Origin of the sequence: Halorussus salinus (assembly GCF_004765815.2) — an archaeon.
In the GTDB taxonomy this organism is placed as follows: domain Archaea; phylum Halobacteriota; class Halobacteria; order Halobacteriales; family Haladaptataceae; genus Halorussus; species Halorussus salinus.
Map to the genome: position 1 here is coordinate 1 of NZ_SBIS02000011.1, position 55635 is coordinate 55635.

General features: G+C 66.4%; 56 protein-coding genes (1 of these 56 only partly in view). 23 read left to right on the forward strand and 33 right to left on the reverse strand.

Annotated elements, in window-relative coordinates; all coding sequences use genetic code 11:
• Positions 1-176: 176 nt before the first annotated feature.
• A complete protein-coding gene (locus EPL00_RS19390; RefSeq protein WP_162224277.1) occupies positions 177-314 on the forward strand; it encodes a hypothetical protein in 138 nt (45 codons plus the stop codon).
• Positions 315-325: 11 nt separating this feature from the next.
• On the opposite strand, the gene EPL00_RS19395 is transcribed toward EPL00_RS19390, so the two are convergent.
• Both EPL00_RS19395 and tnpA read right to left on the reverse strand, forming a co-directional pair.
• Positions 326-1570, reverse strand: a complete 1245-nt coding sequence (locus tag EPL00_RS19395) for an RNA-guided endonuclease InsQ/TnpB family protein (RefSeq protein ID WP_135854978.1) — start codon at positions 1568-1570, stop codon at positions 326-328.
• Positions 1571-1574: 4 nt separating this feature from the next.
• A complete protein-coding gene (gene tnpA, locus EPL00_RS19400; protein WP_135854999.1) occupies positions 1575-1979 on the reverse strand; it encodes an IS200/IS605 family transposase in 405 nt (134 codons plus the stop codon).
• 240 nt (positions 1980-2219) lie between these two features.
• Here tnpA and EPL00_RS19405 point away from each other — a divergent pair, with 240 nt between their 5' ends.
• Complete coding sequence (locus EPL00_RS19405; protein WP_135854977.1) at positions 2220-2669, forward strand: hypothetical protein; 450 nt, start codon at positions 2220-2222, stop codon at positions 2667-2669.
• A gap of 24 nt (positions 2670-2693) precedes the next feature.
• Here the strand turns inward: EPL00_RS19405 and EPL00_RS19410 are convergent, their stop codons facing one another.
• Positions 2694-3020, reverse strand: coding sequence for a hypothetical protein (locus tag EPL00_RS19410; RefSeq protein WP_135854976.1), 327 nt, complete (start codon positions 3018-3020; stop codon positions 2694-2696).
• Positions 3021-3087: 67 nt separating this feature from the next.
• Between EPL00_RS19410 and EPL00_RS19415 the strand changes: the two genes are divergently transcribed.
• Both EPL00_RS19415 and EPL00_RS19420 read left to right on the forward strand, forming a co-directional pair.
• On the forward strand, positions 3088-4215 hold the full coding sequence (locus EPL00_RS19415; RefSeq protein WP_135854975.1) for an SPFH domain-containing protein: 1128 nt from the start codon (positions 3088-3090) through the stop codon (positions 4213-4215).
• Between the two features lie 99 nt (positions 4216-4314).
• Positions 4315-4518, forward strand: coding sequence for a hypothetical protein (locus tag EPL00_RS19420; protein ID WP_135854974.1), 204 nt, complete (start codon positions 4315-4317; stop codon positions 4516-4518).
• Between the two features lie 42 nt (positions 4519-4560).
• Here the strand turns inward: EPL00_RS19420 and EPL00_RS19425 are convergent, their stop codons facing one another.
• The 6 genes from EPL00_RS19425 to EPL00_RS19450 all read right to left on the reverse strand — a co-directional run bounded on the left by EPL00_RS19425 (position 4561) and on the right by EPL00_RS19450 (position 12403).
• Positions 4561-4995 (reverse strand): universal stress protein, encoded by a 435-nt coding sequence (locus tag EPL00_RS19425; protein WP_135854973.1) that lies wholly within the window; start codon positions 4993-4995, stop codon positions 4561-4563.
• Positions 4995-6116, reverse strand: a complete 1122-nt coding sequence (locus EPL00_RS19430) for a sulfite exporter TauE/SafE family protein (protein ID WP_135854972.1) — start codon at positions 6114-6116, stop codon at positions 4995-4997. Before EPL00_RS19430 ends, EPL00_RS19425 begins: the two co-directional genes overlap by 1 nt.
• Positions 6117-6553: 437 nt before the next feature.
• On the reverse strand, positions 6554-7780 hold the full coding sequence (locus EPL00_RS19435; protein ID WP_135854971.1) for a putative manganese transporter: 1227 nt from the start codon (positions 7778-7780) through the stop codon (positions 6554-6556).
• Positions 7781-8243: 463 nt separating this feature from the next.
• The gene (uvrB, locus tag EPL00_RS19440) at positions 8244-10307 is read right to left on the reverse strand and encodes an excinuclease ABC subunit UvrB (protein WP_135854970.1); all 2064 of its coding nucleotides are present in this window, start codon (positions 10305-10307) and stop codon (positions 8244-8246) included.
• Between the two features lie 264 nt (positions 10308-10571).
• Entirely contained in the window at positions 10572-11213 is a 642-nt protein-coding gene (locus tag EPL00_RS19445) for a rubrerythrin family protein (RefSeq protein WP_135854969.1), read from the reverse strand.
• Positions 11214-11290: 77 nt separating this feature from the next.
• Positions 11291-12403 carry a sensor histidine kinase gene (locus tag EPL00_RS19450; RefSeq protein WP_135854968.1) on the reverse strand — a complete coding sequence of 371 codons (1113 nt, stop codon included), beginning with the start codon at positions 12401-12403 and terminating at the stop codon, positions 11291-11293.
• A 99-nt stretch (positions 12404-12502) separates the two neighbouring features.
• On the opposite strand from EPL00_RS19450, the gene EPL00_RS19455 reads away from it, so the two are divergent.
• Positions 12503-13381 carry an SDR family oxidoreductase gene (locus EPL00_RS19455; RefSeq protein WP_135854967.1) on the forward strand — a complete coding sequence of 293 codons (879 nt, stop codon included), beginning with the start codon at positions 12503-12505 and terminating at the stop codon, positions 13379-13381.
• A gap of 755 nt (positions 13382-14136) precedes the next feature.
• On the opposite strand, the gene EPL00_RS19460 is transcribed toward EPL00_RS19455, so the two are convergent.
• The gene (locus EPL00_RS19460; RefSeq protein ID WP_135854966.1) at positions 14137-15003 is read right to left on the reverse strand and encodes a sulfurtransferase; all 867 of its coding nucleotides are present in this window, start codon (positions 15001-15003) and stop codon (positions 14137-14139) included.
• 233 nt (positions 15004-15236) lie between these two features.
• On the opposite strand from EPL00_RS19460, the gene EPL00_RS19465 reads away from it, so the two are divergent.
• Positions 15237-16076 carry a sulfurtransferase gene (locus EPL00_RS19465; protein ID WP_135854965.1) on the forward strand — a complete coding sequence of 280 codons (840 nt, stop codon included), beginning with the start codon at positions 15237-15239 and terminating at the stop codon, positions 16074-16076.
• A gap of 159 nt (positions 16077-16235) precedes the next feature.
• Positions 16236-19532 carry a right-handed parallel beta-helix repeat-containing protein gene (locus EPL00_RS19470; RefSeq protein WP_135854964.1) on the forward strand — a complete coding sequence of 1099 codons (3297 nt, stop codon included), beginning with the start codon at positions 16236-16238 and terminating at the stop codon, positions 19530-19532.
• 52 nt (positions 19533-19584) lie between these two features.
• Here EPL00_RS19470 and EPL00_RS19475 read toward each other — a convergent pair whose 3' ends face one another.
• From EPL00_RS19475 to EPL00_RS19485, 3 genes are all read right to left on the reverse strand, one after another.
• Positions 19585-20235 (reverse strand): hypothetical protein, encoded by a 651-nt coding sequence (locus EPL00_RS19475; protein ID WP_135854963.1) that lies wholly within the window; start codon positions 20233-20235, stop codon positions 19585-19587.
• Between the two features lie 83 nt (positions 20236-20318).
• Positions 20319-22223, reverse strand: a complete 1905-nt coding sequence (locus tag EPL00_RS19480) for an outer membrane protein assembly factor BamB family protein (RefSeq protein WP_135854962.1) — start codon at positions 22221-22223, stop codon at positions 20319-20321.
• Between the two features lie 85 nt (positions 22224-22308).
• Entirely contained in the window at positions 22309-23301 is a 993-nt protein-coding gene (locus EPL00_RS19485) for an AI-2E family transporter (RefSeq protein ID WP_162224278.1), read from the reverse strand.
• Between the two features lie 242 nt (positions 23302-23543).
• On the opposite strand from EPL00_RS19485, the gene EPL00_RS19490 reads away from it, so the two are divergent.
• From EPL00_RS19490 to EPL00_RS19505, 4 genes are all read left to right on the forward strand, one after another.
• On the forward strand, positions 23544-24719 hold the full coding sequence (locus EPL00_RS19490; RefSeq protein WP_135854960.1) for a thiamine ABC transporter substrate-binding protein: 1176 nt from the start codon (positions 23544-23546) through the stop codon (positions 24717-24719).
• Between the two features lies 1 nt (position 24720).
• Positions 24721-26550: an ABC transporter permease gene (locus tag EPL00_RS19495; RefSeq protein ID WP_394352085.1), complete on the forward strand. Its 1830-nt coding sequence runs from the start codon at positions 24721-24723 to the stop codon at positions 26548-26550.
• Positions 26547-27611: an ABC transporter ATP-binding protein gene (locus EPL00_RS19500; RefSeq protein ID WP_135854959.1), complete on the forward strand. Its 1065-nt coding sequence runs from the start codon at positions 26547-26549 to the stop codon at positions 27609-27611. Before EPL00_RS19495 ends, EPL00_RS19500 begins: the two co-directional genes overlap by 4 nt.
• 142 nt (positions 27612-27753) lie before the next feature.
• Complete coding sequence (locus EPL00_RS19505; protein WP_135854958.1) at positions 27754-28737, forward strand: methyl-accepting chemotaxis protein; 984 nt, start codon at positions 27754-27756, stop codon at positions 28735-28737.
• A gap of 28 nt (positions 28738-28765) precedes the next feature.
• On the opposite strand, the gene EPL00_RS19510 is transcribed toward EPL00_RS19505, so the two are convergent.
• The 4 genes from EPL00_RS19510 to EPL00_RS19525 form a co-directional block, all read right to left on the reverse strand.
• The gene (locus EPL00_RS19510; RefSeq protein WP_135854957.1) at positions 28766-28990 is read right to left on the reverse strand and encodes a hypothetical protein; all 225 of its coding nucleotides are present in this window, start codon (positions 28988-28990) and stop codon (positions 28766-28768) included.
• Positions 28987-29157 carry a hypothetical protein gene (locus EPL00_RS19515; RefSeq protein ID WP_162224279.1) on the reverse strand — a complete coding sequence of 57 codons (171 nt, stop codon included), beginning with the start codon at positions 29155-29157 and terminating at the stop codon, positions 28987-28989. The genes EPL00_RS19510 and EPL00_RS19515 overlap by 4 nt, the downstream gene beginning before the upstream one ends.
• Positions 29158-29287: 130 nt before the next feature.
• Complete coding sequence (locus EPL00_RS19520) at positions 29288-29431, reverse strand: hypothetical protein (RefSeq protein ID WP_202932717.1); 144 nt, start codon at positions 29429-29431, stop codon at positions 29288-29290.
• A complete protein-coding gene (locus EPL00_RS19525; protein WP_135854956.1) occupies positions 29424-31814 on the reverse strand; it encodes an ATP-dependent DNA helicase in 2391 nt (796 codons plus the stop codon). The genes EPL00_RS19520 and EPL00_RS19525 overlap by 8 nt, the downstream gene beginning before the upstream one ends.
• A gap of 560 nt (positions 31815-32374) precedes the next feature.
• Here EPL00_RS19525 and EPL00_RS19530 point away from each other — a divergent pair.
• Entirely contained in the window at positions 32375-32830 is a 456-nt protein-coding gene (locus EPL00_RS19530) for a universal stress protein (RefSeq protein ID WP_135854955.1), read from the forward strand.
• Between the two features lie 174 nt (positions 32831-33004).
• Here EPL00_RS19530 and EPL00_RS19535 read toward each other — a convergent pair whose 3' ends face one another.
• The 3 genes from EPL00_RS19535 to EPL00_RS19545 all read right to left on the reverse strand — a co-directional run bounded on the left by EPL00_RS19535 (position 33005) and on the right by EPL00_RS19545 (position 34433).
• Entirely contained in the window at positions 33005-33418 is a 414-nt protein-coding gene (locus EPL00_RS19535) for a hypothetical protein (RefSeq protein WP_135854954.1), read from the reverse strand.
• Between the two features lie 128 nt (positions 33419-33546).
• Positions 33547-34068 (reverse strand): GNAT family N-acetyltransferase, encoded by a 522-nt coding sequence (locus EPL00_RS19540; RefSeq protein ID WP_135854953.1) that lies wholly within the window; start codon positions 34066-34068, stop codon positions 33547-33549.
• Positions 34065-34433 carry a universal stress protein gene (locus EPL00_RS19545; protein WP_135854952.1) on the reverse strand — a complete coding sequence of 123 codons (369 nt, stop codon included), beginning with the start codon at positions 34431-34433 and terminating at the stop codon, positions 34065-34067. The genes EPL00_RS19540 and EPL00_RS19545 overlap by 4 nt, the downstream gene beginning before the upstream one ends.
• Before the next feature lie 142 nt (positions 34434-34575).
• On the opposite strand from EPL00_RS19545, the gene EPL00_RS19550 reads away from it, so the two are divergent.
• The gene (locus EPL00_RS19550; RefSeq protein ID WP_162224280.1) at positions 34576-35364 is read left to right on the forward strand and encodes a DUF5806 family protein; all 789 of its coding nucleotides are present in this window, start codon (positions 34576-34578) and stop codon (positions 35362-35364) included.
• Between the two features lie 25 nt (positions 35365-35389).
• On the opposite strand, the gene EPL00_RS23690 is transcribed toward EPL00_RS19550, so the two are convergent.
• The 6 genes from EPL00_RS23690 to EPL00_RS19580 form a co-directional block, all read right to left on the reverse strand.
• Positions 35390-35740, reverse strand: a complete 351-nt coding sequence (locus EPL00_RS23690; protein WP_449405136.1) for an HVO_A0114 family putative DNA-binding protein — start codon at positions 35738-35740, stop codon at positions 35390-35392.
• Between the two features lie 103 nt (positions 35741-35843).
• Complete coding sequence (locus EPL00_RS19560; RefSeq protein ID WP_135854950.1) at positions 35844-36890, reverse strand: hypothetical protein; 1047 nt, start codon at positions 36888-36890, stop codon at positions 35844-35846.
• Between the two features lie 54 nt (positions 36891-36944).
• Positions 36945-37622 (reverse strand): DUF7529 family protein, encoded by a 678-nt coding sequence (locus tag EPL00_RS19565; protein ID WP_135854949.1) that lies wholly within the window; start codon positions 37620-37622, stop codon positions 36945-36947.
• 60 nt (positions 37623-37682) lie between these two features.
• Positions 37683-38123: a DUF7112 family protein gene (locus EPL00_RS19570; RefSeq protein WP_135854948.1), complete on the reverse strand. Its 441-nt coding sequence runs from the start codon at positions 38121-38123 to the stop codon at positions 37683-37685.
• 51 nt (positions 38124-38174) lie between these two features.
• Entirely contained in the window at positions 38175-38573 is a 399-nt protein-coding gene (locus tag EPL00_RS19575; RefSeq protein ID WP_135854947.1) for a 30S ribosomal protein S6e, read from the reverse strand.
• 96 nt (positions 38574-38669) lie between these two features.
• Positions 38670-39212: a hypothetical protein gene (locus EPL00_RS19580; protein ID WP_135854946.1), complete on the reverse strand. Its 543-nt coding sequence runs from the start codon at positions 39210-39212 to the stop codon at positions 38670-38672.
• Between the two features lie 199 nt (positions 39213-39411).
• On the opposite strand from EPL00_RS19580, the gene EPL00_RS19585 reads away from it, so the two are divergent.
• Complete coding sequence (locus EPL00_RS19585) at positions 39412-40161, forward strand: SOUL family heme-binding protein (RefSeq protein ID WP_135854945.1); 750 nt, start codon at positions 39412-39414, stop codon at positions 40159-40161.
• 72 nt (positions 40162-40233) lie between these two features.
• On the opposite strand, the gene EPL00_RS19590 is transcribed toward EPL00_RS19585, so the two are convergent.
• On the reverse strand, positions 40234-41016 hold the full coding sequence (locus tag EPL00_RS19590) for a hypothetical protein (RefSeq protein WP_135854944.1): 783 nt from the start codon (positions 41014-41016) through the stop codon (positions 40234-40236).
• Between the two features lie 166 nt (positions 41017-41182).
• On the opposite strand from EPL00_RS19590, the gene EPL00_RS19595 reads away from it, so the two are divergent.
• Positions 41183-41377, forward strand: coding sequence for a hypothetical protein (locus EPL00_RS19595; protein WP_135854943.1), 195 nt, complete (start codon positions 41183-41185; stop codon positions 41375-41377).
• 39 nt (positions 41378-41416) lie between these two features.
• Here the strand turns inward: EPL00_RS19595 and EPL00_RS19600 are convergent, their stop codons facing one another.
• Positions 41417-42892: an aldehyde dehydrogenase family protein gene (locus EPL00_RS19600; protein ID WP_135854942.1), complete on the reverse strand. Its 1476-nt coding sequence runs from the start codon at positions 42890-42892 to the stop codon at positions 41417-41419.
• A 241-nt stretch (positions 42893-43133) separates the two neighbouring features.
• Here EPL00_RS19600 and EPL00_RS19605 point away from each other — a divergent pair, with 241 nt between their 5' ends.
• The 7 genes from EPL00_RS19605 (at position 43134) to EPL00_RS19635 (ending at position 50097) form a co-directional block, all read left to right on the forward strand.
• On the forward strand, positions 43134-45068 hold the full coding sequence (locus EPL00_RS19605; RefSeq protein WP_135854941.1) for a CHAT domain-containing protein: 1935 nt from the start codon (positions 43134-43136) through the stop codon (positions 45066-45068).
• A 365-nt stretch (positions 45069-45433) separates the two neighbouring features.
• A complete protein-coding gene (locus EPL00_RS19610; RefSeq protein ID WP_135854940.1) occupies positions 45434-46171 on the forward strand; it encodes a sporulation protein in 738 nt (245 codons plus the stop codon).
• Positions 46172-46289: 118 nt separating this feature from the next.
• Complete coding sequence (locus EPL00_RS19615) at positions 46290-47057, forward strand: AzlC family ABC transporter permease (RefSeq protein WP_135854939.1); 768 nt, start codon at positions 46290-46292, stop codon at positions 47055-47057.
• Entirely contained in the window at positions 47054-47395 is a 342-nt protein-coding gene (locus tag EPL00_RS19620; protein ID WP_135854938.1) for an AzlD domain-containing protein, read from the forward strand. Before EPL00_RS19615 ends, EPL00_RS19620 begins: the two co-directional genes overlap by 4 nt.
• 353 nt (positions 47396-47748) lie before the next feature.
• Complete coding sequence (locus tag EPL00_RS19625; protein WP_135854937.1) at positions 47749-48600, forward strand: RNA ligase family protein; 852 nt, start codon at positions 47749-47751, stop codon at positions 48598-48600.
• A gap of 132 nt (positions 48601-48732) precedes the next feature.
• Positions 48733-49191, forward strand: coding sequence for an RDD family protein (locus EPL00_RS19630; RefSeq protein ID WP_135854936.1), 459 nt, complete (start codon positions 48733-48735; stop codon positions 49189-49191).
• An 84-nt stretch (positions 49192-49275) separates the two neighbouring features.
• Positions 49276-50097 (forward strand): DUF6338 family protein, encoded by an 822-nt coding sequence (locus EPL00_RS19635; protein WP_135854935.1) that lies wholly within the window; start codon positions 49276-49278, stop codon positions 50095-50097.
• A gap of 11 nt (positions 50098-50108) precedes the next feature.
• On the opposite strand, the gene EPL00_RS19640 is transcribed toward EPL00_RS19635, so the two are convergent.
• The 3 genes from EPL00_RS19640 to EPL00_RS19650 are packed head-to-tail and all read right to left on the reverse strand — an operon-like array spanning position 50109 to position 52634.
• The gene (locus EPL00_RS19640) at positions 50109-50573 is read right to left on the reverse strand and encodes a helix-turn-helix domain-containing protein (protein WP_135854934.1); all 465 of its coding nucleotides are present in this window, start codon (positions 50571-50573) and stop codon (positions 50109-50111) included.
• 59 nt (positions 50574-50632) lie between these two features.
• The gene (locus EPL00_RS19645) at positions 50633-51028 is read right to left on the reverse strand and encodes a hypothetical protein (RefSeq protein ID WP_135854933.1); all 396 of its coding nucleotides are present in this window, start codon (positions 51026-51028) and stop codon (positions 50633-50635) included.
• A 52-nt stretch (positions 51029-51080) separates the two neighbouring features.
• Complete coding sequence (locus EPL00_RS19650; protein WP_135854932.1) at positions 51081-52634, reverse strand: ATPase domain-containing protein; 1554 nt, start codon at positions 52632-52634, stop codon at positions 51081-51083.
• Between the two features lie 172 nt (positions 52635-52806).
• Here EPL00_RS19650 and EPL00_RS19655 point away from each other — a divergent pair, with 172 nt between their 5' ends.
• Positions 52807-53829 carry a restriction endonuclease gene (locus EPL00_RS19655; RefSeq protein WP_135854931.1) on the forward strand — a complete coding sequence of 341 codons (1023 nt, stop codon included), beginning with the start codon at positions 52807-52809 and terminating at the stop codon, positions 53827-53829.
• A 47-nt stretch (positions 53830-53876) separates the two neighbouring features.
• Here EPL00_RS19655 and EPL00_RS23695 read toward each other — a convergent pair whose 3' ends face one another.
• Complete coding sequence (locus EPL00_RS23695; RefSeq protein ID WP_202932719.1) at positions 53877-55154, reverse strand: GNAT family N-acetyltransferase; 1278 nt, start codon at positions 55152-55154, stop codon at positions 53877-53879.
• A gap of 272 nt (positions 55155-55426) precedes the next feature.
• A protein-coding gene (locus EPL00_RS19665) for an ABC transporter permease subunit (RefSeq protein ID WP_135854930.1) crosses the window boundary here: on the reverse strand, positions 55427-55635 show its end. It continues 772 nt past the right edge of the window; the window shows 209 of its 981 coding nt (coding positions 773-981); the start codon falls outside the window, past its right edge — the gene reads right to left on this strand; its stop codon occupies positions 55427-55429.

Genomic DNA, 55635 nt, shown 5'->3' on the forward strand with positions numbered 1-55635 from the left:
CAGGCCGGGGTGTCCGCTCTCGCTCCACAAACTCCAAGTCAATCCACGAACTAGAACCACTGAGGCGGTTGAATTTGGTCATAGAGCAACCGAAGAACGACCGCCTCGCTCTTAACTGAACACGGCCCCCACATACTCCCACAGATTTATCTACCGCGGCTACCGTACTAGACTTCATGACAATGTTCGAGTACGGTCAAGACGGGGACGAAAAACAGGCGTACGTCCCTGAAGGAGTCCTGAAGGGAATCGAGGACATTGCTGAAGGCCGTACTCTCAGCGACGAACAGTTCGACGAAGTTCTCGACTTGTGAACTACCCTACCCTATTCGCTCACGGCTGACGCCGTTTGCTCCTTGAGGGTAGGGCTTCCTGCTTCCAAGACGCGCTTTGCAGGAACTGTCGTGGTTCCCGTAGGGAGCGCAGTCTCCACAGGCGTTGATTCGGAGCGTCCCTCTCCTACGTGTTTCGCACCACGAGAAAGAATGTTTCGCGCCGCGTTCGCGTCCCTGTCGGCGGTGAATCCGCACGACGGACAGGAATGTTCGCGGACCCACAGCGGCTTGTCCGTCTCAACGCCACACGCCGCGCACTCCTTGGTCGTCCCTGCTGGTTCAACCGCCACGAAGTGCGTCCCTTCGCGTTCACACTTGTATTCGAGCATCCGGAGGAACGTTCGCCACGCAGCAGACGCCGTATTGCGACTGTTCGACGCCGACTCCATCATCCCCTTCACGTTCAAGTCCTCTACGGCTACAAGGTCGTATTCCCGAGCGTAGAAGTTCGAGAGTTTGTGCAAGAAGTCACGGCGCTTGCGGCGGAGGTCTGCGTGACACTCCGCGACTTTCCGCCGTTGTTGCTCGTAGTTGTTCGACCCGTGTTCCTTCCGCGAAAGTTTCCGTTGTTCGCGTTCCAACCGTTCGCGTTCGTCCGAGAGGTCAACCGATTCGACGGCGTGACCGTCGGTGTCGTGGGCGTACTTGAGAATCCCCACGTCGATACCGACGCACCGCTCGGGTTTCTCAGGCGGCTCGGGCAGTTCTCGGTCCATTTGAACCCCGAAGGTGGCGAACCACTCGCCCGTCGGTTCCTTCTTGAGCGTGACCTGTTTCACCGTAGCGTCGTCGGGGATGGGTCGGTAGAGTCGAATCGGGATATCCGCAAGTTTCGAGAGTGACAGCACAGTCCGACCGCCCTTCTTGTCGAGCTTGAAGCCAGACTGACTATACGTGAAACTACGGAACTCCCGTGGTGGCTTCCACTTGAGTTGGCCGACGCCGTAGCCGTTGTTCTTGAGTGCAGAGAGGCTCTTGAGGTTATCGAACAGGCGTTCGACGACTGTTTGAAGAACCTTCGAATACACGTCCGAGAGATCGTCCCACCATTTTTTGAGGTCGGGGAGTTCCGACCGCAGGGTGGTCATGGACGGCAGTTCGCCGTGGTCGTCTTGGTACTCGTTGAGGCGATAGCGCGTGTGGTTGTACAGTTGCCGACAAATATCGCGGTGGCGGTCCAACTCCTCGCGGTGGGCATCGGACGGTTCGAGGCGATACTTGTAGGCGTAGTACATGGCGCTACTCGCGTTGGTCTTCGACGTACTGCTTCAGCACATCCAGCGACACCTGCCCCGTCGAAATGAGGCAGTACGAGTCGTTCCAGAAGGAGTCGCCCCACAGGTCGGTCTTCAGTTCATCTTCGTACTCGTTGCGGATTCGGCGGGCGGTTGCGCCCTTGACCGTGTTGATGAACTTCACGAGGTCCGTGGTGGGTTTCGCTCGGAACAGGATGTGAACGTGGTCGTCTTCGCCGTCAAGGTTGGTCAGTTCGACACCGTAGTTGTCCGCGAACCCGCTGATGACCTCGTGAATGAATTGGGTTCGCTCCTCGGTTAACACTCCGCGCCGATACTTCGTGGTGAGTATCAGGTGGTAATGGAGCGAATACGTCGAGTGCGAACCTGAATCGAGGTCGTATTCCATTGGGTTCACCCAATATTGGGATACCCCAACGCAAAAACGTTGCGATTACATGGGCCTGTGGGCCTGTAACAGAATAGTGTGCGAACAGATAATGACGGCGCTGTATCCCCTCCCTACTGCGCTACTCGGGCTTGGCCCTGCGTTGCTCGTTGAGGACGGGGGCTTAGCGCCTGCATTCAGCTAACCCGCTTATTTCAAAGCAGTTTAGTTAGCTCCCTGAATAGCCGTAAATGAGCAGACGTGAGTACTGTAAAACTCTCTGACGAAGAGAACTATGCTATTCTTGCCGAGCAGTTCGGTGAGGGGATATCGTCGTTGGGGGCTACAGACCAGCGACGAGTAGTCAAACGACTATACACGGTCTTAGATAGTAGCAATCCACAGTACTACATCTACGAAACTGTCGAAGGTTGTGACGAACTGCAGGTCATCCGGGAAGGTGATTCACTTCGGATTTACTGTCGGCTCGTGATGGGTATTCCGCAGAATAATAAGCACTACAATGTCCTCTTCGCGTTCTACGTCGATACTCACGACTACGAATCTAAAACGCTATCTCATCTTGACGAAGCCGCCGAGCAGTGGTTAGAGGAGATAACTGAATTTTCCGCAGTTACGGACGTTGACGCGTATCTCCAGACCCACGACGCGAAAACGCCGGAGTTCTTCGCGGACCGACTCGACCGGTAGTTTCGGCGATTTTCGACGGTATCGCTACTCCGAATCCAGATGCTCGCGCGTCCGCCCCGAGTAGCCCAAGACGACCGCTATCACGAGCAAGGCCGCGAACCCGACGACCAGCGCGCCCTGCAACGCCGCCACGACGGCCATCCCGACCGCGCCGACGGCCGCGATTTTGTACTGGTTCGTCCAGATGCCGCGGGTGCCGGTCAGCGCGAACGAGAACGTCAGCAGGTACAGCAGGAGTCCGGACTGGGAGAACCCGCCGAGACCCAACAGGACGTACGCCCCGATGAATCCGAGGAGGACGACGACGCCGACCGAGAACCCCTTCGCCAAGACGACGCGCGTGTTGGCCATACGTTCCCTTGTCCGGCCAGCGACATAAACGTCAAACGTTAAGCCCCCTTAGCCTCGATTGGACGACATGAATAATCCCTTCTACGAGTTGGGGCGACTCTCCGCCGGGCGCAACGTCTCGCGTCTGCTGGCGAGCGTCGTCGCCGTCCTCGCGCTTCTCTTCGTCCTCCCCTTGGCGGACCCCCTGACAGTCGCGGGACTGCTGGCGCTCGGACTCGTCCTCGCGGTGCTTTCCAGCGCGGTCGAAATCGTGGGTCCCTACGAGAAGCGCGCGCTGACGGTGTTCGGCGAGTACCGGAAACTGCTGGGACCGGGGCTGAACGTCGTCCCGCCGCTGGTGAGCAAGACTCACACCTTCGACATGCGGACCCAGACCCTCGACGTGGCCGAGCAGGAGGCCATCACCGAGGACAACTCGCCCGTGACCGCCGACGCGGTCATCTACCTCCGCGTGATGGACGCCGAGAAGGCGTATCTGGAGGTCGAGGACTACGAGAAGGCGGTCTCGGACCTCGCCCAGACGACGCTCCGAGCGGTCATCGGCGACATGGAACTGGACGACACGCTCCGCCAGCAACGGGAGATAAACGACCGCATCCAGCGGGAACTCGACCGGCCGACCGACGAGTGGGGCGTCCGCGTCGAAGCCGTCGAGGTCCAGTCGGTGATGCCGACGCCGACCGTCGTGGACGCGATGGAGCAACAGACCGCCGCCGAGCGCCGCCGCCGCGCGATGATTCTCGAAGCGCAGGGCGAGCGCCGGAGCGCCGTCGAGAAAGCCGAAGGCGAGAAGGCGTCGGAGGTCATCCGCGCGCAGGGCGAAAAGCAGAGCCAGATTCTCGAAGCGCAGGGCGACTCGATTTCGACGGTCCTCCGCGCCGAGTCCGCCCAGTCGATGGGCGAGCGCGCGGTCATCGACAAGGGACTGGAGACGCTGGACGCCATCGGACAGGGCGACTCGACCAGTTTCGTCCTGCCCCAAGAACTCTCGTCGATGGTGGGTCGCTACGGCAAGCACCTCACCGGGAGCGACGTGAAAGAACGGAACGGCGAACTCGACAGCCTCGACTTCGACGCCGAGACCGAGGAGCTACTTGGACTGGACGAGGTGGACGAACTGGCGGGCGGCGTGGACACCGACGAGACCGCCGAACTGGACGAGACCGCCGAAGTCGCCGACCCCGAGTCGGAGTAGACGGCCCGACCGCTCGTCGGCGTCGGGCGACGACGTTCGTTTCCCGCGCCGACGGAGACCATGGTACTTATTGTCTCGGGGGTGTAATGAAAGACCGTGATGAGTTACGACGACCGACCAGTCGGCGGACTCGACGGGAGCGAACCCCCTCGCGGGGACGCGAGCGAACGCTCGGACACTCGACTCGTCCGGCGGGTGATGGACCGACTCCACTCGCTGGGCGAACGTGTCGCGAGCTACTCCCGAACGTGGTCCGGGCGGTACGTCGAACAGCAGGCGCAGTTGTACGAAAAGAGTCGCTGAGGGCCGCGTCGCCCTCGATTCGGAGCTGTTTTTCTCGTCGTCCTACTCGTCCAGTCGCACGGTCATCACGGGCACCGGCGACGCGCGGACGACTTTCTCGGTGACGCTCCCGATGAGGTAGTGGTCCAGTCCCGTCCGGCCGTGGGTGCCCATCACCACCACGTCCGCGTCGGCCTCCTCGACGTACTCCAGAATCGCGGACTTCGGGACGCCCGATTCCACGACCTCCTCGACGGGCACCTCGTCGGGGAGTCGGGCCGCGGTCTCGCTGGCGGCCTGCGTGGCGCGCTCGCGCTCGGACTCCTCCCACGCCTCGGCCGCGACGCCACCCGACGGACTCTCGAAGCGGTTGCGCGAGTCCGCGACCGCGAGGACGTGGACCGTGGCGTCGTAGTTGCGGGCGATGCTCGCGGCGTGTTCGGCGGCCGCCGCGGTACCGTCGCTCCCGTCGGTCGGCAGGACGAGGTCGTCGTACATCAGACCACTCCTCCCGACGCCATCAGGAACAGCGCGGTGGCGATGACCGCGAACAGGCCGCCGACGAACTTCTTGATGGTGCCGGTGTCCAGCGCGGCCGAGACGTACGGCGCTATCTGGCCGCCCGTGGCCGTCGCCGGGACCGTCCAGACGACGATGTTCCACGGCGTCGAGGAGAGACTCATCGTGTGGCCGCCGACGAGTCCGCCGCCGAAGACGTGAACGACCGACGCGAGGATGGCGGTCGAAGCCACGACGATGTGGTTGGTCCCGATGGCGACCCGGACCGGAATCTTCGAGCCGAGCATCGAGATGATGCCCAACTCGCCGATGCCGAACCCGGCGAGTCCTTGGAACGTGCCGCCGATGCTGTAGTTGGCGAACCGCCGCAGGTAGCCCGACCGCTCGTAGGTGTAGTCGTTGCCGTCGCGGTCCACCCGCGTCACGACGCCCTCGTCGTCGATTCGGACGCCACCCTGTCCGGGCTTGGCGGCGTCGTTGGGCAGGTCGGGCGTGCCGCCGTCGGTCTCGGCCGCGGCGGCCGCGCCCTCGGACGCGCCGTCCGACGAGCTACTCGGCTCCTCGTGGCCGAGGTCGGCCTTGAACAGGAGGTAGGACGCCGCCAACAGCGCGAGTCCGAGGAGGGTGTGGAACACCGGTTCCGGGATGAAAAACGACAGGAGCGCGCCGCCGACGACGAACGGGACCGCGCCGCCGACCAGCGAGAGCGCCAGTCGCCGGTCCACGAGACCGTACTGGACGAACGCCAGCGCGGAACTCGACAGGCCGAACGACTCGCTGATGAGCCCGATTTTGACGAGCGTCTCGGGTTCGAGCGGACGGGCGACCAGCGGGAAAATGAAGATGAGGAACGGCACGAACAGTGCCGACCCGCTGATGCCGACCGTGTTCACGATGGTCGCGCCGAGCATGAACACGGGGAACAGCCACCAGTACTGGAGCCAGTAACTCCTCCCGGCGTCCGCGGGCGCGATGCCCCCGAAGACGACGGTTCCGACGAACACCACGGGCGCGAGGAACACGAACACGTGCTGGTACTTGAGGAACGTCTCCATCAACCGCTCGTACGACGACGACGGCGTGACTTGTTGTTCGGTCATGAATCTCGATTACGTCGCTCGCGCGGCGAGACCGTCGCGTCGCTGGGAGACGACTCGATGCTCGGCGGACGCCTCACCGGAGACTCGACGCGCCCGAGCGGGTAGCGACGGCTCCGGAGCGGGTCGGAATCGGGTCGGGAAAACGAGGAGCGTCGAGCGGTCCGAAGCGAAACGAGTGGGAGAGATCATCGGCTACGTGAACCCTCCTGTGGGGGGTTGGATGGGGTGTCCGGGGTGCGAACGCGCGTGCGTCTGCTCTCGGTTCATAGTACCGGCGAGTAACAGATTGGCGGTAAAAAAGTCTTGATGAAGATATCTACTATTTGCTTCGATTATGATGTTCGTTTCCCCGAACGTGTTTCGAGCCGACAATCTTGTCGGCTACCCCGGACCGGCCGGTGGGTCGCCGGGACCGGGGACCTGCGAGCGAATCGCGGTCAGCCGACCACTCCGAAGCCGAACTGGGCGTACGGCCAGAAGTAGTAGACTGCGACGCCGACGACGATAGCCGGAATCGTCGTGTAGATGGTGGCGATGATGGCGGCCTTCAGGTCGATGGCCATCAGCGGGAACAGCGCGTCGCCGTCCTGACTGATGGCGTTGGCCGTCAGCGCCGAGAAGGGGATGTCGCCGTTCGCGTAGAGCGTGGCGAAGACTATCTGGGGCGCACAGCCGGGGACGAGTCCGAGCGTCGCGCCCGCAATCGGGGCGAGGACGCCCGCGGCGGCCGCCAGCGCGCCGATGTCGAGCGCGAAGACGACCACGCTGTACTCGTAGAGGAGGTAGGCCGCGAGGACCCAGACGGTCACCATGCTGGTCTCCATGGCGGCGTGCTGGAACGTCTCGTAGGCGCTCTCGAAGTCGTCGCGGACGCGCCCGGCCTCGCCCTCGCCGATGAACCGGCGGCCGACGAAGTGGAGGTAGAACGACGCCGAGGTCCCGAGCAGTCCGGCGACGGTGAACAGGCCGAAGAAGGTGGGACCGAACTCCAAGGCGACCTCGGGGGCACCGCGGCGCAGGTACTCGACGCCAGCGACGAGTCCGGCGAACGCGACGACCCACCAGAGGACGTGAACGCCGTGGCTGAGAGTCGTCATCGCTCCGGAATCGGTTCCGACCGCTCGGGCGTCGTGGCCGCACGCGGCGTCCTCCTCGTAGTCCGGGATGCTCGGGCCACCTTCGGCGACGCTGGTCGTGGCGAACCCGCCGTCGGTCATCGGCCGACCGATGCGCTCTACGGCGTCGTCCACGCGGCCGATGCCGAGACCCCACAGGTCGATGGCGTAGCCGAACAGGACCGCGGCGACGAACGCCAGTCCGTAGGCGTAGAGCGCGGCTTCCGGCGCGAGCGCGAGGATGACGAACGCGGAGTCGCCCGCCGTCGCCGCGAGCGCGGCGACGACCGTCCCGAAACTGACCGTCCCGCGGACGTACAGCGGCATGGCGACGATAGCGCCGCCACAGCCGGGCGTCAGCCCGAGGAGACCGCCAGCGATGGGCTGGAGTCGCTCGTTGTCTTCGAGAAACCGGACGACGCGACCGCCGGTCCGATACTGGACGTAGCTGAACAGCAGGACGGTGATGGCGACGAACGCGCTGACCTGTACGAAGCCGTCTCGGACCGAAAATACCAAGATTTCGAGTGCTTGCTCCGGGGATATCACGCCGACGACACCTCCCGCGGAGCCGACCGATGGTCGGCGGTCGCTACGCGGCGGAGAACATTTGCGACCGGGCTGGGGTCACCGCCGACGCGACCGGGGAAACTATCGACTCGACCGGCGGCGCGTCTGCTGGGAGTCGCGGGCGTGCGGAGACGAACCGTCTCCCCGTCGGGAACTCTCGATAACGCAGGCGTATCGTCGCACGTCATGTTTGAATCTAACAGCTGTAGTTGATACGTGGAAGTATAAAATAGTACCTGTCTAAGCTAAGGATTAGACTAGTCTAATTCAGGCGGTCGCACGAGCGAGTGCCGGGGTAGCGACCGGAGTACAGCTGTCGGCGAGCGCGAACTCGGCGTCTACGCTCGCTCGTTCGACGCGTAACTGCTCGGTACTCGACACTCGACGTTCGATTTCGGACGACTGCGAACGGTCGCCCCGAGAGCGGGGCGGCAAAAGAGCGTCAGAACCCGTCGGTCGGTTCCGGCACGCCCTCGCCCTCCACGTCTACGTCCACGTCGAACTCCTCGCGCAGTTCCCGGATGCGGTCGCGGATGTCGGCGGCGAGTTCGAATTCGAGGTTGCTCGCGGCCTCGTTCATCCGGTCCTCCAACTCCTCGATGTGCGCCTCGGCCTCGTCGTCGGTCTCGGGTTCGCCGTCGGTCACGCCGGAGGTGTCGGTCTTGCTCCCCGGCAGATTGGCCTCAGAGACCTCCTTCTCGATGGTGGTGGGTTCGAAGCCGTTCTCCTCGTTGAACTCCTGCTGGATGGCCCGACGGCGCTGGGTCTCGTCTATCGCGGCCGCCATCGCGTCGGTGGTCTCGTCGGCGTAGAGGACCACCTCGCCGTTGACGTTCCGGGCGGCCCGGCCCATCGTTTGGACGAGCGACGTTTCGGACCTGAGGAATCCCTGCTGGTCGGCGTCGAGGATGGCGACGAGCGAGACTTCCGGGATGTCCAGTCCCTCGCGCAGGAGGTTGATGCCCACCAGCACGTCGAACTCGCCGAGGCGCAGACCCCGGACGAGTTCGTGGCGCTCCAAGGTGTCGGTCTCGTCGTGCATGTACTCGACCGCGACGCCAGCCTCCTCCAGATACTCGGTCAGGTCCTCGGCCATGCGCTTGGTCAGCGTCGTCACGAGGACGCGCTCGTCGTTTTCCGTCCTGCGGTCGATGCGGTCCATCAGGTCGTCTATCTGCCCCTCGGCGTCCGAGACCTCGACCTTCGGGTCCACGAGGTGGGTCGGGCGAACGATCTGCTCGACTATCTGGTCGCTCTGCTCGCGCTCGTAGTCGGCGGGCGTCGCCGAGACGTAGAGGGTCCGGTCGGTCTTCTCCTCGAACTCGTCGAACTGGAGCGGCCGGTTGTCGTAGGCGGTCGGCAGGCGGAAGCCGTTCCCTACGAGACTGTCCTTCCGGGACTTGTCGCCCGCGAACTGGCCCTTGATTTGGGGGACAGTCTGGTGGGACTCGTCGATGACCGTGAGGAAGTCGTCGGGGAAATAGTCCAACAGCGTGAAGGGTGCGTCGCCGACCTCGCGGTCCGAGAGGTACACCGAGTAGTTCTCGATGCCCGAGCAGTACCCGGCTTCCCGCATCATTTCGAGGTCGAAGGTCGTGCGCTCCTCGATGCGCTGGGCGGCCACGAGGTCGTCGTTGCGCTCGAAGTACCGGATGCGGTCGTCCAAGTCGTCCTCGATTTCGGCGATGGCGTCGTCCATCGTCTGCTCGGGGATGGAGTAGTGTTCGCCGGGGTGGACCAGCACCGCCGACTCTTGGGAGACGACTTCCCCTTCGAGGGGGTCTACCTTCATCATGCGGTCTATCTCGTCGCCCCACAACTCGACGCGCACGGCGTACCGGCCGTACATCGGGAAGATTTCGACGGTGTCGCCTCGGACGCGGAAGGTGCCCTGCGTAAAGTCCACGTCGTTGCGCTCGTAGTTCAGGTCCACGAGGCGAGCGAGGAGTTCGTCTCGCCCCACCTCGTCGCCGACTTCGAGGCGCAGGCTCATCTCCTCGTAGTTGCGCGGGTCACCGAGACCGTAGATGGCCGACACCGACGCGACCACGATTACGTCGTCGCGGGTCAACAGCGAGCGCGTCGCGGAGTGACGCAGGCGGTCTATCTCCTCGTTGATGGAGGCGTCTTTCTCGATGTACTTGTCGGTCTGCTCGACGTAGGCCTCCGGCTGGTAGTAGTCGTAGTAGCTGACGAAGTACTCGACGGCGTTGTCCGGGAACAGGTTTCGGAACTCCTCGTACAACTGCGCCGCGAGCGTCTTGTTGTGCGCGATGACGAGGGTGGGTTTCTGTATCTCCTCGACCACCCACGAGACGGTGTTGGTCTTCCCCGACCCCGTCACCCCGAGCAACGTCTGTTTCTCCATGCCCGACCGGAACCCCTCCGCTAACTCCTCGATGGCCTCCGGTTGGTCCCCCGCGGGGTCGAAGGGCGCATCGACCCGGAACTCCGACTCGGCCTCGGGTCTGTCGGGCGAAAGCGGCCCGCTGTCGGCGTCGCTCATTGTGAAGCGAGGTAGGGATTGGAGCTACTTCAGATGGTCGCTTATCGAGTCGAAGCGGGGAACGGAGGTACTCGAACGTCTGTGACACCCGACCCGTGACTAGTCGCCAGAACCGATATCGTCGCAAGCACAAGCGAACACGTCGGCGAAGGAGCGAATCCGGTCGGTACCCCGGCGATACCGCCGAGGAGAAGCGCGAGGAAGTCCCGGAAGGACTCGGATAGCGACTCCGGGACCGCCGAAATCAAGTCTCAAGCGGGTCGTTTAGCACACGGGCTTCGGATTCACGCCCATCCCTTCCAGCGTCTCGGTGTACTCGTCGTAGGCCGCCTGAATCGCACCGCTCGCCGCGTCGAGCGCCGCGTCCCACTCCTCGTCGCTCTCGCAGACCTCGGCCAACAACGCCGTTCCGCGCTCCAACTGCCCGTCCAAGTCGTCGCCCAAGTTCCGGAACAGTTGGGCGGTCTGGGGGTCGGCCTGCCCGACGAAGAACCCGACCATCTGCTCTTTGGACTTCTCGCTGGCCAAGGTTCGACCCAAGAAGCCGCCGACGCGAGCCGGGTCGTCTTCGAGGTCCCGCAGGTACTCGTGGATGGCGGGCACCTCGCTCGGGTCGTGGTCGTCGGGCGTCTCGCCGTCCAGTTTCCCGAGGACCTGCTCGTAGTGGTCGCGCTCTTGGTCGGCGAAGTCGGCGAAGGTTTCCCGGACCTCCTCGGCGGCCGCGTCGTCGGCCCACTGCCCGAACGTCTCGCTGGCGGCGTACTCGGCGTCCGCGGCGGCGCGGAACACGGTCTCGGGTTCCATCTCACCCTCGGTCTCGGCGTAGAGCGACTTCGAGGAGCCCAGTCGGGAGAGGGCGGTCTCGTTGTCGTCGCGAACCGAATCGAGGAACTTGTCTGCGTTCATGCTCCGACGTACGGAAACCAGTCGCTTGTAAGTAGCGCCTCCGGCGAGAAATCGCCCCCATCTCCCGCGTAGCGACCCTACGCCGCGTCGAGGGTCACCACGACCACGGTCCCGCCCGAATCGCTCTCCTCGAACCGCAGGTCGCCGCCATACCCCTCTACGACCCACTTCACGAGCCAGAGACCGAACCCGCTCCCGTGGTCGAGTTGCGTGAGGTCGCGGTCGCCGGTCAGGACCGCCACCTCGTCGGCGGGGATGCCCGGCCCGTCGTCGGCGACGCGAATCTCGACGCGACCGCCGGTCTCCTCGGCGGCGAGTCGGACGCTCGGGGCCTCGCCGTCGTGGTGACGAATCGCGTTCTCCACGAGGTTGCCGAGGACCCGGCGCAACTGGTCGTTCGCCCGGACCGACGAGTCCCCCGGAATCGCTACCTCGATGTCGGCGTCGGGGTACTCCTCGCGGTACTCGGCGACCACCTCGTCGGCGACCGGTCGGAGTTCGACCGAGCGGGTCGGGGCCGCCTCGCTCTCGATGGTCTGCTGGATGTCGGCGACCTTGTCGTACATCCCGCCGAGGTCGTCGGCCTTGCGCTCGACCCGACCCGCCACGTCGGCGAGTTGCGGGTCCTCGACCTCCGCGGTCAGTCGCTCGGCGAACCCGCCGAGTACCTGCACGTCGTTGCGGAGGTTGTGACGGATGAGGCGGTTCAACACCGCGGTCTTCTCGCGTTCGGTGGCTAGCTCCTCGGCGCGGATGCGACGCACGTCGTTGACGCCGATGATGACGTGGGCGGCCGCGCTGACGCCCAGCACGGTCGCCACGACGAACGGCGGGACCGCGACCGGTCGGTAGAGATAGACCAACCCGAGGACCAATCCGAGGACGACGACGCCGAGCGTGTTCCAGCCCGCGATGCGAAGGGTGTTCGTCGCCGAGAACCCGGCGCGATGTATCAGGTAGCCCGCGGCGACGAGGACGAGCGCGACTACCGTCCCGAGCCCCGCGAGGAGGCCCGCGACGAGGGATTCGGGTCCGGCAACGAGTCTGGAGACGGTCGGCACGAGGAGACCGAACCCGGTGAGCGCGATGACGCCGCTTCCGGCGGTCCGGCGTGGGTCGCCACCCGTCCGACCGTCGCCGGTCTCGTCGGACGAGAGCGGCCCGGCGATAGTTTCTCCGATTGACGACATCTACCGAGATAGACGTGACCGGAGACGTATAATTCCGACGCTCTCGACGGTCGCTCCCGATACCCGAACCCTTTGGCGTAACTCGTCCGAAAGACGAGTATGACCGCGACCGCCGAGCGACAGGCCGAGCGCACCGTCCTTCTCACGGGATGCGGGTCCGGAATCGGCCGCCGGACCGCCCGCGCGTTCGCCCGCGAGGGCTGGACCGTCTACGCGACCGACCTCCGGGCGGACCTGCTCGACCCACTGGCCGACGAGTGCGAGACCGCCGAACTCGACGTGACCGACAGCGAGCAGTGCGAGGAGGTCGTCGCCCGAGTCGCCGACGAGGCCGGAGGCATCGACTGTCTGGTCAACAACGCTGGCTTCGGCGTCGTCGGAGCCATCGAGGACGTGTCGGCCGACCTCGCCCGCGAGCAGTTCGACGTGCTGGTCCACGGGCCCCACCGCCTCGCGCGCGCCGCCCTGCCCCACCTGCGAGAGGCCGGGACCGGCCGACCCGGTTCCGGTCGCATCGTCAACGTCTCCAGCGTCCTCGGCCGGGCGGCGTTCCCCGGTCTGGGCACCTACAGCAGTGCGAAGTTCGCACTGGAGGGCTTGACCGACGCGCTCCGACTGGAGGTCGCCCCCGAAGTCGAGGTGGCGGCGGTCGAACCAGCGTGGGTCCGGACGAACTTTGAGGCGGCCGCGATGGACCGCATGGCCGACGCCGAACGCTCCTCGGCATACGACGACGTGTACGACCTCTACGAGCGCGGTGCCGCCCTCGACGGCGGCCCGCTCGCGGTCGGCCCCGAACGCGTCGCCGAGACTATTCTCCGGGCCGCCACCGACGCGGACCCGAAGACGCGCTACCCGGTCGGGTGGGTCGCGCGAGCCATCGTCTCCTCGCGGATTCTGCCAGACCGCGTGCGAGACAGGGCTATCTGGAGGCTGGCGAAGTCGGCAATCGAACTGCGAAAATGGGGATTAATTTGACTCGGTTCGATGCGTCGTCACTCGCGGCGTCCGGAGACGTGAGGTTCGCTAGCAGTTCACGTTCCACTCGTAACAGTCGCGGGGGTCATTTTCGCCGACGCCGCTGCACATCGTCGAGACTCCGCCGGTGATCGTAATCGGACAACTATTGTTATTCACGTTCACGTTGAGGGCACTGGTCGCGTCGTCAGTCGTTTCCGCGGTCACGTCGGCACTCGGCGTCGCCGCGGCCGAACCGCTAAGTACTGTGAGAGCGAGCGCGGCCGCGAGTGCGAGTTTCAATGTTGTCGATGTCATGGGGTAGGGCTGCTTTCTTGCTGAAGCAGTGGGAGTAATTCTCAAACAGGGACGTAAATATTTTTCTAAATTTACAATCGTAATATGAATCTCTGTCTGCCCTTAACGTGAGTCGTGTCCTACCACAGCAAAAGAAAAGACCAGCCGTAGGCGCTTGCTCCTCGCCGTGTCGCTTCGAGAACTCGTGTGCAACGCTTTCCCGCTCTCACCCTCGCCAGCGCCAGTGGAGAGTAGGAATTACTCGCGCTGAAACGGTCGCTCGCTACTCTCCGCTCCCAGCGCCAGCGGAGAGTAGGTTATCTCGCCGCCTGACGGCACGCTCGGCCGCTACTCTCCGCTGCCGTGCTTCACGGCTCGCTACGCTCGCCGTTCCGCTTCGAGGACTCGTGCGCTACGCTTACTCGCCCTCGCCAGCGTCAGCGACGAATAGGGGTCGCTCGCGCTGAAACGCTCACTCGCTACTCGCCACTGCCGGTCTCGATGGGCGCGTCCACGAGGTTGCCCCACTCGGTCCACGACCCGTCGTAGTTCACGGTGTCGTCGTAGCCCAGCAGTTCGTGGAGCGCGAACCACGCGACCGAGGAGCGCTCGCCGATGCGGCAGTACGCGACCGTGGTGCCCTCGCCGTCGATGCCCTCGTCCGCGTAGAGGTCCGCGAGTTCCTCGCGGGTCTTGAACGTCCCGTCGTCGTTCGTGACCGCGGCCCACGAGATGTTCTTCGCGCCGGGGATGTGGCCGCCGCGCTGGGCGGTCTCTTGGAGGCCCGGCGGCGCGAGGACCTCGCCGCTGTACTCCTCGGGCGACCGAACGTCCACGAGGGGAACGCCGCGGTCGATGGCCTTCTCCACGTCGTCGCGGTAGGCCCGGATGGACTCGCGGGGACCCGCGGCGTCGTAGGTCTGCGCGGAGAACTCCGGCACCTCGTCGGTGGTCGGGTAGTCGTTGTCGAGCCAGTAGTCCCGGCCGCCGTCGAGCAGGCGCACGTCGTCGTGGCCGTAGTACTTGAACTGCCAGTAGGCGTAGGCCGCGAACCAGTTGGAGTTGTCGCCGTAGAGGACGACCGTCGAGTCCTCGGTGATGCCGTGGGAACCCAGAAGCTCCTCGAAGTCGGCCTTTTCGAGGATGTCGCGCTGAGTCTGGTCCTGCAGTTGCGTCTCCCAGTTGAAGCCGATAGCGCCCGGCGCGTGGGCCTCGTCGTAGGCCTCGGTGTCTACGTCTACCTCCACGAGTCGGTACTCGGGGTCGTCGCTCTGGAACTCGTCGAGATGCTCCTCCACCCAGTCGGCAGTGACGAGAACGTCGTTCGCGTACTCTGAATCGCTCATAACCGTCTAGTGGTTCACGGCCTCGCGTTATATCCTCTTTACTTACGGTAGCTTACGCCTTCTGTCCCCCGTCCCGGAGATTTTTGCCGATACCCGGCGCGCTGGTCTCCGGCCGGTCGCGTTCGACGTGTCTCCCTTCCCGAGAAGCAGAAATACTTGCTGGTAGCTGTGAGATTTGGCGAGGAGCGACCGGAACCCGAGGCATTTAGCCGCGGCCGCCCTACCCCCGGCCGATGAACGAGAACGTCGTAGTCAGCGCCGACTGGCTCGCCGACCGCCTCGACGAGGTGCGGGTCGTGGACGTGCGCGACGCGTGGGAGTACGACGGCATCGGCCACGTCCCCGGCGCGGTCAACATTCCCTTCGACAGCTTCCGGGACGAGGAGGGCGACGCTCCCGGAACCCTCCCCGGCGAGGAGGCGTGGGCCGACCTGCTCGGCGAGGCGGGCATCTCCGCGGACGACACCATCGTCGCCTACGACGACACCCACGGCGTCTTCGCGGCGCGATTCCTCGTGACCGCGGAAGCCTACGGCCACACCGACCTCCACCTGCTAGACGGCGACTTCAGTTCGTGGATGCGCGAACACGAGACCGAGAGCGAGGCCCCCGAGGTAGAGCCGACGACCTACGAAGTTCGCGCGGTGCCCCGCACCGCGGAAGAGACGAGCGGCGACGAGCCGCGAGTTCGGGACCTCGACCCCGAGGAATCGCCCTTCGTGGACCACGAGGAGGTCGAGGAAGCGGTAGACGACCCGAACAGCGTCGTCGTGGACACCCGCGACGACTGGGAGTACGACGAGGGGCACATCCCCGGCGCGAGGCTCCTCGACTGGAAGGAACTGGTGGACGACGAGACCCGCGGGCTGAAGCCCCGCGACGAGTTGGAGGAGATTCTGGCCGACCACGGTATCACGCCCGACAAGCGCGTCGTCCTCTACTGCAACACCGCTCGGCGCATCAGCCACACCTACGTCGTCCTCGCGTCGCTGGGCTACGACGACGTGGACTTCTACGAGGGGAGTCTGACCGACTGGGAGGCGGTCGGCGGTCCCATCGAGACCGAATCGTAGCTCCGAGACGCCGACGGCGGAGTCCCGAGAATCCGGGCGAATCGAAGTCCGAAGCGGTCGGCGGTCGCTCGGCGAGCGCCGACGCCCGTGAGGAACTATCCCGCGCTCCGAGAGGTCTCGAAGGGTATGATTTATACTTTCCATCTTTGAAGAGCCTGTGTGAATCGCGCGCCCACTCGAATACTCACCCTGTTCTTGGTCGTCGGCCTGTTGGCCTCGCCGGTCGGACACGCCGCGGCCGCGCTCTCGACGGACTCGTCGGGTGCGTCCGCCGCGACGACGGGACCGGCCGCGAGCGCGACTGACGCCGCCCGCGCCGACGTGACCTACGTCGAGGACGACGTGACCGAGAACACCACGTGGACCGCCGACGGCGGTCCCTACCGCATCGCGGCGGACGTGACCGTCGAGGAGGGCGCGACGCTGACGGTCGAACCCGGCACCGCCGTCCAACCCGCGGCCGACATCACGATTACGGTCGCGGGCACCCTCACCGCGGAGGGGACCGCCGCCGACCCCATCACTATCGCGACCGCGCCGCAGGCCCCCGACGACGTTCGCTGGGCCTCGATTCGGTACGCGGGCGACGGCGACTCGCGGCTCTCGCTGTCGCACGTCGCGCTCGAAAACGCGACGAACGCCGTGACGGTCGCCAGTCCCGCGGGCCGCATCTCGCTCTCGGCTGTCACCGTCCGTAACGTCGCGCAGGACGGGGTTCGAATCGCCGACGTGACCGGGACGCCGAGAGTGACCGTCGAGGACTCGACGTTCGCCGACGTTGGCGGCCGAGGAGTCGCCGTCACGCCCGGCACGGGCGCGGTCGGGAAGTCGCGGGTCACGTCGAACTCGACGGGGTTGAGCAACGTGACCGAGCATCAACTCGCGCTCCGGCCCGGTCTCGACACGACGATGGACGCCTTCTACGTCTCCTATCGCGGCCACGGCGACATCGGCGACGTGACCCGCGGTTCGTTCCGACAGTTCGGTCTCGACCTCAACGACAACGGGAGCGTCGAGCGGTCGCTGTTGCCGCTCGTGCGAAACGTCACCAGCCCCCACAAGAACAGCTACGAGATACAACTCCGGCGGTCGGTGACGATTCCGGCCGACGCGACGCTCCGCGTGGCGTACAAGCGAGTCGAAAATCCCAACACCTTCGGCACGTATCCGGTCGAAGTCGCCTTCGAGACGAACGAGGTCGCCCAGACCGCGACGACCGTTCTGCCCTTCCGCCTGCGCTCGGACGGCGGGCAACCCGCGCTGGACGAGGCCACGAGTCGCGCCGGTGGCGTCACGGTCCGGGACTCGACCTTCGAGTCGGTTGGCGAGCAGGGCGTGTTCGTCGCCGCCGACCGGACTCGCAACGTCCGGGTCACGGGCAACTCGTTTTCGGGCACTCGCGGGTCGGGCGTCACCTTCCGCGGACGAGAGGTCGGCGGTGTCGTCGCGGGCGGGAACCGCCTCGCGGAAATCGGGCCGACCGCCGACGGCATCCGGGTCGTCGCGCGGAAAGCCTCGGAGTTGACCCTCCGCGAGAACCGCATCTCCCAAGCCGACGCTGGCGTCGGCCTCTACGCCCGCAACGGGAACGTCGAGGAGATTCGGCTCTCCTCGAACGTCGTCACCGACAGCGCGACCGGCGTGCGCGTCTATCACCGGCCGGAGTACTACTCCCAGCGACTCTCGCTGACGGCGACCGGAAATCGGTTCGCCGACAACCGCGGCCGGGGCGTCTCGGTCGTCGCGCCCTCGTCGCGTCTCAGGCGGACGACGTTCCGGGGCAACGAGATTTCGGGTAACGGCGACGTTGGTCTCTACTTCCGGGGGAACGAGGTCGCCAGAATCGCGCTCCGGGACAACCGAATCGAGCGCAACGACGCCGCCGGGGTGCGCGTCCTCGCCGGAAAGTTCCTCCACTCGTCGGTCCGGAACAACACGCTCGTGGAGAACCGCGGCGACGGGATGGTCGCGCGGACGGGACTGGTCGTCCACAACCTCTCGCTGTCGGAGAATCGCGCGCTCGACAACGCGGGCGTCGGCCTCAACATCAACAACAGTCTGACCCACGCCGGAGCGGTGAACCTGACCGACAACCTCGTCGCCGCCAATGCCTACGGCATCCGGGTCGCTGGCGCGTTCGACGGCCGAATCCTGAACAACACGGTCGTCTTCAACACCCACGGCGACGCGCCGGTCGAACTGCGGGACTACCGGCCGGGAACCGGCATCGTGGTCGAGGAGGGCGACGCGGGCGCAATCTTCCGGACCGGCGACGTGAGCGAGACGCTCAGGGAACTGGTGGACGACCAGCAGGTCGAGAAGCGACTCGACGACCGCGTGCCCGACACGTACACGGTCGTCCTCCGGCCGGACAGGGAGGCCTACGTCTGGGAGGGGAGCGAGACTGCGCTCTCGGTGCGGGCGCTCTCGGAGGACATCCCCACGGGCGTCGTCCTCCGGAAGGCCGACGAGAACCGACAGGGCGTCGTCGTCCGAGGCAACGACGTGTACGGCCACGTTCGCGGCATGACGGTCAACGTCGAAACGCTCGTGGACGCGAACACGACGACCCGCCTGTTCGTCAACGCGACCCGGACCGTCGTCGCCGAGCGCAACTACTGGGGTGCCGACGGCGGCCCGACCCACGCCTCGATTCACCCCGAGGGGACCGGCGACCTCGTGGTGACCCGGCAGGGGTGGGTGGACTTCATCCCGTCGGCCTCCTCGCCGTTCGGTCCCGAGCGCGAGCGCCCGGTGGCGAGCGTCGCCGCCTCGCCGAACCCCGTCGCCGTCGGCGAACCGGTCGTCCTCTCGGGGCGCGCGTCGAGCGACGCCGACGGTCGCGTCGAGGAGTACCGGTTCACCCTTCTCCCGCCTGAGAACGGCACGCTCGAAAACGTCACGGGACCGACGAAGAGTGGACCGTCGTCGCCCGACGCGACCGCCACCTTCGGGACGGCGGGCAACTACACCGTCTCGCTGGTCGTGGAGGACGACTTGGGCGTCGAGAGCGCGTCGCCCGCGAACGCGACCGTCGCCGTCCGCAACGAGTCGGCGATGCCGACGACGACGACCGAATCCGCGACGACCAACCCCACCACGACGGCGGCCTTCGAACCCCCCGTGAACGCGACGACGACGCCCGCGGACAGTTCCGAGGGCGGTCTCGTCCCGCAGATGTCGGTGTTCACGACGTTGGGCGGCCTCCTCGGACTCCTGCTGTACGGCGGCGGTCTCGCCCTCGGCGGCGTCGGCGCGGTCCAGACGGTCCGGCGCGCGGGCGTCCCGGCCGACGGCAAGACCATCAACGGTCTCGCGGTGGCCGGAATCTCGGTCTGGGTCGTCTCGGGACTGCTCGGCACCGACGGACTCCTCGCCGTCGGGGCCGCCAGCGGCGTGCTGTGGGTCGCGCTGATCGTCCTGCTTTGGGCGCTAGTTCGGTTCCTCCTCGACTGAAAAACGGTTCTCGACCGCTAACCTGTTTTTACTCCGAACTACGTCACCCTACTCAGGCACCGCCGGTCGTCGTGGTCGCGTTGGTCGCGCTGGCCGTCCGGAGACCGAGGAGCGCCCCGTCGGTCGCCGCCACGAGCGCCTGCGTCCGGGTTCCGTCGGGCGATCGGAGAGCGACGCCGTAGACGAGTTCGCCGCGCTTGATGCCCGCGTTCACGACCGAACCGTTCGTCTCGTTCGCCGCGAGTCGGATGGCGTCGCCGACCGTCCGCAACTCGGCGTAGTCGAACGCCGCGCCGCCGAGGAACTGCTGGCTCACGACCGTGACGTTGCGCTCGACCGCGGTTACTCGCGGGTCGGTCGCATCGACCGTGACCGTCGAGACGCTCAGGTTCTCGGCGAGGAGCGACAGGTTGTACACCGGCGTCCCGTCCTGCGACCCGAGGGTCACGACGACCGCCTTCTCGCCGGTCCGATTCTGCGCGAGTTCGACGGCGTCGAGCGCCGAGACGTTCAGGGCGCTCGCGTTCACCTGCTCGCCCTGCGTCGTGGTCGTCTCGCCGCCCTGCTGTGCGGCGACGTTCGATGGCTGTCGTTCGGTCGCTTCCGTCGCTATCGACGGCGTATCCGCACCGGCCGCTCCGCTCAGTCCCCCGGCGAGGAGACAGAGCGCGAGACCGACCGATACGAGCGTGTGGTGTCTCATAGAAAACGCGTCTCCCCATTCGGGAAATCGTTTGATGAGCGTGCTGGCCGACCGGTCTCCACGCCGAGTCGTCCGGGGCCGCGCTACTCCGCGGCCGTCACCTCGAACAGTTCCTCCCACCCTTCCACGAAGATGCGGTCCCCGACGATTCGGGGCGGGTCGGGGAACCCGAAGTCGCGTTCGACCGTCCGCAGGCGCTCGCCGGTCGCGCCGTCCACGAGTCGGAGTTCCTCCTCGTAGGTCAGACAGAGCGTCTCGCCCGCGACAGCGCCCGCAACGTCCGTGTCGGGCGGCGACTCCATCGACCACAGCGGGTCGCCCGACTCGGCGTCGAATGCGCGAACCGACCCGAATTCGGCCACGCTCCCGCCCGGAATCGCGTAGAGGCGGTCGCCGTCCGCGGCGAGTCTGTACCCCCAACCGTCGCCGACCGCGTTCTCGCGCGTCCAGCGCGTCTCGCCGGTCGCGGCGTCGAGTGCGAAGAGGTCCCTCCCGCCGACGTAGAGCGTCCCGTCCACGACCGGCGTGTTGCCCGCGTGGCCCTCCGACCCGAGGTCCACGCGCCGGGTCCACGCCGCGTCGCCGGTCGCGCCGTCGAAAGCCCGCACGACCCACTCGTGGTTCCCGTCGTCGGTACTCGCGTTGTGGGTGGCGAACACCCGCCCGTCGGCGACCGCGGCCGGGGTCGATGGCCCGGTGGTCCACTCGACCCGCCACCTCCTCGCGCCGGTCGTCGTATCGACGGCGGTGACGCCATGGTCGCCGAGGAGCGCCGTGTTCCCGGCTACCGTCAGGTCGCGGAACAGCGCGTTCGTCTCGTAGTGCCACCGTTTCCGGCCGGTCGCGGCGTTTAGGGCGGTCAGCCCGAGGTTTATCGAGACGAACACCGAGTCGCCGTCGGTCGCGATGGCGTGTGGCACCGCCCACGTCTCGTCGTCGGCGAAGGGACCGGTCTCCTTTTCGCGGTAGGTCCAGCGCTCCTCGCCGGTCTCGGCGTCGATGGCTCTCACGGCCTGTCGGTCGCAGAAGTAGAGGGTCCCGTCGGCGTAGACCGGGCCGTCCTCCGCGTTCGGGTCCCGGCCGGTGTAGAGTGTCTCGACGGCGAGGTCACCCGAGGAGAGCCGCGCGGACGGGTTCGCGGCGGTCTGTCTCGGCCCGTAGTTGCGCATCGGCCACCCGGCCACCTCGCCGGTCAAGTCGGGGGGCGACCCGAAGAGCAGTTGCGTGGCTTCGTTCTCGACCCACGGGCCGACGAACCGGGACGCCATGTAGCCAGCGTAGCCGACCGCACCGACTTGCAGGAGATTGCGGCGCGAGACCGCCGGGAGCCACGCGGGACCGACGCCGCCGTCGGCATCGGCATCGGCATCCGAGTCGGGGAGACCCTCGTCCGATTCGATGGTATCCGCGTCCGGGCCGATAGTGTCGGCGTCGGAGTCGGAGTCGGTGGCGTCCGAGTCCACGCTCTCGATTTCGCCCTCGGACGCCGCCGCGCGGAGGTGTCGGTGTCGCTGGTACAGGTAGAGCGCACCGAGGAGCGCCCCGAGTCCCGTCGCGACTATCGTGAGGTAGTAGACTCCCGAGGGGTCCCACGAGGTCCGTCGTCGGACGGCCGCGCTCTCGACGTGGAACGCGACCGGCGCGACGAGGTGGAGACCGAACAGTCCGAACACGAGGGCCGAGAGGACCGTGAACGGGAGTGCAAAGAAGAATCGCGCCGCGACGGCCCCGAGGGCGAGGTAGCCTATCGTCGCGGTGGGGAGCAGAAAGAGGACCCACCAAGCGAGTCGCTCGCGGAGAGTCGGGTCGTAGTCGTCGCGGGGGCGACGCCGCCCGTCCGCGTACCGGTCGCGCAGGACCGCCGCGAGGTAGGCACCGTAGGTGACTATCGCCGCGGCCGTCGAGACGACGAAGGTGACAGCCAGCGCCCCGTCGAGGGCGGAGAACTCCGGGAGACCGAACGTCCGGAGGAGGACCAATCGAGACATCGCTCCGACAGTTTGGAACGTCGGGACATGATTCTGTCGGAGCGAGCGGAGGCCGATTCCGAGGGACCGACGACCGACGGCGGCCTCACTCGGCCTTCCCGTTCACTTCGGCGGCGAGCAGTTCGCTGGCCTCCGCGAGGAGGGCGACGACCAGCGGTCCGGCGATGAACCCGATGGGACCGACGCTGAGCAGGCCGCCGGTGAACCCGACGAAGTAGAGGCTCCCCGGCAGGTCGGCCGTCTCGCGGGCGAGTCGGGTCCGGATGACCGCGTCCGGCAGCCAGCCGATGAGCAGGCCACCCAACACGAAGACGAGGAGTGCGCCCACGAGGTCGTCGGCGGTGACGCGGTAGGCCGCGAGCAGGGCGACCAGAAACGAGGGGCCGACGATGGGGAGGAACTGGAGGAACCCCGCGACGAGCGCGAGCGTGAGGTAGAACTGGTAGTCCAGCAGGAAGAAGACGGGGAGCGCGACGAGGAACGTCGCGGCGGCCGTCGCGGCCTGCAGGACGTAGATGGCGTAGAGCGTGTCGCGGGTGCGCTCGTGGAACGCGGCCGCCACGTCCCGATACGCGTGGGGAATCGGCGCGAGGAGGGCGCGCCGGGCCTGCCCGCGGTTGACCAGCAGGGCGAACACCAGTAGCGCGAACAGGGTGGCCTTGAGCGCGAGGACGGGCGCGAGGCGAGCGAGCGCGAGCGCGACGACGCCGAGGTACTCGCGCGTGACCTCGGTCACGACCCCGGCGTCGATGGTGTAGACCGTCCCCAGCAACTCGACGGCGACGCTCTCGGGCAAGTCCAGCAGGAAGCCGACCATCTCGGTCCGTCGCCGGTACAGCAGGAAGCCGAACGACGCGAAAAACAGGAGGACGCTCACGAACGCGACGGCGGTCGCGGCCGCGCTGGCCCACCACGGCGGGACCCCGCGGTGGACGAACCGCTCGTGGAGCGGCACGAGGACGTAGGCCACCGTGATGGCGAAGAAGACCGTCCCCAGCACGTCGAACAGCACCGCGGCCGCGAGCAGACCGGCCACTGCCAGCACGCCAGCCAACACCCACTGCCGCGAAGTAGACATGTCCGCCACATCGAACCCGGCTGGCAAAACCTTTCGGCTGTCGGCACGCGCCAGTCGGCGCGCGGAAGTCGGCACGCGGAAATCGGCACGTGGGAGTCGATGCGCCGAAGTCGGCGCTCGACGACCCGGTCTCTCGAAACTCCGACGGCGAGGGAACTCACGGTCGGGCGCTCCTCTCGCCGCCGAATCGACGCGACTCCACATCCCGCCAGTTAAGTATCACCGGATGTAACCACCCGGTAATGAAACGACGAACGGTGCTGAAACGCGGCGGGGCCGTCGGTATCGTCGGTCTCGCGGGCTGTATCGGCGGCGGGAGCGGCGGACAGGAGACGACGACCGACGGGACGACCACCCCGGCCGAGACCACCACTGAGGAGACCGCGACCGAGACCACCGAGGAGACCGAAACCACCGAGACGACCGAGCAATCGCTCAGCGGGACGCTGAAAGTCGCTACCTACAGTTCGTTCGTGGACGCGCCCAGTTCGTCGCCCGGCCCGTGGCTCAAGAAGGAGTTCGAGAAGCGCCACCCCGACGTGACCGTGAAGTACGAGACGCCCGACAACGAGGTCAACTACTACATCCAGCAGGCCGCGCAGGGCGTGGACGTAGACGCCGACGTGTACGTCGGCCTGAACGTGGAACACCTCATCCGCATCGACGAGAAGTTGGGCCAGCAGGCGCTGTTCGCGCCGATGGCCGACCAGTTGTCGAACTACGGCCACGTCAAGGAGGGCCTGAAGTTCGACCCACAGCAACGCGCGATTCCCTACGACACGGGCTACATCAGCCTCGTCTACGACGGCACCGAGGTAGAACAGCCCCCGACGACGTTCGACGACCTGCTGAAGAGTCGCTACGAGGGCGACCTCATCGTCCAGAACGCGAAGACGAGCGCGACCGGGCGGGCGTTCCTGCTGTGGACCATCAACACGCTGGGCGAAGACCAGTACCTCGACTACTGGACGAAACTGGAGGAGAACGGCGTCAAACTCCTCGGCACGTGGGACGAGGCCTACACCGCGTGGGAGAACGGCGAGGCCCCGATGGTCGTCTCCTACTCCACCGACCAAGTGTACGCCAACCGCTACGACCAGAACATGGAGAAACATCAGGTCGGCTTCCTCAACGAACAGGGGTACGCCAACCCCGAGGGGATGGCGAAGTTCGCCGACACCGACACGCCGGAACTCGCCGCGGCGTTCATGGACTTCATGCTCGGTCAGCAGGCACAAGGCGAAATCGCCGTGCGGAACGTCCAGTTCCCCGCGACCGACTGGGCCGACCTGCCCGCGGAGTTCGAGAAGTACGCCAAGGAACCCGAGAACCCCGTGACGTTCACCTACGACGAGCTACAGGGCAACCTCGACGGCTGGGTGGACTCGTGGGCGCGCCAGATAGCGGGCGGCCGATAGCGTGACCCGCGAGGAGGCCGGAGCCGAGGACGGGAGCGCCTCCGTGCGTCCTTCCGCCCGGCGCGAGCGCGCCGGACCGACCCGGTGGCTCGAACGCCACGCCATCGGCCTCCTCGGAGCCGCGACCGTCGTCGTCCTCGCGGTCGTGTTCTACTACCCGGTCCTGACGGTCTTCGCCGACGCGGTGCGGGTCGGCGGCGAGTGGACCGGCGAAGTCGTCGGCGAGGTCCTCACCGACCCCTTCTACTTCGGTCTCCTCGCGCCCATCTTCGGCGGCGAGTTCGGCGCGGTCGGCGAAGTCGCCGCGGAGTCGCCGCTCGGCCTGTTCGGGTTCACCGCGTATCAGGCGCTCCTCTCGACGGTCGCCAGCGTCGCGCTCGGCCTGCCGGGAGCCTACGTCCTCTCCCGGTACGAGTTCCCCGGCAGGCGGACGCTCCGGTCGCTGACCATCCTCCCGTTCGTGATGCCCTCCATCATGGTCGCCATCGGCTTCGTGGCGTTCTTCGGGACGAACGGGCCGCTGAACGACCTGCTCGCGCTCGTCGGTCTCGGTCCGGTGAACCTCCTCTTTACTCTGGAGGCCATCGTCGTCGCCCACGCCTTCTACAACGCGCCACTGGTCGCGCGAGTCACGACCGCGGCGTGGGAGAGCGTGGACGCCCGGATGGTCGAGACCGCCCGGTCGCTCGGCGCGAACCCGTGGTACGCGTTCCGCACCGTGCTTGCGCCCCAACTCCTGCCCGCGGTGTTGACCGGCGCGCTCCTCACGTTCGTCTTCACGTTCATGTCGTTCCCCATCGTCCTCGCGCTGGGCGGGTTCCAACTCGCCACGGTCGAGGTGTGGGTCTACTCGCTGGTGCAGGAACTCGAATACGCCGAGGCCGCCACCCTCGCGGTGGCCGAGACGGTGGTCTCGCTCGCGCTGACCTACGCCTACCTCCGGTACGAGGCTCGCCAGTCGGGGGGCGGTCGGGCCGCGAACCCGCCGCCGAGGAAGCGTCTCGTGCCGGACTCGCCCTCGCCGCTCGACGCGCTCGAACGCCTCGGCGTCGCGGCCTACGCCGTCGTGGTCGCGGTGGTCTTCGTCGGTCCCATCGCCAGCATGGTCGCCGAGAGCGTGACCGGTCCCTCCGGGTTCACGCTCCAGTACTACGAGTTTCTGGTCCGGCGGCAGGTCGAGGGTGCGTCGTTCCAGACGAAACCGGGGGTCGCGGTCCGCAACTCCGTGCTGTTCGGCGTGGCGACCCTGCTGGTCGCGCTCCCGATGGGCGTGACCGTCTCGGTGCTGACCGCCCGCGGGGGCAGGAAAACCAGACTCGCCGACGCGGCCGCGATGGCTCCGCTCGCGGTCAGCGGCGTCGTCGTCGGTCTCGGGATGCTCCGCGGGTTGGTCTTCGGCGTCGAGGTGTGGGGCCACCGATTGCAAGTCACCGGACCGGTCGCCATCGTCGCGGCCCACGGCGTCGCGGCCTACCCCTTCGTGGTCCGGAACGTCGCGCCGCTGTTGGGCGGCGTGGACCGGTCGGTCGTAGAGTCGGCCCGCGCGCTCGGCGCGACTCGGGTCCGGGCGTTGCTGGACGTGGAACTCCCGCTCGTGGCGTCGGGGGTCGCCGCCGGGGCCGCGTTCGCGTTCGCCATCTCCATCGGCGAGTTCGATTCGACGGTGATTTTGGCGACGGGGAGCAGTAGTTACACCATGCCAGTCGCCGTCGAGCGCTACATCGGCAACCGGACGCTCGGGCCAGCGACCGCGATGGGGACGGTCCTCTTGTTCGTCACGAGTCTGAGTTTCGTCGTCGTAGACCGTCTCGGAGGGAGGTGGGAAGTATGACGAGCATTCACCTGCGCAATCTCTCGAAATCTTTCGACGGCGTGGACGCACTGCAAGACGTGAGCCTCGACGTGGCGGACGGCGAGTTCTTCACGCTGGTCGGTCCCTCCGGGTGTGGCAAGACGACGACCCTGCGCGCCATCGCGGGGTTCGAGTCGCCCGACGAGGGCGCGGTCCGATTCGGCGAGACGGAGATGTCGGGCGTTCCCCCCGAGGAGCGCGACGTGGGTATCGTCTTCCAGAACTACGCGTTGTTCTCGCACATGACGGTCGGCGAGAACGTGGCCTACGGGCTTCGGTTCCGGGACGCGCCCGGCGGGCAGTCCGACGACGAGCGCGTCGCGGGCCTGCTCGAACTCGTAGATTTGCCCGGATTTCAGGACCGCAACCCCGACGAGTTGTCGGGCGGTCAGCGCCAGCGCGTCGCGTTGGCGCGGGCGCTCGCGCCCGGCCCGAACGTACTCCTGCTGGACGAACCGATGAGCGCGCTCGACGCGCGCCTCCGTCAAGACCTCCGGACGCAGGTCAAGCGAATCCAGTCGGAACTGAGCATCACGACGGTCTACGTCACTCACGACCAAGAGGAGGCCCTCGCGGTCTCCGACAGGGTGGCCGTGATGAACGAGGGCGTGGTCGAGCAGGTCGGCACGCCCGAGGAGGTCTACCGCCGCCCGGACACCCGCTTCGTCGCGGAGTTCCTCGGCGAGAACAACGTCTTCGCGGGCGAGGTCGAGGGCGACGCGGCGTGGGTCGGCGGGACGCCCTTCCGCCTGTCGGGCCTCGACGCGCCGGAGGGGAGCGAGGTCGTCTTCTGCGTCCGCCCGGAGAAGTTGACCCGCGGCCCGAGCGAGAACGCCTTCGAGGCGACCGTCGAGACGGTCGAGTTCCTCGGCGAGTCGTTCCGCGCGCACCTCGACTGGGAGGGCCGGGACGTGACGCTCCGGGCCGACGAGCGCCCGACCGACGAGCGCCTGCGGGTCGGGTTCGACCCCGACGACGCCCACGTCGTCTCCCCGAGCGCCCAGCGAGAGCGCGAGGTCGCCGACGGGGACCTCGCCTGACCTCCCCCGACCGGCCGCCTCGCGGGAACCCCGTAGCCGCGTCGAGACCTCTCGGATTCGAGTCCGGCGATAATGTTAGAATTCAAGACAATATCCGTCTCAGTCATAGACTTTTAGATACGTCGCCCGAACTGGTCGTACCGTGACCGATCAAGGCGACCGCCCAGTAGACGACTCGACCGACGCAGGGGACCTCGAACACGAGGACGACGTGACCTTAGAGACGGAGGTCGAAGAGATAGAACAGACCGTGCGAGCAGACGCCGACTACGACCGGGAGGCGGCCAGCGAGATACAAGCGTCGCTCGCGGAACTGCAGGACTCCTCGGAGAGCATCGCCGAGCGGACCCGAGAGATTACCACGCTCGCTCACGAGCAGTCCGAAGGGATGTCGCAGGTCTCCGAGGAGGTCTCGGACCTGAGCGCCGCGGTCCAAGAGATAGCCTCGTCGTCGGAGGAGGTGGCGACCGCCAGCGAGGAAGCCTACCGACAGGCCGAGCAGGGCCAAGAGGCCGCCGCCGAGGCGGGCGAGACGATGACCGAGATACAGACCGCCGCCGAGAGCGTGACTCGGGACGTTCAGACGATACGCGAGAGCGTCGAGGAGATAGACGAGATCATCGAGGTCATCAACGATATCGCCGAGCAGACCAACCTGCTGGCGCTCAACGCCAACATCGAGGCCGCCCGCGCGAACGAGGGCGGCGACGGCTTCGGGGTCGTGGCCGACGAGATCAAAGCACTCGCGGCGGAGTCTCAGACGCAGGCCGACGAAATCGAGCAGAAAGTCGGTCGGATTCAGGAGAACACCGAGAACGCCGTCGAGAGCCTCGAAGAGAGCAACTCGCGCATCGAAACGGGAATCGAAACGGTCGAGTCCGCGGTCGGGAGCCTCGACGAGATCGCCGACTCCGTAGAGGAGGTCAATCAGGGTATCGAGGAAGTGGCGTCCGCGACCGACCAGCAGGCCGCCAGCACCGAGGAGGTCGCGGCTATGGTCGATCAGACGACCGGCAACGCCGAGAACATCGCCGAGCGAACCGACAGCATCGCCGTCCAACTCGACGACCAGACCGACCAGATATCCGACATCAACCGACAGGTTGACGACCTCGTCGAGGATTGACCCTCGATTCGACGCCAGTGCGGACTCGCTACGCGCTCTCGTCGGGAAAGCAGTTCGCACAGTCGTCGTAGAGGACGGTCTGGCTCGCCGAGAGCCGTCGCCACTCGGCCTCCTCGCGGGCGAGGAACGCCCGACAGGCTGGCTCGTCGCCGGACTCGTCCGGCCGGTGGCGCTTCTTCGTCGTCGCGGTCGGACTGACGAGGTACGCTCGGGATTCGCGGTCGGATTCGGCGGTCGGTCGGCCCGCGCTCATCGCCACTCCTCCAACGCGACGGTACTCGACTCGGCGGCGTTGACCCACTCGTGAGTGGCGCGGGGGTTGTAGAAGACCAGTTCCGGGTCGCCGTCGCTGGCGGTCCGGAGGTAGGTCTCGATTCGGACGTGCGTTTCGTCTTCGGTCGGGGTGGCGTCTGTTTTCATCTGGATGCCTCCCGTGAGGATGTTCGAGTAGGTGGCTCAGGGGGTTAAACGCGAGCCAAGGGCGCAGTGAAAGTGAAACTGACTCGTCCGTAACCGTCTCGGCACAGCAGAACAGCGAAGCAGGCAGTCTTTACTCCTCTACGCCCCACTCGTCGTGGTCGGCCGTGGCGTCGGTGTCCTCGTCGCCCTCGTAGCCGTCGAAGTCGGCGAACGTGCGTCGTCGCTCGTCGTCGCAGTCGTCACTCCGTTGCTCGTCGTCGCAGTCGTCACTCATCGGTTTCCTCCCGACCCCGCCAGAACCGCTCTAACCCGAGCGAGAGCATGTCCGGACTCACGGGCTGGAACTCGTCGCGCTCGGTGTCTGGGAAGTACTTCCGCACGCTGTCCCACGAGTCTCGGGCGTAGCGCGAATCCACGAGGACGCGGACGCCGACCTCCTCCGGCCCGCGAATCACGCGCCCGAGGGCTTGGCGGGCCTTCCGGACCGCCGGGACCGTCAGCGCGTACTCGAAGCCGTCGCCGAACTCGCGCTCGTAGGCGGTCCTGACCGCTTTGGTCCGGGGACTCGCGGTGTTGATGATGGGGACGCCACAGACCACCGCGGCGCTGAGTCGGTCGCCCTCGTAATCGACGCCCTCCGTGAGCGTGCCACGGAGACTGGTCACGAGGACTTTGCCCTCGCCGCCGAAGAACTCGGCTTTCAGGTCTTCGGTCACGTCGTCGGCGCTACTCTCGTCCAGTAGGACCGGTTTCTCGACCTCGGGATTCTCCCGCAACGTCTCGGCGGCCCACGTCGCCTCGGCGTAGTTGGGCATCCCGACGAGGAGGTTGCCCGGCGTCTCGGTCGCCACCTCGCGGAGCGCGTCGGCGTACATCCGGCGGGTCTGGGTCTCGTCGTCCGGGCCACCGCGGTTGTCGTAGGTGAACTTCGGCGCGTCCACGGCGAAGCTCTCGCGGCACTCCTCGGGGAAGTTCAGGCCGTAGGTCCGTTCCACGACCGGGCGGCCCTGTTCGGAATCAAGGTGGTTCAGCCCCGTGACCTCCTCAAACACGTCCAGCGGTGCGAGGGTCGCGCTCATCAGGACGCCGCCGCCGAACTCCGCGAGTTGCTCGCCGATGGCGTCGCTGGGCACGCAGTTCTGCATGGCGAGGCTGGCGTTGTACGCGCGCCGCCACGAGGTGTCGGGTTCCTTCTCGTTCCACGTCCGGTCGAGTTCTATCTCCCGGAAGTAGCGTTCGTGGTCGTTGCGGTACCACTCGCCGAGGACCCGGCCCGCGGCGGGCGCGGCCCGCTCTTTCTCGTCGTCCTCGGCCTCGTTCAGGATGCGCGCGACGACGGCACCGACCGCCTCGGCTTTGACCCAGACGCCGTCGTGGTAGCCGGTCTTCTCGGCCCACTCGGAGATTTCGTCCGGCTGTGGCTCGGTGGGGTCTCGAAGCGGAATCTCGTCGTCGGGCAGGTCGTGGAGGTTGGACTTCCAGCCCCGGTGTTCGCGTTCGAGGTGGGCCGTGACGCGTCGGTCTAGCTCCTCGCGCAGGTCCCGGAAGAAGTCACGGGTCGCTTCGAGGTCCGCGAGTTTCACGTCGCTGTCTTCGAGTTCGCCGCGCACGAGGTCGGCGTCCGCGCTGGTGTGGGTCTCCTTGTCGCCGTCGAACTTGAGCGGTTGGATGACCCGCGTGAGTTCCGACTCGGCGTCCCGCAGGGTCGCGTCGCCCACCGCGTCGCTCACGAGGTCCCTGACGCGCGGTTCGAGCATGTGGGCCTCGTCGCAGACGACGAACGTCGATTCGTCCAGCAGGGCACCCGTGAATCCGGAGGTCGTCACCGGGTCGAAGGCGTGGTAGTAGTTGCCGACCACGACCTCGGCGTGGGGCAACATCGCGCCCATCATCGAGTGGGGGCAGGTGCCGTGCTGGACCGACAGCGAGACCAACTCCTCGGGGTCGATGAGTCCCATTCCGTCGAAGTCGAAGGGGACGGCTTCGACTGGGTCGCCGTCTTCTGGTAGCTCGTCCAAGAACTGCGCGTAGAACGGACAGTACTCCACATCGTCGTACTCCGGCATCTCCGGCGGATAGGGCGTCGGCTCGTTCGCGGTTTCGAGGTAGGAGGCGGCGGCTCGACCCTGCGTTCCCGAGTCGGCCAGTCCGGTCTGCTGGCTCCGAGCGCGCGAAACGAGATTTTGGGCGGTCGTCGGCCCGGCCTCGCCGGTAATCCCGCGGGTGTCCTCCCGCAGGGACTCACAGCGCTCGTAGACGTTTTCGTCGTCGATGCCGCCCGCGTTCTCGCGGTTGTACGGGCACACGTCGGCCTTCCCGACGAGCGTGAGGCTGGTCACGGGGTCCCAGTCGGTCGGGAGGTTCGCGTTGACGGTCCGGAGGTCCTCCTCGAACTGGCGGAGCTGTTGCTTGACGCTGGTCAGGACGACGACACGCTCGTAGTCGCTCTCCGGGTCGCGCACGAGGTCGATGCCCGCGGTCAGCGCCAGCATCGTCTTGCCGGTCCCACAGGCACCTTCGACCACTGCGAACCCGCCCTCCTCGGCGGTGTCGATGGCGGTTTCGATGCCGTCCACCTGCTCGTCGTACGGGTCGGCGTGGCCGAACACCTCGCGCCACGAATCGCTTGCGGTCACTGGGCCGGGGTTGGTCGCCATCGGGTTTGAACGTTTGGAATCCGAGCATCTCGCGTTCGCGGTCGTCAGTCGTCGCGTCGTCGGATACCGACAAGGCAAGTATCGAGACTGGTAGAGCTATGCGAAAGAAAGGAACAGATTACTCTAAGAACGACATTTAACTCTCCCAAGTCAGACGCGTGGGGGCGCGGCCTCCGGGCCGCACCCGTCCGCGCGAGGGACGAGTATCGGAGCGGAACGCAGTGGAGCGAGAAACGCAGTCGGTTGGGGAGGACGTGGCGCGGGGCGGTGCGGTCGTGGTGCTGTGCGGTCGCGGGGTGGTGCGGTCAACTCCTTGGAGTCGGGAATAGAGGGCTGTGCGGTTACGGTGGGGTCGCAGTGCCGTGCGGTCGCGGAGCGGTGTCGTGCGGTCGCGGAGCGGTGTCGTGCGGTCGCGGAGCGGTGTCGTGCGGTCGCGGAGCGGTGTCGTGCGGTCGCGGTCTTCTTTTGCTCGACGCCACTCTTCCAACGCAACCATCTGACTCCGCAACTGACCCCACTCGAAGCGAGGATTTTTGCCCGATGCCCGTCCACGTACGCACATGACCGAGCCGCCGCTCGAAGTCGAGACCGTCCTCGTCCCCGTCGATGGCAGCGACGAGTCGGTCGAAGCCGTCGAGTACGCCGTCGCCGTCGCCGAGCAGTACGAGGCGTCCGTCCACGCGATGTACGTTCTCGGCGAGGAGCTAGTCCGAGGCATCGAACGCGGGGCCGTCGCCAAGGAGGACGTACTCTCGGACACGGAGACGTTCATGGACGAGATGCGCGAGGTCGCCGCCGAGTACGACGTGGCCGTCTCGACCTCGAACGCCTACGGCTTCTCGACCACCAGAAAGACCCAGCATCCCGGTAGTGCGGTGTTGGACACCGCCGAGGACATCGACGCCGACTTCATCGTGATTCCGCGCGAACCCCTGAGCGGCGAACCCGGCGAAGTGTTGGAGAAGGCCGCCGAGTACGTGCTGTTGTACGCCAGCCAGCCCGTGCTGTCGGTGTAAGCGTCAGTTCGGGTCGAAGGTCGCGCTACGCGTTCTCCTCGTCGGTATCGGTGTCGTCTCGCTTACGACGGACGAACAGCTTCGTCAGTAGTGCCGGGCCTTTGTGGCTTCGTTGACCTAACTCGGACGGTGTCGGTCGCTTCTTCGACATGATTCTCTCTCCGTCGCTTTCGACTATAAAACTACGGACGCACCGACGGCGACGACGCCGACAACGAAGAGCGTTTGTGTCACAGACAGGAGACGGCTGTTGAATTGAATCTCCGCGGCGTTTTCGTCTATCCAGCCGCCGAAATTGCACAGCAAATCTCGCTCCCAGTCGTCGCCGTCGTACTGGCGGTCCGCGAGTCGTTCGACGTAGGTCTGGTTCGGCCCAAGGTAGAGGTCCGACTCGCTGTACGTGAACGTCCCCGCGGCGAGCGCCCCGACCAACGCGATTCCGCCCACACTGGCAAATACGGGGTCGAGTACCGCGGCCTCGATTCGCCACGCCGAGAGCAACACTCCGAGGAGAATAACGGTTATCCGCACCGTCCGCACCGCCTTCGTGTCCATGTCGGCCAGCGTCTCGCGCTGGGCCTCCAACACGGGGCCTTCCGATACGTCACCTCGCGTCGCTCGTCCGCGTCGTGTAGCGCCATCCGGGCCGGAGTTGTCTCGGCTTCGGATTTAAAATTCGGCCCGAGGAGCGACCGGCGACCGACGTTCGCTCCGAGTCAGAGCCGCAAGACCATCTCTATCTCGAAGCTCTCGGTACCGTTGGTCTCGAAGCCGACCGACTCGTAGAGGTTCACCGCGGCGTGGTTCCACCGCTCGACGGTGAGCCAGACCTTCTCGACGCCCTCCTGCTGTCCGTAGCCCAACAGTGCCCGGATGAGTCGCGACCCGATACCGGCGCGTTGGTAGTCCTGATGGACGAAGATGGCGAGTTCCGAGGCGTCCTCGTCCGGAACCAGCGTGGCGTGACCGACCGCTCGGTCGTCGTGCCACGCGACGACGTTCAGGCCGTCCAGCAGGTTCTCCACCCAGTCCCGGACCCGCGACTCGGTGGCAGGCGGGATGCCTTGGGCGCGGTCGGCGGGGTCGAAGTCGGCGTACATCTCCACGACCGCCTCGAAGTCCTCGTCCTCGTAGGGCCGAATCTCGATGGGGCGGCCCTCCTTGTCGTCGAACGTGACGGGCGGCTCCGGGAACTCCTCGGCCTCGTCGTCCGGGTAGTCGCGGTCGGCCGGACTCATCGTACCAACTTGACGCTGACCGGGGAGTTCAGCAGGACGAACTCCGCGATGTGGCCGAGCTTTATCTTCCCCATCGGACTGCGCTGGCCGCCGCCGAGGACCACTTGGTCGAAGCCCTCCCGCTCGGCGAGGTCCACGAGTTGGCTTCCGGGGTCGCCCGAGAGGTGGCGGACCTCGGCCGCGAAGTCGGCCTCCTCCAAGGTCTCGAACACGCGCGTCTCGATGGTCCCGGTCTCGCGGTCGCTCTCGGGGTTTTCGAGGATAACGACGGTGAGGTCGTCACCGGCGGCCTGCGCGCGGTCTACGGTCTCTTCGAGGGCGCGAAACGAGTCGTCGCTACCGCCGATTCCGAGCAGCACGTTCATATCTCTCCCAATCGGCCCCCGCTTCAAAACAGTTACTGGTGGGCGCAAATCGCGCGGAATCTCACACGGAATCGTCTGCGAGAAGCGTGGTAACGTGCGCCAGACGGTAACGCTTTTCCACCTCCCACCGCTACCCCGACGCATGGCAGACGACCCATCGCGTCCGCCCGAGAACGACAAACAGGACGCCGAGGAGCCCGCCGGTTCGCCGACCGAAGCCCCCGAGAAGACCGACGTAAACGCCGACCCCGAGACCGGCCGAGAGGAAGTCCTCGCCGCGACGGACGGTGAAGTCGCCGACGAGGCCGCGGACGGAGCCGAGGAGGCCACCGACGACCCGGACGCCAGCGAGGAGGCCACCCAATCGGACCTGCCGCCGGACGTGGCCAAGTACGAGCGATTCAAGAAGGTGGACGGTGCCCAGTACGACCGCGTCAACGAGTTCCTGCGCGACAGAACCTACATCACCGCCCGCGAGTGGGCCATCGCCCGCCTCTGTGCGGACTTCCGGACCGAAACCGGGGTCGAGATGACCAAAATCGGCGAGAATCTGCCCGAACTCGTCCCGTTCATGACCGACACCTACAGTCCGCAAGCGGTCAACCAAGCGCGCTCGTCGTTCGAGGACAAGATTCGGCAGTCCGGAGCCACGTTCCTCTACGGCGCGATGTCGGGGTTTTTCACCGCCGAGGAGCTAGACGACATGATGTACGAGGTGACGGAGGTCGCCAAGTTCCTGCTGGAAGTCGAGGGCGTGGACCTCTCGGTCGAGGAGGAACTCGAAGCCGAAGACCGCATCTCGGGCGTGATGCGCGAGGTCCGGTCGGCCAGCGAGCAGTTGCGCCACGACGAGTTGGAGTGTCCGAACTGCGGCCACGAAATGGAGGCGTCGGACGCCGAAGCCGTCGATACCGCGGAGGGCGACGACTGAGACGGAGAACGCTATTTTCGGAGGGTTAGACTGTCGCGGCCGTATCACCCGAGCCGTGTGCGAACGGACTGATGAAGAGGTCGTCGTACGGGAAAACGGGACGCTTCGACTGTCCGTCTCGGTCGAAACGGATGACTCCCAGCGCCTCCAACGTCGTCAACTCCTCGTGGACGTTCTTCACGTCTCGACCGGCGAATCGTGCCGTCTCTCGGATGCTAGCTGGCTGATCCTCCCGAATGACGCGCAGGAGGGTGTACGTTCGTTCGTTGAACACTTCGCCGAGTTGCTTCTCGTTTGCGAACGTAACCGTAGCTGGCTTCCCGACCGCTTTGCCGTCTTCGAGGCGCTGAATCGCCTCTAATCCCGCTTCATACAGTTATTCGTCGCTACCGACCGTAACGAGGAGAACATGCTCACCGCTCACTGTGTCGTCGTATTCGACTAAATTGCGGTTAAAAGTGTTGGTCAGAACGACAACGCTACTTCTCGTGCTGTTCGCTCCCGGCGACGAACGGGCCGATGAACAGCGTCGATTGGGAGACCGTCGCCAGCCGCGAGATGTACGAGATGAGCGTCATGAACGGGACGAGCGCCGTCGTCGCCGCGGCGCTGACGAACCAGAGGCGGTTCTCGACGCCGAGCGTCCGGCCGGGGAAGACGGTCGGGTCGTACATCTGGGCGGCCCAGAACGCCAGCAACAGCGAGGGCAGGCCGACGTACAGCAACGCCCGCGAGAAGTTGATGAACTCCGTACGGATGTAGGTCGTCTTCAGGTAGCCTCGCGCGGTGACGAACAGTTCGAGGGCGTTGACCGTCTCGACCAGCGCCTCCCGCTCGTCGTCGTCCAGTTGCTCGCCGTACTCCTTGCGAATCCGTCGCAGACGCCGTATCTTGCCCGAGGTGTCGAAGTCCATCACCGCCGCGACCGCCTCGAAGTCGCCGAACTTGGCGTCGCGTAGCTCGTCGTTGACGTTCTCGGCGTCCGCGACGAGTCGCCGGGAGAACGCCGTCACGTCGGATTCGAGGTCCGGGCTACCGGTTACGTCGTCGGTCAGCGATTCGGCGCGGTCCCGGAGCGCGGACACCAAATCGTCCAAGTACTGGCCCGGCGAGAGCGGACTCACCGTGTCGTCGAGGAGACCCTCGCTCCGTTTCCGAAGCTCCATCGTGTCCTCCAGTCGCTCGCGCTGGTCGCTGACGGGGCCGAGTTCCGGCGAGAGGACGAGTTGGTTGATGGAGAGGACGATGGTCGTGACCGAGACGATGGTCTTGAGCAGTTCCACCAGTGCGGTCGCTGGCGAGATGCCCTCCGCGAGGAACTGCTGGACCGACACCGGCCCGAACGTGCCGACGAGGACGGTCAGCCCGAAGGTGGCGAGCGCGAGGAGACCCACGACCAGCCACCGGTTCGCGTCCACGAGAAGCCAGCGCTTGAAGTCGAACAGTGCCTCTCCGAGCGGCCCGCGGTCGGGTTGCTCGATGGTGTCGGTTATCTCGGTCGGCGAGTCGATGTCCGCGCCAGTCATCCGACGGGAAAATTCGGCGTCCGGCCGTATCGTTCCGTCGGCCGCGAATCGGGGTCAGGCCCCGCCGTCGCCGCCGGTCTCGCTACTCTCGGGGCTGGTCTCGTCGCTCTCGGGCGCGAAGTTCCCCGGTTCCCGGTGGGTGAACTCGACCTGCTCGTTGGTCAGCGTCCGGACGTAGGTCCGCATCTCGCCCGCCTCCTCGGCGGCCGTCAGCATCGACTGGGCGTTCTTCGCGTCGTAGTACGCCGGGTAGAGGACCGCGACCTCCGACTCGGGGTCTTCCATCGCGACCACGAACAGGACCAGCCCGTCGGCCGTCGCTCGGAACGCCTCGTAGCTGTCGAACGACACGTCGCCCTCCAAGAGGGACTCCAACTCGGCGAACTCGTCGTCGGGCACCAACACGTCGAGACCAAACTGGTCGTCGCCCTCCTCGTCGGGCACCAGCGCGGTCACGTCGCCGGGGTGGAGTTGGAGCGTCTGCCAGCCCTGCGAGGCGTACTCGTCGGCGGTCGCCTCCATGTCACCGACGATGTCGTCCCAGAACTCGGCGGCCCGGAGGTGGGTGCCGGGGAGGTCGCCCACCTCCTCGAAGGCGGCGGCCGGGTCCTCGTCGGCGAGTGCGTCGAGGTCCGCCTCGTCGGCGTCGTCGGGTACTCCGGCATTTTCGAGTCCGGCGTCTTCGACTGCGCCGTCCGGCGACTCGTCGTACTCCTCGTCGTCGTCGCTCATGGTTTCGAACGCGACGCTACGCGGTAAAAGTCTTGGTACTCCGAGGCGTGTCCGGGCGACCTACTCGTCCAGACCGCTCGCGATGTCGGCCAGACTCTCGTCGGGCGACTCGGTGGCCTCGTAGAAGACGCGCTGTCCGGGTTCGCGCAGGCCGTACTTGAACCCCTCTTCGATAACGTCCACGAGGACCGACTGGTCGAACTCGACGTTCGTGCCTTCGAGCCACGACGAGAGGTGATTCTCGCCCTCCTCGGGGTTGCGCGCGAGGGTCGGCGAGTCGTAGAGACCGCGAATCTCGCGGCCCTCGTCGGTCAGCGGCGACTCGATGCGGGCGCGGTACTCGGTGTCGTCGGCGACCACACGGACGAGTTCGCCGTCGGGGAACGCGTCGGCGTCGTCGGCCGGAATCTCGACTTTCGGACGGTCGAGTCCGCCGCTTCGGACGAGCGTCGCGCGAACGGTCGTTAGCGAGGAGTGGTCGCTGGAGATACGGTCGGCCATAGCGGATGCTGACCGGAGCTAACGCGCGAACGCAAAAAGTTGCTCTGGTCGTTACTCGTCGTCTTCGCCGCCCTCGCCGAGGAGGTCCGCGACGGACTCCTCGCCGTACTCGCTGACCTTGACGTTGAGTTGGGCGGTGGCCTCGCTGACCTCGCCGCCGCGGACGGTCACGCGCTTGCGCTCGCCGTCGCGGGACGGCTCGTAGCCGACGCCGCCGTCGAGGAGGACTTCCTTGAGGTTCGGCCCGTCCACGTCGCCGCGCATCGGTCGGCCCGCGTCGTCGGAGCCGCCGGTAATCTCGACCGTGAAACCGTCGAGACCGACCGCGCCGCCGTCCACGTCGTCACCGATGGACTTGCCGAGGAATCGGTTCGCGTCCTGTCCGTCTACGTCGCGCTGGTAGGTCGCCCCGGAGTCGGGGTCCGCGACGACGACCTGAAAGTCTGCCATACGGGTTGAAAAGAGGACGCTCCCTAAAAATACGTCGAAGTACCCCGACCCGGCGATTGCGGGGGATTTCCGGAGACTGGTCCCCGGCACCGCCGGTCACGACTCGCACCCGAAGCCGAACCCCTCGACGCCCGACTCCCCGACTCGGAGCGAGACCTGCGAGACGTGGCCGTCGCACCGAATCACGCCCCACGCGACCAGCGGGGCGGGAGTCTCGCCGTCTGCTCCCTGCTGGCGGACCGTGACGACGGCGTTGCCCGTCGGCGGCACGTCGTGGTCCGTCACCGAGAAGTTCGCCACGCCCTCGAAGTAAGCTCCGCCGACGACCTCGCCGCCGGGTTCGACCGCGGTCGCGCCCGACTCGGGACCGTAGGTGACGGCGCTCGGCGGTTCGGGCGGCGCGACGGTCCGGGTCGTCCCGTTCGCGTAGGTCACGGTCACGTTCTCGAAGGGGTCGGCCACGAGGTCGGCGGACACGACGTAGGTCGCGGACGAATCGCCCGTCATCTCGACGGTGAACGTCTCGGTTCCGGCGAGGGTCGTCGTCGGGTCGCTCGGCGCACCGCCACAACCGGCGAGGAGGACCAGCATCGCCAGCGCGGCCAGCGCGACGACCGACGAGCGGGAGAAGCGCGTCACGGGTGTCGCTTGAACGCCAGCGACCTTGAAGACTGGCGAGGCGTCCCGTCGTGAAGACTGGCGAGGCGTCCCGTCGTGAAGACTGGCGAGGCGTCCCGTCGTGAAGACTGGCGAGGCGTCCCGTCGAAGGGTCCGCGAAAGCGGTCTCCCGGAGTCCCGCGGCGCGTGAACTTTTGGGACTCCGCGGCGTACGAGACCCATGCGAACTCGAACCAAGACACTGCTTGCGGGTGCGGGCGGTCTCCTCGCGACGTGGGTCGGGTGGGGAGCCTACGTGGACCGGACGACCGAGACCGTGCCCTACGAGACCGTCGCGGAGTTCGACGGCGTGGAACTCCGGCGCTACCCGCGGGTCGTCCTCGCGGAGACGACCGCCGAGAGCGAACGCGAGGCGTTCAATCGGCTCTTCCGGTACATCTCCGGCGAGAACGAGACCGGCGACGAGGTGGCGATGACCGCGCCCGTGGCGACCCGCGGGACGAAGATTCCGATGACGACGCCGGTCCGGACCGACCGCGCGAGGAGCGAGGAGTCCGCCGACTCGACGGGGCGCGGCGGCGGTGCCGACCGCGCCGACCGCACCGAGGGCGACGAGATTTCGATGACCTCGCCGGTCCGGACGACCGGCGACGGGGGCGAGGTCACGATGGCGTTCTACCTCCCGGCCGACTACGACCCCGGCGACGCGCCGATTCCGACGAACTCGGCGGTCCGACTCGCGGTCGAACCGCCGCGGACCCTCGCAGTCACGCGATTCTCGTGGTACGCCACGGAGGGCCGCGTCGAGAAGTACCGCGAGAAACTGCTCGACGCGCTCGACGCCCGCGGCGTCGAACCTCGGACGCGACCGACCGTACTGCAGTACGACGACCCGTGGACGCCGCCGTTCATGCGCCGGAACGAGGTCGCGGTCGAGGTGGACCACGAGGCGGTCCGCCGCGTCGAGTGACCGCGGCGGACCGCGGACGAGCGGCGGACCGACCGCGGACCGATAGGAGACCGACCGCGGACCGGCCGTCGCTCAGAAGCTGTCGAGGGTGGCGTTGACGCGGTGGGTCTCGGCCTCGCCGTCGCCCTCGTCGGGCGCGACCGTCCGGACCCACGCCGTGTAGCTGTCGGGCAACTCGTCCAACTCGACGCGAATCTTCAGGACGGTCGCCTCGCGGGCTTTGGCCGCCATCGCCTCGCGCTGGCTCCGCTCGAACGAGCCGTCGCCGGACTTGACCTCGCAGAAGTACTCGGTGAGGACCGGCCGGTCGGGACCGAGCCGAACCACCGCCCGGCAGTCGGGTTCCCACCGCCTGCCGGACCCGACCGTCACGGGGTCGGGGTCGGTGTCGAGTTCGACGCGGAGGTCTCGGCTCTCGGCGTCGCGGTCCGCCGCCGTCTCGCCGAGGTTTGCGTCCGTCTCGCCGAGGTCGGCATCGACGCGGGCGAAGTGCGTGAGTAGTGGCGGGTTCACCTCGGGCGTCAGCACGACGGCCTCGCCGAGCGCGCCGTACTGGTTGGCCTCGGTGTCGAAAGTCAGCCCCTCGGTCGGCGACCCGTCGGGGTCCTGATGGCGGCGTTGGGGCCACCCGACGAGGTAGCCGTCAACGTCGTCGGGGTCCTGTGGCGCGGCGCGCTGGACCTTGACGACCGACTCGCCCTCGGCGGAGAGTTCTCTAGCCCGCCGGTGGGCCTCGGTCTCGGAGGCGAAGGTCACGCGGTCCTCCTCGATGGTCGCCAGCCTGCGGGCGGGTTCGTTTACCTCCCGCGCGCTCTCCTTGACGGCGACGGTGAACGGCTCGGCATCGAAGGTCATCGTCGGGAGTGTGGTCGGGCGCGGTATTTGAATCTGAACATCTGTCTCCTCCCCGAAGTCCGCGGTCGTTCGGCCCCGCAACCTCGCAACTCCGGGCGGTGCTGGCGAACCGACGCGAAAATATTGGATTCAAAACAACTTTGCCGAGGAGACGTAACCTCGAAATATGAGCGACGACGGAGGGAACACCGCTCGGACGATTCGGCGGGTCGGCGCGTTGCTAGTGGTCACGGAAGTTCTCGGGACGATACTCTCCACGACTGGCGGCGAACCGTACGAACTGGCGGGAATTTTTCTACTCCTCGGTGCCGGTAGTCTACTCTACCTCTTTTTCAGTTTCACCGAAAAACGGTCCGCGTAATTCGACCGCTTTCGGCGAGCGTTTCGGGGAGATTCGGCCCTAAAACGGGTAATCGCGCTTCTCGGTCTGCGTCGAAATCCACTTCGTCTGGGTGAGTTCGTGGAGAATCTCCTCGCCGTCGTAGCGGCCGATGCCCGACGCTTTCATGCCGCCGAACGGGACGTTGGGTTCTTCGTTGACTGGCTGGTCGTTGATGTGGACCATTCCTGCGTCGATTCGCTCGGCGATGGACTTGGCGTGGTCGAGGTCGCCGCCGTGAATCGCGGCCGCCAGCCCGTGTTCGGTGTCGTTGGCGAGTTCGATGGCTTCCTCCTCGCTACTGAAGGGAATCACGGGCGCGACCGGGCCGAAGTGTTCGTTGCAGGCCGCGGCCATGTCGTTCGTGGCGTCCGAGAGGACCGTCGGCTCCACGAAGAGGTCGTCGTGGTCGCCGCCGGTTTCGAGGGTCGCGCCCTGTTCGACGGTCTCCTCGACGTATTCGAGAATCTGGTCGCGCTGGTCCTCGTCGATGATGGGACCGACGACGTTCTCGCGCTCGCGCGGGTCGCCGATGGGTAGCTCCGCGGCGCGCTCGGCCAACTGTTCGACGTACTCGTCGTACAGCGATTCGTGAACCAGATGGCGGTTGATGGAGATGCAAATCTGACCCTGATGGAGGAACGAGCCGAACACGGCCGAATCGACCGCGGCGTCCACGTCGGCCTCCTCGGTGACGACGAAGGGGTTGTTGCCGCCCAGTTCCATCGCGGGGAGCGCGAGGTTCTCGGCGGCTTGGGCGGCGACGTGCTTGCCGACCTCGGTCGAACCGGTGAACGCCATCACGTCGAGTTCCGGGTGGCCAGCCACGCGGTCGCCGATGTCCGAGCCGTGGCCCGTCACGACGTTCAGCACGCCGTCGGGGAGTCCGGCCTCCTCGAAGATGCGCGCGATGAGCAGGCCGCCCGTGATGGGCGTCGAGGAGGCGGGCTTCAACACGACGGCGTTCCCGGTCGCCAGCGCGGGCGCGACCGCCCGGACCGAGAGGTTGAACGGGAAGTTCCACGGCGAGATGACGCCGACGACGCCCTCGGGGACGCGCTGGACCTCGTTTTCCTTGCCGGGAATCATCGAGTCGGACGTTTCGACCTCGTCCATCTTTCCGGCGAGGCTCTTGGCGTGGTGGCACATCCCTTGGGCGGTCTGCCACTCGGCGAACGCCTTCGCGTTGGCGCTCCCCGATTCGACCGCCAGCGCCTCCAAGATGTCGTCGCGTCGGTCGTCCAGAATCTCGATGGCCTCCTCGATTACCGAGACGCGCTCGTCTACCGACCGCTCGCTCCACGAGTCTTGGGCCTCGGCGGCCGCCTCGTAGGCGCGGTCCACGTCGGCCTCCGTGGCGGCCGGAACCTCGGCGACCTCCTCGCGCGTGGCCGGATTCTCGACCGCGATGGTCTCGCCGTCGCTCGCCTCGACCCACTCGCCGTCGAGGTACAGTCCGTTCCAGTCACCGTCGATAGTGAAGGTTTGGTCCGTCACGGGTTCCGTTTGGAGTTCGAGCCAGAAAATACAGTCGGAAGCGGGCGAGTCGTCCGCGACCGTTCGCGGGCCCGCGGTCGATTCGAGGAGACGAGAGACTGCGAGAGACGCGTGAACGTATAGTGTAAATGTGAACTCACGGTGGAAATTTGAGCTTGTGGTGGAATCGTGAAACCGCCGTGAAGTCCCGAGCCACCGCCCCTACGTCAGATTCGTCACAGATGTTTTCGAGACGAGCGAGTTGGAACTCCCCTACATCGTCATGTCGTACGTCAGAGACGGCGACGGCGAGGTGCTGGCCGACCTCGGCCACGACGCTTCGGCGGAGTTCCCGCCCGGTGCCTACCTCGTGGACCTGAGCGCACCCATCAAACTCTACCTCCGCGCGGAGGCCGGACTCCGCATCGAGTCGAGTACCGATTCGATGCGCATCGCGTTCGACCGCGAGACGACGGTCGAAATCGGCGCGCGGTCGTTCCACAAGTCACCCGCCGCGACGGTGACGACGACCGACGACCCACACGACGTGATGGCCGCCGTCTCGACCCTCGGGTCGGTCCTGAAGACGACCACCTGTGAGCGGTCGTGGCCCACCCTCCGGGGCCACCCGCCCCACATCGAACGCGGCGACGAACTCGACGTGCCCGACGACCTCACGGTGCCGGACACGGGGGCGACCGTCGAGGTACCCCCGACCTACGACGCCATCTACGCGGCCGCGCCGCTCGCCTACTACTTCGGGGCCGACCTCGTGGCTGGCGAGACGCCGCGTTTGACCGTCGGCGGGTTCGAGCGCCGCTTCGACGCCGACGACGAGTTCGAGGAGGACGTGGTGCGGACGCTGAAGCAGGCGTTCTTCCTCGATTGCGTCACCCGGACCGAAGGCTACTACCCCATCGAACTCGCCGACCGAAACCGCCTCGAACCGCTGGTGGACGTGGACTTCGCGGCGCTGTACGACGCCCCCTTAGACGAGCAACTCTCGACGTACTTTTCGATTCCCTACGAGACGGTGGCCGAGGCGATGCCGTCGTGGCACCGCGTCGCCTACGTCCGCCCCGACCCCGAGAACGTCGAGTCGCTCCCGTACCTCGTCAACGACTTTTCGATTCTCCGGACGCCTCCTCGGCCGAGCTACGACGAGACCGAGGAGATGCGCGAGACCCGCGACGCCATCGACCAGTTCAAGCGAACGCCCTCGCCCGACGACTCGGACCAGCGCCCCGAGAGCGAGCGCGACACCGCCGCACGGCGCGGCGTCCCGCCGGTCGAGGAGTACGTCCAGATGCCGGACCACGACGACGCCCTCGAACTCGCGTGGGTCGGCGAGGGGACGCCGGTCAGTGGGACGAAAATCATCCCGGATGCGTACCGACACGAATCGACGGGCACGTCCGACGACGAGATCGAGATTACGGTCGTCTGCAACGACGAGGAGATGCGCGACGAGTGGGACGCGGTCGCGGAGATCTACGGCCCCCGAGAGACCATCTCGTTCGACCCGACCGTCCACTTCGACGTGACGACCGACGAACTTCGGGGACTCCTCCGGACGCCGACCGACCTGTTCCACTACATCGGCCACATCGACGGTCGCGGGTTCGAGTGTTCGGACGGCGTGTTGGACGCCAGAAACCTCGACGAGGTCGGGATGCGCGCGTTCCTCCTCAACGCCTGTCGGTCGCACAATCAGGGCGTCGCGCTGGTCGAGGCTGGCTGTCACGGCGGTATCGTAAGTCTCGGCAACGTCGGGAACGCCGCCGCCCTCGACCTCGGCGAGACGCTGACGAAACTGTTTCAGGCAGGGTTCAGCATCGGCGGCGCGCTCGCCATCACAGAGGAGGCGACCTTCATCGGGACCCGATACATTGCGGTCGGCGACCCCGGATTCACACTCGCACAGACCGACGATATCATTCCACTGGTGTACGAGATAGAAGACAGCGATGAGTCTCCGTTATCGTTGACTGGATTCGGATATCCGACGCGAGATCACGCTATCGGGAGTATCTCCACGACGTATCTCCACGATGGTCCACGTTTTCTATCGACCGGCCCGTACGATTTTGAAACAACCAAGGGACGTATCGAAGAGACACACAACAACAAACCGTACTCGCCTTTAATTGTTGACGGAGAATTGGAATTAGTTCACCAGTGGTTGGCCAAGCAGTAACTTTACGGGCCGCTACTTCCGCCACCCATACCTGCGAGAACGTTGCCGGACTCCACGAGGAGAAGCACGAGCAACCACGCAAGGTGTACCGCCGTTTTGCTACTGGTAACGCTTTCGACCGTATTTCTGACAACGGACATGTAATAAAAAATCAGTAGATAGGGTTTAGTTTATCTTTCGATATTACCCCAGAATGTTGATTCGGTTATAGTATTCGAGAGAACACGATACTATATCAATGGTTATTTCTACGGTTATGAGATTGTATAAATTTTAATATATTTCTAGTATCGAACGGAGTTGGCCCGGAGTCGGCTCTCGCCCAAAGATACAGGACCCCCGAGTGAGAGGAGAAACCCGAAGCCATGAAGAAAGTTCTCGCTAGCATCGGTGTCGGCAACGCGAACGTCGATACCGTTCTGTCCTCCACGACCGTCACACCCGGCGAAACCATCGACGCGGAAGTACATGTCGACGGCGGGTCCGCCGAGCAGGAAGTCGGCGCGATAGAGTTCGAACTCGAAACCCAGTACGCCACCGAAGAAGGGTACGAGGAGGCCGACATCGACCGGTTCACTCTGACCGAAGACCTGACCATCGAACCCGACCAGTCTGAAACCCGGTCGGTCGAAATCGACGTTCCCTACGGGACGCCCGTGACGCTCGGGAACGTGGACGTGTGGGTCGAGACCGAACTCGACATCGACTGGGCCGTAGACCCCGAAGACAGGGACTACGTGGACGTGAAACCGACCCCGCGCTTGCAGGCGGTCTTCGACGCGATGGACGAGTTGGGCTTCTCGTTCCGGACCGCCGAGTGCGAGGCCGACCCCTACGACCGTTACGGGTCGGGCCAGCGGTTCGTCCAAGAGTTCGAGTTCACGCCCCAAGCCGGGCCGTTCCGCGGCGACTTGGACGAAGTGGAACTCGTCGCGCGCGAGACCCCCGACGAACTCACGCTGTTCGTGGAAATCGACCGCCGGGGCGGCCTCCTCAGCGAGATGGCCGAGACCGACGAGTCGAAGACGAGCCTCACGGTCCGGGACGCCGACGTGACGACGATTCGTGACGACTTGGAGCGCGTGCTGGAACGGCACGCCTGAACCACCTCACAGCGACCCTACGGCCGTTCTGCGGCCGTTCTGCGGCCGTCACTCGGATACGCTCGCCCGACTACCGCTACGCGAAGTTCTTTGTCGTCGCTCGCGCGTAGCCAGTGGTATGTCCGGTTCGAGCGGTCCGTCCGGTGCTGATTCCCCGTCCCGCGCGGCGTTCCGCTCCGGGGTCAGGGACGTTCTCCCCGCGCTCCCGGCGAACGTCCCGTTCGGCGTCATCGCGGGCGTCGCCACCGTCGGCGCGGGGTTCGACCCGGCGCAGGCCACCGCGTTCGCCGGACTGCTGTTCGCCGGGGCCGCGCAGGTCGCCGCCGTGGAACTCCTCGGCCAGAACGCGCCGCTGGCGGTGGTCGTGCTGACCGCGCTGGTCGTGAACCTCCGATACCTGATGTACAGCGCGTCGCTGGGCGCGCACTTCCGGGACCTCTCGACCTGGTGGAAACTGCTCGTCGCGTTCTTCCTGCTGGACGTAACCTACGCGCTCTCGGTGGGCCGGTTCGAGGAGCGCCCGGACGCCGACCCGACCGGCGCGGGGCGGTTCTACTACCTCGGCACGGCGCTCCCGCTGTGGGCGACGTGGGTCGGCGCGAGCGTAGTGGGCATCGTCTTCGGCGCGCGAGTGCCCGCGAGTTGGCAACTCGACTTCGCCATTCCACTGTTGTTCATGGGGCTCCTCTTCCCGGCGCTCGACGGTCGGCCGTCCTACGTCGCGGGAGTCGCCGCGGGCGGACTGGCTATCGCTGGCTTCGGACTCCCGTTCAACCTCGGCATCCTCGTCGCCGCAGTCGGGGGTATCGTCGCGGGCGTGCTGGCGGAGGGCGTGGGCGCGCGGACGACCGAGGCCAGCGCGCGGACGGGAGGAGACGACCGGTGAGCGCCCCGTTCTCGGACGCGTCCATCTGGCTGGTCGTCCTCGCGGCGAGTCTCGGCACCTTCGCCATCCGACTCTCGTTTCTCGCGCTGTTCGGCCGCCTCGGCGAGGTCCCGCCGTGGCTGGAGCGCGCGCTGAAGTTCGTCCCCGCCGCGGTCCTGACCGCGCTGGTCGCGCCGCGACTGGTCTACCTCGACGGGGCGCTCGCGCTCGGCGTCGGCAACGACCGCCTCCTCGCTGGCGCGCTCGCGGCGGTGGTCGCGTGGCGGACCGAGAGCATGCTCTGGACCATCGTCGTCGGCATGGTCGCGCTCTGGACGCTGGCGTGGCTCCCGGTCTGAGTCGCGCTTCGGTCTGCTCGTGGCGGTTCGTGGCTCCTCGGAAGCCGCGATTCGAGAGCGTTCTCGTCGGTTACGGAGCGAGCGCATCTTCACCGACCACGGAACGAGCGCATCTTCACCGACCACGGGATGCGCCGCGTCTGCGCTCGCGCTTCTGCGGTTCCGCGCGAGCGTAGACGCGGGCGGGGAGGCTCGGGGCGCGGGGCGGTTGCGGTGCTGTGCGAGGACTCCGTGAAGTCGGGGATACTCCGATGAGAAACGTAGAGAAGCCGTTAAAAGATACGTAGATTGCTAAAGCAAACGTCTCTCATTCTCACCAAACGCTTACCTCCGCCGACCGACAACTCGCCTGCATGAAGCAGTACCCCGCCGTCCCGCGCGCCGAGGAGGCCGCCGACCTCTTCGACTCGGGCCACCTCTGGCTCCAAGAGCGAATAGACGGCGCGCTCGTCCGGTTCCGACTGCGAGACTCGGGACTCCTCCAGTTCGGCGACCGGACGCGGCCCTTCGACGCCGAGGAGGTGCCGCTCCCGTACCGCCACGCGGTCCGGCACGTCCGGGAGTCGTTCGACCGCGAGGAGTTCCGGAACACGGTCGCGGACGTGGAGTCGGTCGTCTTCGTCGGCGTGGCGACGGTCCGCCGGGGAGTCGAGTACGACTGGGCGCGGACGCCCGGTCTCCTCGGACTCGACGTGTGGGACGCCGACCGCGGGCGGTTCCTGCCGCCCGATTCGGTCGAGCAGATTTTCGAGCAGTTGGGCCTCCGCCCGGTCAACGCGTTCAGCAAGGAGGTCCGCGCGGTCGATTTCGACCCCGAGAGCTACGAGGTTCCTGACTCGGCGTGGCGCGACGGTCCCGCGGCGGGCGTCGTCGTCCGGAACAAGACCGGCGGGCGGGCGACGATTCCCCACCCCGCGTCCGACGAGTGGCGCGAGGAGTCCGACCCCGCGACCGCGCCCGCCGCCGACCTCGCCGACGAGTTCGTCACCCGCGAGCGCGTCGAGCGGGTCGCCCAAACCCTCGAAGCGAGCGGGCGGACGGCCGATTTCGACGCCGTCTTCGACCGCCTGCTGGAGGCCATCGCCCGCGAGGAGTACCACCGACTGTTCCACGACCGGGCGTCGGTGGACCTGCGGGCGTTCCGCTCGGCCGCGGCCGAGCGGACCCAAGAGTTGTTGCACGGCGGGAACGGCGGGGCGGCGTGACTGGAGACGGCGCGCTGACGTAACAGAGAACCGTAGGACCGGGAACAGCGGGGCGGCGTGACCGCGAACAGCAGGACTGCATAACCGCGACCGACGCGAAGAATTATCACCCATCAGTTCGGTGTCAGCTGTATGGCAACCACCGACGAGTTCGAGGAGTGCGGCGTCGGCATCCGCGGCGTGGCGATAGCTATCGACTCGTTCGTCTGGTTCGGACTCCTGTTCGCGGCCATCTACCCGGTCGCCGCCGTCACCGGCGACATCCAGACGACTGCGACGGGGACGAACGCGGAACTCGAAGGCACGCCGGGGACCGTGGCGTTTCTCCTCTGGCTCGGGCTGTCGCTGGGCTATCACACGGTCGCTGAGTGGCGCTACGGCCAGACACTCGGCAAAGGACTCGTCAAAATCGAGGTGCGGGCGAGCGACGGCGCGGCCCCGACGTTGCGGTCGTCGGCCGTCCGGAACCTCGCTCGGCTCGTGGACTTCCTGCCGCTGTGGTACGGTCTCGGCATCCTGCTGGTCCTGACCTCCGAGCGACACAGGCGACTCGGCGACAGGGTAGGTGACACCGTGGTCGTCCGGTCGTGACTGCCGCGACGAGTTCTACACGTCGTAGTCGCCGACGCCTCGATTCGCTTCTTTTATAAAATTAGACTACACACTGATGCACAGATGCCGAACAGTCTCTCGTTCGGACTGAATCTCGTCTCTCTGGTCGTCTTCGTCCTCCCCGGACTCACTGGCGTGAAAATCGGACTGCTGATAGCAGACCGCGCCGATTGGCTGAATCGTGTCGATACGATAGCCCTGAGTTTCGGAGTCAGTCTCGTCTCGATGGGTGGCGTCTATCTCTGGTACAGTGTTCTCAACGGCCATCTGCTACTTCTGACGGAACTGTCACCAGCGTGGACCCACCTCCCGACCGCGATTACAGTCTATCTACAGTTGGTGGGGACTTCGCTCGGCGTCGGCGTCGTACTCGGTGTCTTTGATTTCGGCGGAGAATACGTCGCAAGGCGCGAAGGCCTCTGGTACCGGTTCTTTTCGGAAGTCGAGGCGCAAACCGATTCGGAGGAGTATCAGGTCCGTGCCCGAATGCAGTCCGGCGACGAATTGTGGGGTCGGGTCGAAGACAACGGTGAGATCAGCGTCAACCGAGACGTGTTACTGGAGAACCCCCGACGGATAGTCAGAAGCGAAGACGGGTCGATTGGAGACACGTATCGGTACACCGGTACCGCCTACCTCCACAATCAAGCTATCAGCCACATCGAATTTGATAGGCTGAAGACCGCCGACGCAGTTGGTGGAGACGACCCCGACTTCGAAGCGTCGCGTAGCGACCGAGATTCGGAACCGAACGGGGCCAACGATTCGGGAGAGGCGACGACGGTCGAAGCCGATGCGGAGATAACGGAACTGGAAGGCCTCGCAAAAGAGGCAGCGGAAGATTCGAGTGACGCAGGCGACCGCGGAGACGAGACAGAGAACTAACAGCTATCTTACTACACTGCTTTTCCGGTAGAAATATCGAGAACACTGTTTTCGGCCATTTCGGGATACTCCCCGTAGACGTATTCGAGCAGTTCCCAGAGGTCCATTCCGTTGTACCGACGTTTGACTGCCTCTAAGCTGTCTAATGCCTCGGGAAATTCACTTTCCGGACAGTCGCGCGCTCGTTCGAGCGTTCGCTCACCTTTTTCCGTGAGTACGTACGTCTGTTTGTCGTCGTTGTCACCGTCGGTCGGTTCGTCTATTCGACGTACGAAACCCTGCGCTTCCAGTTTGTCGATATCGTCGTAGAGCGGCTTCGAGTACGGCCCGTACTGACCCGGCTCGTACGAATAAAACGTCTCCTGCAGCGTCTCCCGCTGTGCGAGGAAGACCAGTTTCATGAACCTCGTAATCCCCTCGATCGGCTCTTCGTCGTTGGTCTGTAGGAGAGCCAACGGGAGGAGCTTGGTGTTCATCGTGCGTACGTTGAACTGCATCGTATACGACTCTTGTGGTGTTTTGAACGGCGACGAATTTAAATTCCGAGCGCCCGCCGAATCCGCGCCACGACGCCGCCACCGCCCGAGACCGGCAACTCCCGGCGGAGCGCGTCGAGTTCCTCGTCGTCGAAGCGCTCGTCGGTGCGTGCCTCGTCAAGCCACTGCTCCCACTCGTCCTCGGTGAGAAGCCCCTCCGACCCCTCGCCCCACTGTTCGACCAGCGCCTCGCGCTCCCGGAACGGAACGTCCATCTCGCCGCCGCCCCAGTAGAGCGGCGAGAGGTGGAACTCCGCCGCGTCACCGCCGGACTCCTCGTCGGGTCCGGTCGGGTCGTCGTCCGGAAACGCGACCCGATAGGGGTAGTCGTTGTAGAGGAACACGTCGTCGGGCGTGACGGTATCGCCGTTCGGGAGCGTGAGCGTTCGGTCCATTCGCTGGCGGGAGTTGGGTCGCCCCAGTCTTGAGGATTGCGCGGTCGGCGGGCTACTCGATGCCGTCCCCGCCGCTCGCCCTGACTTCGAGGTACGGCGGTTCGTCGAGGTGGCTGACGTGGCGGCTGACCCCGGTCTGGCCGCCCGCGCTCTTGTTGAGGCGGACGTACTCCATCCCGTTGTCGTGGACCCACTGGCGGAGGACCTGCTGGGCGTCGTGGACGTAGAACTCCGCGAGTTGCTCGCCCATCGAGACCGGGTTCTGGACGAAGACCACGTTGTCCGCGTCGGTGAGGATGTTCGCCCGCGCCCAGTTGTACTGGAACCGCACGTCGGACGGCCCGAGGTCCTGAAGCATCGTCTCGGTGTAGACGAACGCCGTCAGCGGTTGGGTCCGCCGGTCGGTCAGCGTCCGGTAGATGCGAAGCAGTTTCTGGGTCAGGTAGAACTTGCTCTGGCTCAACAGGTCCCACAGCCCCGAGAGGTGGACCGGGAAGACGTTGCGGTGGTCCACGTCCCACGCGTTCGACCAGTCCACGACGAACAGTCGGTCCTCGTCCAGCAACGTCTCCAGCGGCGCGACGTGCGAACAGACCGTCTCGCGGAGCCACCCCGGCGTCATGTTGGGTTCCGGGAATAGCGCGACCGACCGGTCGGCTTCCAGCGCGCCGAGGAGGCCGCCCGCGATGGTCGCGCTCACGTCCGCCCGGCCGTCGTTCTCGATGACCGTCGAGTTGCCCTCCGGGTAGCCGCCGCCGGTCAGTCGGTCCAACCCCGCGATGCCGGTGGTGACGGCGTCGGCGTCGGGGTTGGCCTGCCGGTCGTCGCGGGCGAAGACTTCGATTCCGCCGTCGGTTATCTCGAACTCGTGGGGAGCGGTGTCGTGGTCTACGCCGCGGAGCTTCGTCACCTCCAGAAACCGGTGGTACTCCCCGGCGACGCGCTCGCGGGTGAGTCGCACCGCGCCGTGGGTCGTGAACTGGAGGAGTTCCGCGGCGGGCACGTCCTCGTGGGCGTCGCTCTCCTCGGCGACGAAGATGCTCGCGGCACCGAACTCCTCGGAGAAGGTCCGGACGAGTTCGAGCAGTCCCCGGCGAAATCGGGGCGTATCGTCGGCCAGCGGAGCCAATCCGGAAACGCTGTCGAAGACCACTCGGTCGCACTGGTCGTACTCCGCGAGGTGGTCGCGGATGTACTCCATCTCGAAGGGCACGTCCGCACCGAACGCCCCCACGCTCGTCTCGTCGTCGCCGACCGTCCCGAGCGTCAGTTGCTCCTCGTCGTCGAAGACGTGGCCCGGCGTCGCGTGGACCGACGTGACGTGCAGTCCGTCCGCGTCGAGGTCGAACGCGAAGTTCCGGAACGAGTCGTGTAACTCGTCGAGCGTCTGTTCCGTACTCACGTACAGCACCTCCTCGTCGGCCGCCAGTCCGGCCTGCAGGAACTGCATGCCGAGCGTACTCTTCCCCGCGCCGGGACCGCCGCTGACGAGTATCGGTCGGTTGCGGGGGACGCCACCGCGGAGCATCCGGTCGAGGACGGTGTCGCCGGTGCTGGCCGGAGACCGGCCGCTCTGCGCCGTAGCGTCTGGAAAGCTCTCTGCCATTCGCTTCGGCGTTCTCCCTTACAAGTCAAACTTCTTTTGACTCGGAATTAAAGAACTGCGGCGTTCGCCCCGCTCCGGGTAACGTGTTCGACAAGCGACTCCGGACACCGGGCACCGAACACCGGAGAGCGCCCACGAAAGATTTAGATCGCCGGTCTCGGTACGGAGGAGTATGACGACCGCGGCCCCGCAGGAGCGACTGCGCGACCGGATGCTCGACCTCGACCCCCGAGAGTTCGAGGTCCTCTGCAAAGTCGTCCTCGCCGACGAACTCCGGACCGCCAGTCTGGCTGTCACTCCGGCCTCGCAGGACGGCGGCATCGACATCGAGGGGCGACTCGACTACGACTGGTTCGCCGCCGACTTCGGCGTGCAGGTCAAGCGGTACAGTCCGGGTAACGTCGTCGGCAACGACCGCGTCCACCGACTCGCGGGCGCGCTGGTCGAGAACGGCTACGCGCTGGGCACCTTCGTCACGACGAGTTCCTACTCCGGTCCGGCGAGGAGGACCGCCGAGGAGTTGCCGATTCAGTTGGTCTCGGGCACGGACCTCGCGGCGTCGATGCTCCGAACCGGCCTCGGCGTGACCGAGACCGACGGCGAGTACGACCTCGACGCGACCTTCTGGCAGGACTTACGCGAGAGCGACGAGCGAGTCCCCGCGAGCGAGGTCCCGCTCGGCAACGACTTCGGGAAGATTCGCGCGGTCCTCCGCGCGATTCGAGCGACCGACGGCACCCGCGACGAGATTCGGCAGTGGGTGGCCCGGAACACCGGCTACGACCTCTCGGAGCGCCACGTCTACAGCCACGCGAACTCGGCGACGGTCCTCGGTCTGGCCCGGAAAGAGCCGTCGGCGTCGGGCGACGGAGCGACGCGCTGGGGCCTCACGGCGACCGGCGCGGAGTACGTCCGGGCGCGACCGGACTCGACCCCGGCGCGGCGACTCCTCGAGCGAGCGATTCGGAGCGTCGAACTCGTCGAGCGCGTCCTCGCGGCGGCCGCGGAGGCGGGCGAACTCACGACGGCGGAGATAGACGACCTGCTCGCCGACGAGACGACCGGTCTCTCCGAGTCGAGCGTCCAGCGCCGGGGGAGCGCCCTCCGGACGTGGCTCGAACTCCTCCCCGAAATCACCGTCGAGGGGCCGCGAACTGCAAAGAGATACGTCTACGACGGCGAGCGCGGCAGCTAATTGTTACCGGTGTCGTGCCGAGACCTCCCCCGGAGCCGTACCGAGAACTACCCGCTGTCCTGTTCACAGCCCGCGAGGAGCCAGTTCCGGGCGTCGGTGAGCGCCCGCTCGCGCTCGCCGACGGTCCAGTCGCCGTCGTCGGCGACCGGCCGGGCGACCTGCACCGTCGGCGACGAGACCCACGAGAGGGGCGGCCGCAGGTCGCTGTGGAACCCGTAAGCCGACAACAGCGACGAGGGGAGCGGGTCGCCGGGCGCGAGCAGGAGGTCGGCGTCGGCGTGCCGCCGGACGACCGCCGCGAGGAGCGCCGACAGCGCGCGTTCCCGGTCGGCTCCTCCGACGAGGGGCACCACGTCGGCGAGTCGCGCGACCGCGGTCCCGTCCGGCCGAGTCCGGCGTCCGACAACGAGCGCGGCGGTCGGCGAGTCGTCGTTCGCGCCACTCTCGCGCCGGTCGCCGCCAGACCCGTCACGCCCGCCGCCGTCGCGCGCGACGACCGTCTCGTAGTTCCACCGCGGATTTTCGAAGCGCCAGTCGTAGAACCGCTCGTCGCGGGCGACGTGGATTCGGCCGGGCGCGCCCGCGTCGGCCAGCGACCCGAGGAGGCCCGCCGGAACGCCGTCGTGCCAGCGGCGCGCGACGCCGGTCTCCTCGGGCGCGAGGCGGTCCCGGACCGAGAGGTACGCCCGCGCCCCGAGTCGTCCGGCGAGTCGGCCCGCGGACGCCCCCGCAGACGCGACTACCTCGGCGAGTCGGCCCGACGACTCGACCATCCCGGCGAGTCGGCCCGGCGACTCGACCGCACCGACGACGCCCTCGTCGGAGTCTGTCGGGAGCGCGTCTTCGACCCACGTCGAGGGGTCCTGCACGCGGTAGTGGGTCGCGCGCTCGGCGACGACCTCCCACCCGAGGTCGAGGTTGCCCGGCAGCGAGAGGTGGTTCGGGAAGTTGAAGAAGTAGTCCGCCTCGTCGGCGTAGCGGTCGATGGCGGCCTCGGTCATCCGGGTGAACAGGCCCCGACGCCGGTGGTCGCGCCGGACCATCGTGTCGCAGGGCTGGAGCGCCGAGAACGCGCGCCCGTCGGCCCGGAGTTCGAGCGCGAAGAACGCCCGCGCGCCGACGACCTCGCCGTCCGTCTCCGCGAGGAGGACCGGCACGTGGTCGGCGTAGGGGTTCGCGCGGTACTTCCAGTCGAACCACGCCGCGCTGGCTCGCCCGCCGAGGACCGCCTCGAAGAGCGACCGGAAGGCCTCCTCGTCGTCCGACTCGAAGGGGCGGACGGTGTACTCGTCGTCGGACCGGTCGGTCGCCGGGGTCTCGCTCACGGCGCTCCTCCCGAGGACCGGGCGCTCGGTTCGCTCCCCGTTTCCGACTGCGCCGTCGAACCGCGGTCGCGCACAGCGAGCATCGTCCGCTCCTCGGCGCTCGTCGCACTATACTACGCGCCGCCTAACCGACCGCCGCCGTCGGATAGGCTGTTCTTTCCGCGCGTCGCTCGCGCCGGGACTGCCGCGACAAACCGCGCTGAATCGCGGAACGGCGACTCCCGCGAGCGCCGCTGAGAAGACCGACGGCCGCCAGAACGGACTCCCTGTCCTCAGAGGAGGTCGCGGTTCCGGAAGTAGACCAGTCCGGCCAGCGGCGTGAGGACCGTCCAACCCAACAGGACGACCGCCGCGAACCAGTGGGAGGTCGCCACCGTCGAAATCGAGTCGGCGGGCGTCGTGATGACGGGGTGGTACCCCACGTCGGCGAACAGCGTCGTCAGCTTCACGTAGGCGTTGATGGGGTTGAGCCGACCGACCC

Coding starts and splice junctions, on each gene's coding strand:
- EPL00_RS19390 (WP_162224277.1), top strand. CDS start 177: ATGACAATGTTCGAGTACGGTCAAGACGGGGACGAAAAACAGGCGTAC.
- EPL00_RS19395 (WP_135854978.1), bottom strand. CDS start 1,570: ATGTACTACGCCTACAAGTATCGCCTCGAACCGTCCGATGCCCACCGC.
- tnpA (WP_135854999.1), bottom strand. CDS start 1,979: ATGGAATACGACCTCGATTCAGGTTCGCACTCGACGTATTCGCTCCAT.
- EPL00_RS19410 (WP_135854976.1), bottom strand. CDS start 3,020: ATGGCCAACACGCGCGTCGTCTTGGCGAAGGGGTTCTCGGTCGGCGTC.
- EPL00_RS19415 (WP_135854975.1), top strand. CDS start 3,088: ATGAATAATCCCTTCTACGAGTTGGGGCGACTCTCCGCCGGGCGCAAC.
- EPL00_RS19420 (WP_135854974.1), top strand. CDS start 4,315: ATGAGTTACGACGACCGACCAGTCGGCGGACTCGACGGGAGCGAACCC.
- EPL00_RS19425 (WP_135854973.1), bottom strand. CDS start 4,995: ATGTACGACGACCTCGTCCTGCCGACCGACGGGAGCGACGGTACCGCG.
- EPL00_RS19430 (WP_135854972.1), bottom strand. CDS start 6,116: ATGACCGAACAACAAGTCACGCCGTCGTCGTCGTACGAGCGGTTGATG.
- uvrB (WP_135854970.1), bottom strand. CDS start 10,307: ATGAGCGACGCCGACAGCGGGCCGCTTTCGCCCGACAGACCCGAGGCC.
- EPL00_RS19445 (WP_135854969.1), bottom strand. CDS start 11,213: ATGAACGCAGACAAGTTCCTCGATTCGGTTCGCGACGACAACGAGACC.
- EPL00_RS19450 (WP_135854968.1), bottom strand. CDS start 12,403: ATGTCGTCAATCGGAGAAACTATCGCCGGGCCGCTCTCGTCCGACGAG.
- EPL00_RS19455 (WP_135854967.1), top strand. CDS start 12,503: ATGACCGCGACCGCCGAGCGACAGGCCGAGCGCACCGTCCTTCTCACG.
- EPL00_RS19460 (WP_135854966.1), bottom strand. CDS start 15,003: ATGAGCGATTCAGAGTACGCGAACGACGTTCTCGTCACTGCCGACTGG.
- EPL00_RS19465 (WP_135854965.1), top strand. CDS start 15,237: ATGAACGAGAACGTCGTAGTCAGCGCCGACTGGCTCGCCGACCGCCTC.
- EPL00_RS19475 (WP_135854963.1), bottom strand. CDS start 20,235: ATGAGACACCACACGCTCGTATCGGTCGGTCTCGCGCTCTGTCTCCTC.
- EPL00_RS19480 (WP_135854962.1), bottom strand. CDS start 22,223: ATGTCTCGATTGGTCCTCCTCCGGACGTTCGGTCTCCCGGAGTTCTCC.
- EPL00_RS19485 (WP_162224278.1), bottom strand. CDS start 23,301: ATGTCTACTTCGCGGCAGTGGGTGTTGGCTGGCGTGCTGGCAGTGGCC.
- EPL00_RS19490 (WP_135854960.1), top strand. CDS start 23,544: ATGAAACGACGAACGGTGCTGAAACGCGGCGGGGCCGTCGGTATCGTC.
- EPL00_RS19500 (WP_135854959.1), top strand. CDS start 26,547: ATGACGAGCATTCACCTGCGCAATCTCTCGAAATCTTTCGACGGCGTG.
- EPL00_RS19510 (WP_135854957.1), bottom strand. CDS start 28,990: ATGAGCGCGGGCCGACCGACCGCCGAATCCGACCGCGAATCCCGAGCG.
- EPL00_RS19515 (WP_162224279.1), bottom strand. CDS start 29,157: ATGAAAACAGACGCCACCCCGACCGAAGACGAAACGCACGTCCGAATC.
- EPL00_RS19520 (WP_202932717.1), bottom strand. CDS start 29,431: ATGAGTGACGACTGCGACGACGAGCAACGGAGTGACGACTGCGACGAC.
- EPL00_RS19525 (WP_135854956.1), bottom strand. CDS start 31,814: ATGGCGACCAACCCCGGCCCAGTGACCGCAAGCGATTCGTGGCGCGAG.
- EPL00_RS19530 (WP_135854955.1), top strand. CDS start 32,375: ATGACCGAGCCGCCGCTCGAAGTCGAGACCGTCCTCGTCCCCGTCGAT.
- EPL00_RS19540 (WP_135854953.1), bottom strand. CDS start 34,068: ATGAGTCCGGCCGACCGCGACTACCCGGACGACGAGGCCGAGGAGTTC.
- EPL00_RS19545 (WP_135854952.1), bottom strand. CDS start 34,433: ATGAACGTGCTGCTCGGAATCGGCGGTAGCGACGACTCGTTTCGCGCC.
- EPL00_RS19550 (WP_162224280.1), top strand. CDS start 34,576: ATGGCAGACGACCCATCGCGTCCGCCCGAGAACGACAAACAGGACGCC.
- EPL00_RS19560 (WP_135854950.1), bottom strand. CDS start 36,890: ATGACTGGCGCGGACATCGACTCGCCGACCGAGATAACCGACACCATC.
- EPL00_RS19565 (WP_135854949.1), bottom strand. CDS start 37,622: ATGAGCGACGACGACGAGGAGTACGACGAGTCGCCGGACGGCGCAGTC.
- EPL00_RS19570 (WP_135854948.1), bottom strand. CDS start 38,123: ATGGCCGACCGTATCTCCAGCGACCACTCCTCGCTAACGACCGTTCGC.
- EPL00_RS19575 (WP_135854947.1), bottom strand. CDS start 38,573: ATGGCAGACTTTCAGGTCGTCGTCGCGGACCCCGACTCCGGGGCGACC.
- EPL00_RS19585 (WP_135854945.1), top strand. CDS start 39,412: ATGCGAACTCGAACCAAGACACTGCTTGCGGGTGCGGGCGGTCTCCTC.
- EPL00_RS19590 (WP_135854944.1), bottom strand. CDS start 41,016: ATGACCTTCGATGCCGAGCCGTTCACCGTCGCCGTCAAGGAGAGCGCG.
- EPL00_RS19595 (WP_135854943.1), top strand. CDS start 41,183: ATGAGCGACGACGGAGGGAACACCGCTCGGACGATTCGGCGGGTCGGC.
- EPL00_RS19610 (WP_135854940.1), top strand. CDS start 45,434: ATGAAGAAAGTTCTCGCTAGCATCGGTGTCGGCAACGCGAACGTCGAT.
- EPL00_RS19615 (WP_135854939.1), top strand. CDS start 46,290: ATGTCCGGTTCGAGCGGTCCGTCCGGTGCTGATTCCCCGTCCCGCGCG.
- EPL00_RS19625 (WP_135854937.1), top strand. CDS start 47,749: ATGAAGCAGTACCCCGCCGTCCCGCGCGCCGAGGAGGCCGCCGACCTC.
- EPL00_RS19630 (WP_135854936.1), top strand. CDS start 48,733: ATGGCAACCACCGACGAGTTCGAGGAGTGCGGCGTCGGCATCCGCGGC.
- EPL00_RS19635 (WP_135854935.1), top strand. CDS start 49,276: ATGCCGAACAGTCTCTCGTTCGGACTGAATCTCGTCTCTCTGGTCGTC.
- EPL00_RS19640 (WP_135854934.1), bottom strand. CDS start 50,573: ATGAACACCAAGCTCCTCCCGTTGGCTCTCCTACAGACCAACGACGAA.
- EPL00_RS19645 (WP_135854933.1), bottom strand. CDS start 51,028: ATGGACCGAACGCTCACGCTCCCGAACGGCGATACCGTCACGCCCGAC.
- EPL00_RS19650 (WP_135854932.1), bottom strand. CDS start 52,634: ATGGCAGAGAGCTTTCCAGACGCTACGGCGCAGAGCGGCCGGTCTCCG.
- EPL00_RS19655 (WP_135854931.1), top strand. CDS start 52,807: ATGACGACCGCGGCCCCGCAGGAGCGACTGCGCGACCGGATGCTCGAC.